Genomic DNA, 57,063 nt, shown 5'->3' on the forward strand with positions numbered 1-57,063 from the left:
CTTGGGCACCGCGACATCCTCCCAGCTCACCATCACGGCAAGCCAACTCAGATGTCACCTACTGGTGCAGCAGACCCGACCGGGAGGAGGTCGCCGTGGTGACGGTCGAGGACACCGCGGCGGCCGGTGGGGACGCGTTGTGCGCGACCGCGCGATCGCTGGCGGAGGCCCTCGTCCGGCACCTGCCGTGAGCCGGGGACCGGTCCCCGGCGGTCCCGGCTAGAAAGGGAGAGCCGAGGCCGGGTTCGCGGGCCGCAGGAGACTGTTCGGATCATCTTTGGGGAGATCATGTCTAGTAGGGTGTTTTGGCAACGCTTGGTGATGGTGCTTCTTGTGGTCGGACTGGCGATTCCGCCACTCGTCGCGGTTCCTGCCTCCGCGTCGGCATCCGCCGACATCGCGATTCTCGACCGGACCCTTTACCTGAGTCGGAATCCGCCGGCAGGGTCTTCGGCAGGAAATAGCCGCTCGATCTACTTGAATGCCGGAAATTACACTTGGTCGGCGCAGATGGAAGGTGAACAATACTTCGACGGAGTTAACAGGGGCATTTACCTGGCCGCCGGCACGTATACATGGACCGTTACCGTCACGAAGATCGGACAGAATTTCGGCGAGTACCGAATCGCGTCGTCTCTGAGGCTCGCCGGCTCGTCGGATCCCGCAAATATAGGTCAAGACACGACGATTCGAATCGCTCAGGATTACTACCTGTCGAGCATCCTGTACTGATCCGGTGTCGGCCGTCGCGCGTAACTCGTGCGCGACTAGCTTGAGTTTTAACCTGTTCGGCGGGGTCGTGGATTGCTCGACTTGGTGTTCTTGCTGTGCTTGGGTTTTCGGGTGTTTGTGCTGGTGACGGTATGGACGTCGTGGTGTGACGCGGGTCGTTGGTTGGGTGTTCCGGCGGGACGTCCGGGTCCGGGCCGCGAGGGTTTCGGGACAGCGGCGGGACAGGCGAGTTGTGGACGTAGGTTCCGAAACCCTCGGCGGACCCTGGCCGGGGTGAGCCGCTGGGCTGGTCGGGGTTTCTCCCAGGGACGGCGCAGATCCGCTGTGAGGTCACGGGCGAGGCGCAGCTGGGTGTAGGCGGCCAGCAGCAGCCAGGTCCAGCGGTCCGCTGCGTCGGGTGCGCGAAGTTTCGGGGTGGTCCAGCCGAGGGTTTGCTTGAGCATGCGGAAGGTGTGCTCGATGTCGAACCGGCGCAGGAACGCCTGCCAGGCCAGATCCACCTCGGCGTGGTCCAGGCCGGTGCGGGAATGTCAGAGCCACACCGGTTTCGGGACCGCACCGGAGGGCAGGCGCTGGACTTCAAGCCGGATCACGGTGCCCTCGATGATCGGCAGGGCGCCGTCGTGGCCGGTCCAGGCGATGCGGTGGGTCAACCGTGGATGCAGCCGATCCCAGGCCCGGATCAGCGCGGGACCGTAGAGCCGGGTCGTGGTTTCGGTGACGACGTCGGGTTGCCCCCAGGTGGCCGGGTCGCCGAAAGCGAACTCGTTGCCGTGGCGGCGGGGTCTGCCCAGCGTGCCGGGCGGTTGCGGCGGGACCGGGCGGTGCAGGACCCGGTCGGTGCGCATTTCTCACCAGCACGGTGATCGGGAGATCGGCCAGCACGTGGGCCAGCCGTGGTCCGTCGTAGCCGGCGTCGGCGACCAGCAGGATGTCCGGGTCTCCCGGCCGCCAGTGCCCGGCTGCAACCAAACGGTCCACCACGTCGCGGATCTGCCGGGCGGTCACGCTCGCGGCGTTGTCGCCTGGCGCGAGCCGGACCGCGTCCAGCGGCGCGGTCCACGAACTGCGCCCGGATTCCAGCGCGACGACGACGGAGTAGGGCCAGCCCGGCACCATCATGTGCTGGTCCTTGCCGCGGCCGTAGGTGTGACACAGGATCCGCTGCGGACAGGTGTGGGCTTCCGGACGCAACCAGCAGGTCACATCTACTGCCAGCACCAGTCGCCCGTCCGCGGCCCGCGGTATCGGCGCCGCGCTCAGCGCAGTCTGCAGCCGCGGTATGTCCATCGTGCCGCGCGCGAGTGCGGCATACCCGCTGCCATACCCTCGGCGATGCTCGCCTACCAGGGACAACTCCGCGATCGACCGCACCGGCCCATCAGCACACAACACCGCGTCGGCCAGCTCGAACAACGCGTCCGCCCGCCGGTTCAGACACTCGTAGACCTGCTGCCGGAACCTCGACAGCTCCCCGTTGGCACGCCTGTCACTGGCGTCAGGCAAACTGATCACCGCAGCCCTTGTTCGATCTTCCAACTGTCGCAAGAAGGAATGATCGACCAAGGGCTGCGCTCATGATCGACAGGGGTAGGCAAGCACCACCCGAAGGTTAAAACTCAAGCTAGTCGAGGGTATGCCGTTATTGTTGTCGCCGACGTTCCAGTTCGACGTCGAGCTGAACGAGTTCTTCCGCTCGCCTGAGATGGCTCAGCGCGCGCAGCTGACGCAGCAGGGCTATGCACGCGACGTCGCGGCGTTCCTGTCGTTCCTGTCGTTCCTGTGGGCCTCGCGCGATCGCCGCGTCTGGCGCGACGCCACCGAGGCTGATCACCTGGCGTACCTGACTTGGCGACGCCACGACCCGGCCGGACCGCGGGTGTCCGACGCGACCTGGTGGTGGCCCAGCGGTAGCTGGGCGGTGGTTGAGCGCAGCGAGGACCAGCGCAGTTCCGAATCGGCGAAGCCGGTACGCCGGGTTAACCTCGATTCGGGTGATGAGGCCGCGCTGGTCGGTCCCGCATACGGCCACGCCGAGGATCCCGACGCTCTGGCCGTGCAACTCGATGACGATGTCGCCGATCGCCGCCGGCTGGCTCGGTGGCCGCGCCCGGACGATGAGCCCGGCCCGGTCGTCTGGTGGCGGATGGGAGATGCGGAGGTCCAGCTCGAGCCACGTCGCCCGGTCCGCGTGGGCTTCCAGGCAGGAGTTGCAGCTGGTGGTGTGCAGCCCGAGCGAGTGGTCGTAGCTGACGGTCTGCCCGCTCACCGCCAGGTGGTGCTTGCGGTTCAGGCACCTCGCGTGCGTACTTGCGGGTCGGACCGGAAGTCCGCTGTCGGTGCCGGGGCTGTGCCCACCGGCCTTCATCGTGGTCGACGGTCACGCTCGAACCGGGTCCACAAGCAGAGAGTGGTGTGGAGCCGGTAGCGGTGGCTGTACATCTGGGTCATGCCGTAGTGGGTGAGGTAGTGGCTGCGCAGGCACAGCACCGGGCTGCTGCGCGCGCGGCGAACGGGCAGAAGCTCGCCGAATTCCCCGCGGTCTCCGGAACGCGGGCCACCCACGACAGGTTGGCTGGTCATCGCCGCGGATTACCGGAAGTCACGGGACGGGCCCGTGGACATGGCCAGATCGAGGTGCTCCAGCCGGTCAGCCACCAGCGTGACCACGCCCTCACCGGCCTGCACCTGGCCTCATATGAGCAGGGCGGCGCTGGTGCGGGCGACGAGCCGCTGCCGCTGCCAGAGCCCGGGCGAGACGAGGACGTTGGCCATGCCCGTCTCGTCTTCGAGGTTGAGGAAGGTGATCCCGCCGGCCGTGGCCGGGCGCTGCCGGTGGGTCACTGCGCCGCCGACCCACACCCGCGTGCCGTCTTCGGTGCGCGCGAGTTCGGCGGTGGTGATCGCGCCGCGCTTCGTGAGCAGCTCGCGCAGGTACTGCACGGGGTGGCTGTCCGGGGAGACGCTGGTATCCCATAGGTCCGCGGTGGTGACCTCCAGCCGGGTCATGCCCGGCAGGGCGGGCGCGTCGAGGCCCGGAGCGAGGCCAGGGAGGTGTCCGGCGCGGGTGGTCGCGGCCGCGCCGGCGGCCCACAGGTCTTGGCGCCGGTCGCCGCCGAACCCGGCGAACGCCCCGGCCGCGGCCAGAGCTTCGGCGGCGTTCTTCTTCAACTGCACCCGGCCGGTCAGGTCACCGATACTTGCGTACGGGCCGTCGCGTCGCGTTCGGCGACGATCTCCTCGGCGACCGCCTCGCCGAGGTGACGGATGCCGGCGAGGCCGAGCCGGAGCGCGACACCGCCAGTGCTCTCGGCGTCCGGTTCGAGCGTGGCGCCGGCGAGGCTCATGTTGATGTCGGGTTCGCGGATGTGCACGCCGTGGCGGCGGGCGTCGGCGACCAGGGACTGCGGGCTGTAGAAGCCCATCGGCTGGGCGCGCAGCAGCCCGGCGCAGAACGCGGCCGGGTAGTAGCGCTTGAACCACGCGGACGCGTACACGAGCAGCGCGAAGGACATCGAGTGCGCTTCGGGGAAGCCGTAGCCGGAAAAGGCGTGGATCTGCTCGAAGATCCGGGTGGCGAGTTCCCGGTCGAGGCCGTTGGCTTCGCAGCCGGCGAAGAACCGCGCCATCAACGCCTTCATCTTCGCACTCGAGCGTTTCGCGCCCATGGCGCGGCGCAGCTGGTCGGCCTCGGCGCCGGTGAACGAGGCGACGTCGACGGCCATCTGCATCACCTGCTCCTGGAACAGCGGCACACCCAGCGTCCGATCCAGGGAGCCAGCGAGCAGCGGGTGGGCATGCTGCCACTCCTCCTCGCCGCGGCGACGGCGGATGTAGGGGTGCACCGAGCCGCCCTGGATCGGGCCGGGCCGGATCAGCGCCACTTCGACGACGAGGTCGTAGAACTTCCGAGGCCGCAGCCGCGGCAGCGTCGCCAGCTGCGCGCGGGACTCCACCTGGAACACCCCGACGGCGTCGGCTTCGCAGAGCATGTCGTAGACCGCCGGGTCGGCGAGGTCGAGTTTCCCGATGTCGACGGTGGTGTGGTGGTGTTCGGCGACGAGGTCGACCATGTAGTGCAAGGCCGAGAGCATGCCGAGGCCGAGCAGGTCGAACTTGACCAGCCCGACAGTGGCGCAGTCGTCCTTGTCCCACTGCAAGATCGACCGGTTGGCCATGGTGGCCCACTCCACGGGGACGATCTCCGAGACCGGCTGCTTGGAGATGACCATGCCGCCGGAATGGATGCCGAGGTGGCGCGGGAAGTCCTCGATCCGGGCGGCGAGGTCGAGCACGTCGTCCGGGATCGCCCCGGCCGCCTGCTGCCTGGTGGCGGCGACCCCGCCCCACCGGTCGACGAGCTTGCCGTAGGCGTCCTGCTGCCCGGGGCTGTGCCCGAGCGCTTTCGCCGCGTCACGGGTGGCCGAGGGCGCGCGGTAGGTGATGACGTTGGCGACCTGGGCGGCGTGAAACCGGCCGTGCTTTTCGTAGACGTACTGGATGGCTTCCTCGCGGCGATCGGACTCGATGTCGATGTCGATGTCCGGCGGCCCGTCCCGTTCCGGGGCAAGGAAGCGTTCGAACAGCAGGTTCCACTTGACCGGGTCGGCGTGGCAGATGCCCAGGGCGTAGCAGACCGCGGAGTTCGCCGCGGACCCGCGGCCCTGGCAGAGGATGTTGGATTCCTTGCAGAAGCGGACGACGTCCCAGACGACGAGGAAGTAGCCGGGGAAGTCGAGGGCCTTGATCACGTCGAGCTCGTGCTCCAGCTGCGCGTACGCCCGCGGCGACTCGGCGCGGGTGCCGTAGCGGGTGGCGGCGCCGGCCCAGGTCAGCTCGGCCAGGAACGACATCTCGTCGTGTCCGGCCGGGACCGGGAACGGTGGCAGGTCCGGCGCGACGAGCTGCAGGTCGAACGCCACTTCGACGCCCAGGAGGGCGGCCCGCCCGACCGCGCCCGGATAGCGGCGCTCGAACCGGCGCCGCTGCTCCATTCCCGACCGCAGGAACGCCTGCCCCGACGGCGGCCGCCAGCCCTCCAGCTCCTCGCCGGATCGGCGCGCGCGGACCGCGGCGACGGTGTCGGCGACGACGGCGTCCTCGGGGCGGGCGTAGTGGACGTTGTTCGACACGATTGTCGGCAGCCGCAGCTCCTTGGCCATCGTGGCGAGCTGGTCGTTGGTCGTGGAGTCCAGCGGGAGCCGGTGGTCGATCAGCTCGACGGCGACGTGGTCGCGGCCGAACCAGTCGACCAGCCGACCCAGCTCGGCACGGGCGGCCGCCGGACCGTGCTGAGCCAAGGCGGACCGGACAGCGCCTTTGCGGCAGCCGGTCAGCACGACGACGTGTCCGGCCAGCTCGTCGATTAGCTCCTCGAGGTCGTAGACCGGGCGGCCTTTCTCTCCACCGGCGAGCTGGCGTGGGAGATGACCCGGCACAGCCGGTGATAGCCCTCTTGTTGCCGCGCCAGGACCAGCAGGTGCGATCCGGCCGGATCCGGTTCCCCGGCCTGCGGTCCCGGCAGGTCGAGGGACAGTTCGGCGCCGAACCCGACCCGCACGCCCAGCTCCCGGGCAGCGTCGTTGAACCGGACCGCGCCGTAGAGGCCGTCGTGGTCGGTGAGGACCAGCGCGTCCAGCTCCAGGCGTGCGGCCTCCTCGACCAGGGTTTCGGGGTGCGAGGCGCCGTCGCGTTTACCGACCTTCACAAGACAAAATGTGACCCTGAGCAGCAGACTCATGTCGTGAACATGTGTGTGACGCGCTGTCGACAGCCCGCGCCGAGCTCGCGAGAATCATTCAGAGGAGGTCGGAGGTAAGCGGCTTCGGGACATGCGTCGGCTGGTGCCGCTATGCGTCGCGTTCAGCGGTGCCGCGTCCGCGAAGGAGCTGTGCGACTAACGCCGCTCCGCGACCAGCCACACCAGTTTGCGGAACTGGCCCGGCTCCAGCCCGGTGAACGGGCAATCCACTCCGGCCACAACACTCGGATCACTTGCACCACAAGAATATGATCGGTCTGCCGGACGTCGGGTACGAGACATACCTTAGGTCAGGCTCAACACGACACCGGTCCGACCCGCCGGGACTTCGCCGTGATGGGGAATCACGGTTCCGGCCGCAAACGTCTCGATGATCAGCATGGGCAGTCCGGGGTCGTGCACGAACCCGGCGCCGTTGGCCTCTCGGCGTCTCGGCGGTGCGTAGCCGGCGGCGACAGCCGCGTCGATCTGGGCTTGGAGAACTTCGGCGTTTTCACCATCTCGAAGGGTAATAACCCCCAATACCAATGGTCCGTTGGCGCCTTTGCCACCCGAGAACGCGTCCCTCAGGACGACGCCGTTCCGCGCGCCGATGCGATCCGCGACCGCGGAGAGGTACCTACCTCGCTGCCTGCGCTTGCGCCCGAAGACCATGGTGCCAGGCTATCTCGTCCACATAGGTCCGAGTAGCGGATAGACCCACGGACGATCGTCGCTCAGACCCGACCCGAACGTTGACCGACTACGTGCCGTTCTACTACGCGACCCGCCAAGCTACTGCGACGCGCTGAGTACTAGCGCCGCCCGCCCGGCCTCGTGGAGCCTTAAAACCGACGCCCGAGCCGATGTTCGCCATCGATGGCCGGCAAGGCTCGAACGCTGCACCCCCGTCGGCTCGGTGATCGTCCGGCACGGCGACTAGGGCGAACGCGGCAAGGCCTTAATGGCCGAAAGCCAAAGGCGCCGCGATGGTGTTCGGGCGCAGCTCGTTCGGCGGCGATGTCGTGGGCGTGCCGGAATGGCCGCCCGCCACAGCGGCGAGCGCTCTCGTCTTCCTCATCTGCTTAACCTACATACATAGACCTCCAGGCAGGCTGCGGCTGGTGGCGGTGGGGGAGCGGGATGTCGAGATCGCGCTGATCTTCGGCATCGGTTTCCGTACCGTGCGGGATTATCTCGACCGCGCGTAGAGCATCACCGACGGGTCGTACTGGAACATGCGCTGGGCGTAGACGTGATTGCCCATCAGGTATTCTACGCACGGGCGCGATTCGGCGGCCAGTTTCATTAGGGAGTAGACGTCGGTGTCCCAGTACCTGATGAAGCTGTGCGGGGCGTTTTCCTCGGTGGCCTGCCGGACGACGTCCCAACTGGCCTGTTCCTTCTTGAGCTGTTCGTATCGGTCTACCTCAAGCGCCGGTACCGCGCGTTCGTAATCTGCTTGGAATTCCGAAAAGGTTGCTGTGACGGGGATGGTCAGGCGGACCACCTCGTGCGGGAAAGTCTGGATGGAGTGGGAATCGCTGACGGACATGGCCTTGCCGTCCTTCGATCGTCATGGCTGTTGCTCGAGTGAAGTCGGGGGAACCGGTGAGCGGCTACGGTGCCGGTAGCCGACGGCACCGTGGCGGCCCGTCAGTCGCGGAAGAAGTCCAGTACCTGCTGCACGAACAGCTCGTGGTACTGGAAGATCCCGCCGTGGCCCGCGTCCGGGTAGATGCTCAACGTGGCGTTGGGCAGCAGCCGCGCGAGGTGGAACGAGCTGATCGTCGGCACCAGGATGTCGTTGTCGCCGTTGACGACCAGGACGGGCTTGTCCACATCGGCCAAACCGGCGGGCGAGGTGCCCTGCTCCCATTTCGCGGCCGCGGTCAGCTGGGCACCGACCGTCTCGTCCGTCACGGGCGTGTCGCGGTCCTCGGTACGCTCGTCCAGGCGAGCGAGGAAGGCATCCGCGGCGGCCTGGCTGCTCGGCGTCGGCGAGAAGAAGAGATAGTGCTTGGGGTGCTTTCCTTCTGCGGCCGACTTCCCGAAAGCGCTTTGCAGCCCGGGGCCCCACTCGGCAGGCCCTTCGTCACCGGCGGGCGCGGTGCCGGCCAGGACGATCCGCCGGACCAGATCGGGTCGCTGCTGGGCGACCGCCTGGGCCACCATGCCACCCAGGGAAAAGCCCAGCAGATCGGCCGCGTCCACCCCGAGGGCCTCGAGGAAGGCCACCGCGTCGGCGGCCATCGCCTCGATGCTGTCGGGGGTGGTGCCGCCGGAGGCGCCGACGCCCCGGAGATCCACCGCGATGACGCGTCGCTCGGCCGCGAAGCCGTCGACCACGGCGGGGTCCCAGTCGTCGAGCACCGCGGTGATGTGGTTCAGCAACACCAGCGGCACGCCGGCGGCCGGGCCCAGCTCGCGGTACGCGAACGGCGTTCCACCGACGTCCACCGTCTTGGCCGGTGCTTGTACAAAACTCGCTGCCATGTCTTACCTTTCCTGCGCGGTGGCTCCGCGCTCGTCGATCGGAATTCGCCTCCCGGCGCTGCTCGCCAGTCTCGCCGGGATCGATGAGGAGCCGCTTCCGTCGGAAGACCACCGGCGGGCAGCGCGACACTCCGCACCGGGCAGTCATTCCTCCGCGCCACCACTTCCTGCGCAGGTCGGCGCACCGGGACCAGTCGACGAAATCAGGATTTGTGATGATCTTCGCGTGCCGCTGAACCGATTGAGGTCCCGCTGGGACGGCGATCGACGGAATTCCCCTTGCCGTTACCGTGCAATCGACACTGCCTGCGCATTCCGGGTGCCCAGGGCCGGATCAACGAGCCACAGTCTCGTCGACAGTCATTCGACTCATGCGAACGGATTCCGTCATGCCGACACTGATGGGACAGCCGGGAGTGAGCTGATGACGGCGAGCCGGCTTGTGCCGGCCGTTCTCGGTCGCCGCTGCGCTTCCATGATCTGCCGAAGAGTAACGAGGAGCACCATGTCACAGATCGTCCTTGTTACCGGGGCTTCCAGTGACCTCGGAGCTGCCACCGCCCAGGCGCTGGTCGGTTCCGGCCACATCGCGTACGCGGGGATCAGCCCGGCTGTCCTCCACCCGGCCGGCCGGCTTGCCGAGCCGAGCGGTCACGGCCCGCGCCCCATCTCCTTGGACGTGGCCGACCAGCGCTCGGTCTCGACCGCGGTCGGTGACATCTTGGGGGAAACCGGAAGAATCGACGCGGTGGTCCACGCCGTCGGACCGGTGCCCAGGGGGCCACTCGAATCCTTCACCCCTTACCAGCTCGCGCAGATCTTCGACGCGCATGTGCTGTCCACTCAGCGCGTCAACCGTTCCGTGCTGCCGCAGATGCGCGAGCGTCAGGACGGCCTGCTGGTGTGGGTGGTGCCGGCGAACCAGGATGCCGAGGGCGCTCCCTACCTCGCGCTGCACTCCGAAGCGGTCACGATGATCGACCACCTCGCAGCGAGTTACGCCCGGGAGCTGACCGAGTTCGGGGTCGAGACCACCATCGTCGCCCCCGGTTTCCTGGTCCCCGAGACCGGCCCGCGCGTTCGCACCGTCCACCCGGACGACGCCGAGACGGCTCGAGCCTACGAAGGCCGATACCCCGGCCTGGTCCAGCGGGTGGACTCGAAGCTGGCCGAGCACGCCCTCACGGGCGCGGAGGTCGCCGTCGCGGCCCAGGCCATCGCGGCCGTCGTCGACAGCCCCAAGGGCACCCGTCCACTGAGGATCGCGCCAGGCCGGTCCGGCACCGAATCCGACCAGGTCGCCGTGTGGTAGGGCGGTCGATCGGGCCGGTCGACGAGGGGTCCGGCGGCTCGTCGTTCGTCACTGTGGCGGTGTCATTTCTCCAGGGCCGCGAGCGCGTCGCGAAGTGCAGCTCTGGAGGTGATCCCGAGCTTCGGAAAGATCTGGTACAGGCGTGCGCCGATGGTCCGGTGTGAGAGGTACAGCCGCTCGGCGATCTTTTTGTTGCTCAAGCCGGAAGCCGCGAGATCCGCAATTTCCCGCTCCTGGGGCGTGAGCACCTCTCCGCTCGCCGTGGTTCTCGGTGCGCCCCACCCCGTGGCACGGAGCTCCTTCGCGGCACGGTCCGCCCAGGGTCTGGCGCCCAGCAGCGTGAAGGCGTCGTACGCCAGACGCAGCGGCTCTCGGGAGTCGGCGTTCGCCCGGGCGCGCCGCAGCCGTTCCCCATACGCCAATCGCACCCGGGCCAGATCGAACGGCCACCTTTCGACGCCCGGCCTCTCCTGCGCCTCCTCGAACAGGCGCACCGCCTCGTCGTCGTCGGTCGCGCACAACGCCGCCGAACCGGCGGCAAGCAGGCTGAGCCGCGGAGACAGCGCAGCGATGTCGGCCTCCCGCATGGCACGCACGTGAGCGGCGGCGGCGCTGTGCCGGTCGGTCCGTACCGCGGCTTCGACGACGTCGAACGCCACCCACAGCGCGTGTGGCACGTGGGAGGCGAACGTACCCGCTGGGCCCAGGGCCGTCGCGTTCTGATAAGCGCTTTCGAAGTCACCGCGACCGGATTCGGCGACTGTGCGGACGTGCCGGGCGTAGTGCAGTGCTGCCCCCACTCCCCGAGGTGTGGCCCACCGAATGATCTGGTCAGTCGAGCGGTCGACCGCTTCGTCGTCGCCGCGGGCCGCGGCGACGACGGCTCGGCAGTACCAGAAGTACCAAGTGAAGAAGTGGTACCCGGAGTCCTGGCACACCTGGGTTCCTTCGTCGGCCAGTTCCAGGCATTCGTCCCACCTGCCGGTGAGGTAATCGTCCAGGCACAGGTGCATAAGCGCGCCGACGTGCCGGCGAGGCGGACCGCCGTCGCGCCCCTGGAGGACAACTCGCCACGAAGGCTCGCGGACATCCGTCAGGCGATCGACGTAAAGCGCACCGGTGCCGGCGCGAACGATCCGGCCGGGGTCGGTTTCCTTCTGCAGGTCGCCGAGAACGGATTCCAGTTGATCCAGAGCCCCGGCACCGGAACGGACTGGGTCGGAGAAGGTCTTGGCCGCCACCGACAACAGGGCGGGTGGCTCCGGTCGCAGGCGCCGGAGCGTTGCGTACAACGGGTCCCACAGCTCCGCGCGGCCACTGTAGAAGCACAGGAGCAGCAGCAGGTGGAGCGCGTCGACGAGGGCGCCGTCCTGGGCGTCGTAGCGGTGCACGCCGGACTCGACGGCGCCGGCCAGCAGTCGGTGGGCGGTGTCGATGTCCCCGTCGCCGTTGATGATCAATAAGACCGCGGCGGCCGCGAAGTGGAGGGAGCCCATCAGCTCCGGATCGGCCAAGCGGGCGCCTTCCAGCAGTTCCGACGCGTTGCGGAGTTGCCCGGTCGCGTCGGCGCCGACGTAGGCCGCCTCGGCGAGCCGGCGAGCGCGATGCGCGCCTTGGGGACTCAGATCGGCGGCCCTCACCAGCGCCGCCACCGCACCGACGGCGTCTCCGCGGGCCGCGATGCGACGCGCCGCTTGTTCGAGCTGTCCGGCCACCTGCTCATCCGGTTCGACGGAAGCTTCGCCGAGGTGCCAGGCCCGCCTCTCGGGGTGGCTCACCAGTACGTGGGCCAACGCTCGATGAGCCGCTCGGCGCTCGGCGCTCGTGCAGGCGTCCACGACCGCCGAGCGGATCAAGGGGTGCCGAAACACGAGCCGGCGCGTGCTCTCGTCGAAAGCCACCAGCCGGTCCTGCTCGGCCGAGGCGAGGTCTTCGAGGTCGGATTCGTAGCCGGCCTGCCGCGCCGACGCCTGCAGGACCGCGAGATCGCCGGTTCCCTCCAGCGTCGCGAGCAGCAGCAGCCGCCGTGCGGCGAGGGAGAGGACCGACACCCGGGAGACGAACAGCACCTGGAGCCGTTGGCTGAGCGGGAGTACCGCGGGAAGGTTCTCCAGGGCCGAACGCTGCTGCCCGCTCAACGCCGTGGGCAACTCGAGCAAAGCCAGCGGATTCCCCTCGGCCACCGACAGGAGTCGCTGACACACCCGAGCGGCCAGCGTCGGGAATCGAGTGGTGAGCAAGAGCTGTGAGGACTCTCCGTCGAGCGGCGGCACCTCGTACTCGGGCAGGCCACCACCGTTGAAGAAGGTCTCACTTCCCGAGCGCATGGCGCCGAGGAAGGTGACGCGGGTGCCGTTGAGCCTGCGGGCGACGAAGCCCAGCACGGCGGCGCTGGCCCGATCAAGCCACGGCAGGTCGTCGACGATCAGCAGCAACGGGCTGGCCTTGGCCACGTGACGCAGGAGCATGAGCGTCGCGTTCGATACGACGAGCCGTTCCGGCGGTGCTCCGCTCCCGAAGCCCAGGGCGACTTGCAGCGCTTCGGCGTGCGGCGGCTCGAGTTCCCCGAACGACTCGTAGACGGGGAAGAGGACCTGGTTCAGCCCGGAATAGCTCACGCCGGCCTCGAACTCGACACCGGCGGCACGCAGGACCCGCGAGCCATTCGCGACCGCCGCTTCCGCCACGGCGTCGAGCAGTACGGTCTTGCCCACCCCCGCCGCCCCCGACAACAGGAGCGCTCCACCGCGATCTGTGGCGTCGAGGAAGCCGCGAATGCGCTCGAGCGCCACGCCGCGTCCCACGAGGAATTCGACACCGCTGTGTTCGAAAGGGCCGCTGTCACCCACTGGATCACGCTCCCCCACCCACGTGGGCCGCCGAGACTTCCCGGCCTGGTGCGCGACCTCGCGGGCCGGACTGTCCACAAACGATTCGCTGGTGGTCACTGCTGGCTGTCAACGTAGGAATCCTTCACCCTGGCCACGCGGGGCGCCGGCGTCAGGTGTCGGGCGGACCTGGCGCTAAAGCACTCTTCCCACGTTGGGGCTTTCAGTAATTTTGGACGATGCTCCACAGCATCGCGTGAAATCTCGCGTGGTCACGGGTGGGAATCGAGGACAAGCGACGCATGATCGCCGTATCGCGCGCGATGGCGACCTGGTCCTTCACCTCGATGCCTTTCGCGGTTGCCCGGGGAAGGCGCACCCGCCGGTCACGGGAGGAGAGCTCGCGGACGACGAGCCCGTCGCGCTCCATCCGGTCGAGAATCGACACCAACGTGGTCTTGTCGACACCGAGCTCCGTGGCGATCTCCAGCTGCGTCCGCTCCGCACCCTTGCTGATGAGCTCGAGAACGAGCCAGTCGCGCAGATCGGCCAGCCCCGCATCCCGCGAGACCGCGTTAAACGCGTCGCCGAGCGCTGCCGCCGCGCGGTGAGCCAGCCAGGTCAGGTCGCCGATCGCCGAGGAGGCGTCGGGTGGCGGCAACGCGGCACGGCGGTTGCTCTTCGGAGACACTGCTCGACTGTATCATCCTCTGTCGGATCATCCGACCACGGATCGATTTTACTCAGATGATCCGATGACATACGGTCCACTCGGCAAACATGATGGGTGCCTCCTCCGTCGGGAGCGCCGGGTCCGTTCGGACGGAACCACTCGCGCACTCAGCGTCGCAGCCTAAAAGGAGGACGGAGCGAAAACATGGCTCAAGATCCGGAAGACTTTGCCGATTCACCACAGCCGCCGGCTTACGGCGAGCACGATGCGCTCTCGGACGTGTTGCAGGCGATTCACCTGCAGGGTGGCGAGGTGCGACGCCGGTCGGGCCCGCGTGAGCGGCATCCGGCCGGGGCCAGGGTGCTGCACCTCGTCGAGGAGGGCGGGATCAGCGTCGAGGTGGCGGGCGAAGACACGGTGGAGCTGGGCGCAGGAGGTTTGGTGCTGCTCGCGCGGGGTGATGCCCACGTCGTCCGAGCGACGCCGCACACGACCTGGGTGACCGGGGAGTTCGTCGTCGAGACGGTTGTCGCCGCGCCACTGCTCGGAGTTTTGCCGGCGGCGATCGTGATCCGCGGCGACGCGCGATCGGCGGCGTGGCTCCTGCCCATCAGGGAGCTTCTCGTGTTCGAGGTGACGAACTCGGCACCCGGCACCCGCGTGATGGTTTCGAGAGCGCTCGATTTGCTCTTCATCTGGTCGCTGCGGTCGTGGGCCGCATCCGGCGATGTGCGCCACGCCGGCTGGCTGACGGCAGCGCTGGACCCCGTGCTCGCGCCCGTCCTCACCGCGATCCACCGAGATCCCGGCCGTGACTGGCCCGTCGACGAGCTGGCCCGGCTCACGTCACTGTCGCGTTCGGCGTTCGCGACGCGGTTCGCCGAGTCGGTCGGGGAAACGCCCGGTTCGTACGTTTTGCGGTGCCGGCTGGGCCACGCGGCGCACCTGCTGCGCGGCACGGCCGACCCGGTCGGCCGGATCGCGGCCCGCGTGGGCTACACGTCCGAAGCCGCCTTCAGCCGGGCCTTCTCTCGTGCCTATGGCAGTTCGCCACGGTCGTGGCGCGGCGGGGCCGGCTCAGTTTCGTTCGAAGGAACGCCGGAATAAATCGTCCGGTTCACGTCACCGGGTGCCCGCGACGGCCCGCTCGATGAGGTTGACAACAATCCCCGGATTGGTCACCTGTGCGGCGTGGGGGGTGTTGGCCTCGACGATGTGGGAGTGGGCGCGGGTGGCCATGAAGCGCTCGGCGGCCGGGGGGATCACGTGGTCGGCGGTGGAGACGAGGGTCCACGAGGGGATCGTCTTCCAGCCCGGCTCGCCCTCGAGGCCCTCGCCCAGGGCCGTCGAGGCGACGGGGCTCTGCGTGGCGGCGAGTGCCGCGGCGGTGGACACGGAGACGCGGTTGCTGAAGAACAGGTCCCGGTACTGGGCCGCCTTGGCGTACAGCTCGACCTCGGGCTGTTCGCCGGGGTTGAGGTAGGGGACGGGGACGGCGCTGAGGGCAGTGGGAGGCACCGCGGTGGGATCGGTGCTGAGGTGGCTGCCCGGGAATTGCCCAGCGAGGGCCGTGACGTTTTCCTTCGTGTCCGGCTCGAAGGCCGAGATGTACACCAGAGCCTTGACGTTGGGGTTGCCCGTGGCGGCACTGGTGATGACAGCTCCGCCGTAGGACTGCCCGACCAGGACGATCGGACCCTGGATGGTCTTGAGGTAGGAAGCCAGCAAGGCGGAATCGCCGGAGAGGCTGCGCAGGGCCGTCGGCGGGGCGACGACCGGGTAACCGGCCGCTTGCAGGGGCTTGATCACATCGACCCAGCTCTGGGAGCTCGACCAGGCTCCGTTGACGAAGACGATCGTCGGCTTCGGAGCCGCGGCCGGGTGCGAGAGCGCGACAGGCGCGGTCTGGGGGGCCGGTGCGGCCGATGCCAGCGTGGTCACGCCGGCGACGAGGGCGATCCCGGTCGCGCCGAGGACGGCGGAGCGGAAAACACGACGTTTACGCACGGTTTCTCCTTGTTCGACACAATTGTCATTGCTGTCCGCAGACGTGTCTGCCCGCGGGGGTTCGTGGTATTGGGTCCGGAGGCGCCGACGCTCAGGCACGAGCGGCGGCGTGTTCCTCAGCCCAGTTCAGGGCGTAGTCGGCGACTTCCTGCCAGCCGTCCTGGCCGATGATGAAGTGCGCGCGCCCGGGGAATTCCTTATACTCGGTGACGGCCGCGGACTTGCTGGAAAGCCGCAAGTTGGCCTTGTTGACCTTGGGTGGCACGAGGTGGTCGGACCCACCCGCGATGAACAGGAGCGGGGCCTGGCGCCTGCGGAAATCGACCCGCGTCGCGGCGCGGGGGTTGAAGTTGGCGAACGCCCCCTGGAAGAGCACGCGGGCCGAGCCAGGGACGGCATACCGCTCGTAGCGCGCAGCGGACTCGCTCTCGGTGAGCGTGTTGGTGAAGGCGTAGTGGAACTGCTCCGGCGTCAGCGAGACCGCTTTGTTCTTGTTGGCCGGGTTCCCCAGGACCGGGAAGGTCGACTTGAGGGTCGACAGCGGCAGCGGAAGGACTCCCTTGACAGCCGCCGAGTCGATGGCGACACCGACCCTGCCCAGCCCGCGGTCGAGCAGCATCTGGACGATGGTGCCGCCGAACGAGTGGCCCATGATGATCGGCGGACGATCCAGCGCGCGGATGATGTTGTCGTAGTGGTCGAGCACCTCGCGAAGGCCGACTCCCGCGATCCCCGTGGGGTCACGCCTGAGCTCTTCCACCTCGCGGTCGAGCCCCGGCCAGGCCGGGGCGAGGACCCGGTATCCGCGAGTCTCGTAATGGGGTTTCCACCCCTCCCAGCTGCGCGGATTCACCCAGAGGCCGTGAACGAACACAATCGTGTCGGCCTCGTTGGCGGAGAAATCATTCATGCGAATCTTTCCTTTGAGTAGGACGCTGTCTGCGCTGGAGCAGGCCTCACGGGCGCTCCTCGAAACCTGCTCCGATGCGGGCCGAGCACACATCGAGGCAGCCATCAGGATCCGGCCCCGCGTCGCTCCCGCGCTTCCGTCGGATGGCCACGGGGAATCGGCGCCGTCGCACCGATTCGGACAGTCGTTCGACAGGTGTCGGTGTCGCGCAGGGCAGCCGGCGGTGCGGCGGCACAACCCGGCTCCCGCGCCGGGCCCGATCCGTATCCGCCGGGCTGCACGGCCGGCACGGTCACCACGAGCCTCGGTCCGAATCACCAGGGCATAACCGGACAAAAGGAACCGAGCGTCGGTCGCAGGTGGAAGAGTGCCGGGGACAGGACCCCAGGGGCGAAGGCGGAACCAGTCAAATGACAGTGACCGCGGCCGTCTCGGATTCAGTACCGTCCAGGGGAAGGTCTGCGTGCCCCCTGCGTCGAGAGCGAGGACTCGTGCTGAACGAGCCCATCGTTCTGCTGCACGGCTTCTACCACGGAGCATGGGGTTGGACGGAGGTGATCGCCGAATTGGCAGGGCGGGGCCGCGCCGCGGTCGCGGTCGACATGGCGGAGCACGGCCGGGTGCCGCCGATGTGGCGTTCGGAAAGGCCCACCTGGAGAGCCTGGAATGCCGCGGACCGCGACAGCGGGTCCATGTCGTCATCGTTGATGACGACATGGACGAAGGTGACCCCGTCATCGAGCCAAAACGACGCGTAGCGAAGCCCGCCCGGGTCCCGGTCGTTGAGGTCCGCCATGACCTGCTCGATCAACTGATGGTTCTCCTCTGCGATCTCGGGGCAGGTCTGGTACCTCACGATGGTGAGGTCACGCATGGTGAGTGCTCTCTTTCTGGTTGGATGCGTCCGGCGAATCCGGCGTTCTCGAGCGGGTGGAAGTTCATCAGGATGAGGGTTTCGGCGGTGTTGGCCAGCCCGTCGTAGGCCTCGTGGAGGGCGGCGTGGATCTTGTTCGACAGGGTGCGGCGGGCGTCGGCGCTGTGCAGGTGGCGAGGCCGATGCCGCTGACTCCTCCGGTGATCGGAACCGTCTTGCCGGTGTAGTCGAAGCTGAAGCCGGCCGCTGCGCTGATGGTGATGCTCGTTCGTTCGGGAGGATCGTGTACTCCACGCCGGCGCCTGGCTTGCTAATAGCAAGTCAATGAGTGACTGAATCATATCGCTTCCTGTTCTGTCAGAGCTCAGGAAGCTAGGCTGGGGGGATGGCATGGTCGGCTTGTGAGCGTTACGCCCTTCAACCCGCTCCCGGCGGCCTCGCGCTAATCCAGGACCTGCTGAACACGCGGCCTCGGCTGAGCACGAAGACGCCGGACCTGCTGGGCACCGTGCAGCTGGCTCAGCAGTGGTCCGACACGGCGTTGCGGGAATGGGTCGAGGCGTCCGGCCGCCCGTCGCGCAAGGCGAAGCTGGGCAAGGCCGATGTCGAAGCGCTGCGCGGCATCAGGAGTCAACTGGTGTCCGTCCTGCGTGGACGCGACTACGGCGACGAGCCGGGCGCCGGATTGGTCGCGCTGGGCGGTGTCGAGGTTGGGATGACCGTGACGGAGACCGGGATGCTGCTGTTCGAGCCCTCCGGCTCCGGTTGGCGCCGGATCGCCGGCGCGGTGGCCATCGAGGTGCACGACGCGCAGGTGAGCAACACCTTCCGGCGGTTGAAGACCTGCCGGGACCCGCGCTGCCCGGGCGGTTTCTACGACCGCTCGCCCAACAACAGCGGCACCTGGCACGACGTGCGCACCTGCGGCAACGTCGCCAACCTCCGCGCTTCCCGCGCTCGCCGCAGAAGCGAGACCGCGTAAGCCTCCCGCCTGCTCGGGCGGTTCGTCGTGCCCTCCTCTTGACATAGGCACTGGCTCTCATGTTATGTCACGGTGTCGGGATGGCCCGACGGGAAGATGAGGTGAGCGGTGATCGTCGACGCGGAAGGCCTCGACGCGGAACACGCGTACAAGCTGCTGATCGGCAGCATCCTGCCCAGGCCAATCGCCTGGGTGAGCACCCGCTCGGCCACCGGGGTGGACAACCTGGCGCCGGTGTCGTTCTTCACAGCGGTGGGGCGCATTCCCCCGAAGGTGTCGCTCACCCTGCAGCCCCGGTCGGACGGGGTCACGCTCAAGGACACCTTTGTGAACATCCGCGACACCGGGGAGTTCGTGGTCAACATGACCACGCTGCCGCAGGCGGAGGCGGTGCACCGCTCGGCGTTCGAGTTCGACCCCGATGTGGACGAGTTCGAGGCGCTCGACCTGGCCAAAGGCGAGTGCGAGGTGGTGAACGTGCCGCGCGTGGCGGCCGCGCCGGTGGCCCTGGAGTGCCGCCTGGACCGGATCTTCGCCGCCGAGCACGGCAACGACCACGTCGTCTGGGGCCGGGTGGTCCGGTTCCACCTCCGTGACGGGCTCTACCTCGACCGCGGCCGCGTCGACACCGGCGCGCTGCCGGTCTTCGGGCGCCTGGCGGCCGAATACAACCTTGTCGACAACGTCTTCACCACGCCGGTCGAGCCCGATGTCCTGCAGGCACGAGAAGGCCGGCGGATGGTGCGACTGGACGGCAAACCCGACGACTTCTCGCCGATCGACACCGCCGGGTGGTCCGCCTCCGGCTCGACCCGATCCTGACCGGAAAGGCCACTCGACGATGAGCAGCTCGACCGTTTCCCGTCCCGGTCCCGTGGTGCTGCACCACCACGGCGCCGGCGCCCGCGCCGTCGTGTTCGTGCACGGCTTCCTCGACGACGCCCTCATCTGGGAGAACCTGATCGGCGCGCTGAGCGCCGAGGGGTTCGAGTTCGTCAGCCTCGACCTCGCCGGCTGCGGGCAACGAGCCGGTGCGGACGGCCCGTTCGACTACGAACGGTTCGCCGCGGACGTCACCGAGGTACTCGACCTGCTGGGCAAGCCGTGCGTGCTCGTCGGGCACAGCATGGGCGGCCCGGTGGCCGAGCTGGTGGCCGCCGCCCGGCCGGAGCAGTGCCTGGGCGTGGTGCTGGTGACCCCGATCCCGCTGGCGGGCGCCGGCCTGCCGGGCCCGGCGGTCGAGCCGTTCCGCGCGCTGGCCGAACAGGGCCCGGAGGCCAACCGGGCCGTCCGGCGGCAGCTGGCCCCGGCCTTTCCCGATCCGGAGCTGGACCGCATCTGCGTGGTCGACGAGGGCGTCCGCGCCGAGGTCGTCCGGGCCCTGGTCACCTGCTGGAACGACGGCCACGACCTGCCCGGGGAGCCCTTCGCGGGACCGGTCCTCGTGGTGCGCGGAGCCCGTGACGGATTCGTCACCGACGAGCTGGCCGCGGCCGCGGCGGCGCGGTACCCCCAGGCCCGCTCGGCTGTGCTCGGCAACGCCGGGCATTGGCCGCACGTGGAGGACCCGGGTGCCGTCGCCGCGCGGCTGGACAGCTTCCTGGCCACGCTGCAGCCGGTGCCCGCGGCGGGCTGGACCCAGGCGTTCGCCGACAAGTCCGCGGAATCCTTCGCCCAAGCCTTCGCCGAGGGCGTGGTGCTCGAGGCGAGCGTGCTGGCGCGACCGGTCCGGGGCCGCGACGCGGTCAAAAAGGTCATGGGCACCGCCAGCGGCATCTACGAGTCCCTGGAGTTCACCGAGCAGTCGCACGAGGACAACCGGTCCTACCTGGAATGGCGCGCGGTCGCCTTCGGCGGCACGGAGTTCGCCGGGGTGACCGTGCTGACCCGCGACGACGGCGGCGAGATCGTCCATGCCGCCATCCACCACCGGCCCCTCGGTGCCGCGCTGCGTTTCTCCCTGGAGTTGCGCGACCGCCTGACGGGCGAAATCCCCTCCGACCACTTCTACGACAGGACCACCCCATGACACGCCGCGAAGACGTCGAATTCACCGCCGAGGGCGGCACCACCCTGCGCGGCTGGCTGTTCCTCCCCGATGGCGACGGGCCCTGGCCGGCCATCACGATGGCCCACGGCTACGCCGGCACCAAAGACCACGGCCTCGAACCGTTCGCGCGGCTGTTCGCCGAGCACGGCTTCGCCGTGCTGCTGCACGATCACCGCGGCTTCGGCGCCAGCGACGGCCAACCTCGCCAGGACGTCGACCCGTGGCAGCAGATCGCGGACTGGCGGCGCGCCGTCTCCTACCTGGAGGACCGGCTCGAAGTCGACGCGGCCCGGATCGGCCTGTGGGGGACCAGCTACGCCGGCGGGCACGCCCTCGTCCTCGGCGCGACCGACCGGCGGCTGCGCTGCGTCGTGGCGCAGGTACCGACGATCAGCGGCTACGAGCAGGGACTGCGCCGCGTGCCCCCGGACGCCCTGGCCGCGCTGGAGGAGGCGTTCGCCGAAGACGAACGGGCGCAGTACCGCGGCGAACCGCTGCGGTACCAGGCCATCGTCGGCAAGGACCCGGCCGTGCCCGCCTCCTACCGCGCGCCGGACGCCATCGACTTCTACCTCCAGCCGTTGCCGGAGGGGGTGTGGGAGAACAAGGTGACCGTCCGCTCGACCCGCGCGGCCCGGATGTACGAGCCGGGCCAGTGGATCTCCCGCGTGTCACCGACCCCGCTACTGCTCGTCGTGGCCGAGCGGGACGTGATCACCCTGACCGACCTGGAACTGGCCGCCTACGAACGTGCCCTGGAGCCGAAACGGCTCGAAATCATCCCCGGCGGCCACTTCGACCCCTACCTGACCGAGTTCGACCGCGCCGGCATCGCCGCCCTGCGGTGGTTCCAGGAACACCTCGCCCAGTGAAGGACGCCACCGTGCCCCACCTGACGTATTCCCTCGACGGCGGCCTGGCCACCGTCGTGCTGGACAACCCGCCGCAGAACCGGATCGGCCGGGACATGGTCGACCAGCTGTCGGCCGCCGTCGACGCGATCGCGGCCAGCGACGCCCGGGCGGTGCTGCTGCGCGCCGAAGGACCGGACTTCAGCTTCGGCGGCGACATCGTGCCGTGGCCGGACTGGAACCGCCGCCAGCTGCGCTCGGCGTTCGAGCACTACCTGTTCACGTTCAACAGGTTCGAACAGCTTCCGCTCCCCGTCATCGCCGCTGTGCACGGCCTGTGCGCCGGCGGCGGGCTCGAACTGGCGGTGCGCGCCGACGTCATCTTCGCCGCCGAGTCCGCGCGGTTCGCCCACCCCGAACAGACCCTCGGCATCGTGACCCTGCTCGGCGGGGTCTACCGGGTGGCCGAGCGGGTCGGGCGCGCCCGGGCCGCCGAGTGGGCGTTGACCTCCGAGCAGATTCCCGCCCGGGTGCTGGCGGAAGCCGGTCTGGTCAACCACGTGGTGCCCGACGGTGAGCTGCGGAGCGAGGCCGAAGCGTTCGCTCGCAAGGTCGCCGGCGGCCCGACCCGGGCGCATGCCGCGCACAAGGCGCTCCTGCGCACCTGGGCGGTCGGCGGGGTCGCCGCGGCCGACGACGTGATGTTCGACGTGGCCCTGCCGCTGTTCGACACCGGTGATGTCGAGGGGGCGCTGAAGTCCGCGGTGGACGCCTTCCACGCGGGGAAGCCGCGCCCGGTCTACGGGTTCCAGGGACGGTGACGCGGAAGTGGGCAGGCCCACCGGGTCTGCCCACTTCCCCGTTCGGTCACCGCTCGATCGGCGCCCGCACCAGCGAGCCGTATTCGGTCCAGGAGCCGTCGTAGTTCTTCACCTCGGGCAGGCCGAGCAGTTCGTGCAGCGCGAACCAGCTGTGGCTCGACCGATCGCCGATCCGGCAGTAGGTGATGGTCCCCCAGTCCGGCGGCTTCGGCCAGCCCGCGCCGGGTGGGCCATCATCGGCCCGATGCCCTTGATCAGCCCGGAGCCGAGGTAGCGGCGGATGCCTTGGATGGTGGCGGGAAGGACGGTGGTATAGGAGGGCACCTTGAACTGTTCGCCGTATTTGGGGTGACTGCCCCACCAGCCTTTCCGCCGCAGGCTCTCCCCGACTTGGGCGCCGGACAGGGAGCCGATGACGGTGAGCAGGTCGGGGCCGGAGCGTTCGGTGGCGCGCGGGCGACGGTGTAGCCGGTGTCTCGCTGGCGTAGGTGATCCGCTCCAGCACACCGTCAAGCTGCGCCAACGTGGACGCATCGAAGGCGGAGTCGCAGCGGACACGAGGATCATTGTGCCGCGCCTCGTCTGGCTGCGAACAGAGTCGCGGACTCACCTATTCATGCTGGCGGCGCCTGGAGAAGCTAGGCCCATCGCGGTGCTGCCTAGGGTCGGCCACCGGCAGGCGTTTGTACCTGGCCGGGGAAAAGGGAAAGCAGGGCGGCAGAGGGTTCCGGTTTTGCCGCCTCGAGTTCTTCTTACGGCCCGGTTTGTCGGTCAGTGGCGGTTGCCGTGCGGTGCCCAGATCCGGAACTGGCCGCTGTCGTAGAGCAGCCCGAGCTGGTAGAGCATGCCGTCGTAATAACGGGCCCGACCGGTCGGGATGGGCGTGTTCCAGAAATCACGGACGAAGGCGTTCTTGTCCGGATTGGTGGCCGAAATCGCGGATGTCGAGTTCATCGCCACGAGCCCTTCGGCGTGCGCGGGTTCGTAGGTGTTCTGGCCGGAGGTCAGCGGCGTGCCGTCGAGGTGGTACCGGCTGACGTACGTGGCGACACCCTGCCCCTGGAAGAAATGCTCCAGCGTGTCGGAGTACCGCGTCTCCCACGGCTTGACGCCGTACCAGGAAGCGTCGACGTTGGCGTTGGCGATGGCTCGCCACGCGTCTTCCTGGAAGTTGTGGTCGTAGGCGTTGTCGGTGACCGTCTCGGTCGGCCGCAGGTACGGTGTGCCGTCGAAGTTGGCGTAGTCCGGCGCCAGTCCCGTCGCCGGGTTCGCCGCGTTCTGCAACAGGTTTTCACCGGCGGTGTACGCCTTGTCCCACAGGTCGCTGTCCGCTGGGTCGGCCGCGGCGAACACCTTGTAGAAACCGGTCAGGCTGTACGACGGATCGGTGAAGCCGACCGCGCCCGGCGGCGAGAACGTCGGCAGGAACGACTTGCGGTCGAACATGTCGACGCCGCCGTGGTCGGACTCGTGCCACATCGCTTGCAGGATCTGCTTCGCCTGCTGCCCGTAGTCGTAGGTCCCGGTCCCGTCACCCCACCGGCCCGACGCGAAGTCGAGCGCCGCGGCGATCCACTGGTCGCCGTCGGGCGCCACGCCGGTGTCGATGATCTTCCCGGTGGTGTCGGTGTGCCAGGCGAAGTAGTACTGCTCGGGCCCGCTCTGGAGCTGCATCTTGGTCTTGGCGAAGTTCCACAACGCGTCGAACTCCTGCTTGTGGCCCAGCTGCACCGAGATCATCATGGCGTACCCCATGCCTTCGGTGCGCACGTCGTGGTTGCCGATGTCCTCGACGTAGGCCAGGTCCGGCGCGAGCTGGTAGTACAGCGTCTGGCCGTCGTACCGGTCGGCGCCGGTGCCCGGATTGCCGTGGAAGAGCTGCTGCCAGGTGGCTTCGACCTTGGCGTCGACCTGTCTCTTCGTGTAGCCGGCGCGGGCGAAAGCGTCGGGATAGGGGCCGGCGTGCAGATTCCCCGGCGGATTGTGGGCGGGGGACGGTGCGGCGAATGCGGTCGCGGATACGGAGGACAACAAAGCGACGGCCGAGAGAATCACGGTGCTGAGTTTCGCTGTCTTGCGCACACGACACCTCCTCGTGTCAGAGCGGGCACGGTGGCTGCGAGGCCGTCGTCAACGTAGGAGCCGGAGATAGCGACAGTCAATAGCCAACTCTGGCCAGAAAGAGAGGAGGTTATTTCAAATCCGGGGCTAACCTTGCTAACGTCACCGGAGTGGAATCGCGACAAATGCGCAATCGGCGCGCAGTTCTCTCCGCGGCACGATTCGGGCGCCCGGTCACGCGCCTCGAGATCGCGCGCACGACCGGGCTCTCGGCCGCCACCGTCTCCGGCCTCGTCGCCGACCTGATCGCCGACGGCGTCCTGGTCGAACTGGAGCGGCGCGTCCCCCCAGCGGGGGTGGCGGGCGGGCGCCCGGCCGCGGCGCTCGCGGTCAACCCGGCGCTGGGCGTGCTGATCGGCGTCCACCTCGCCCACGCCGGGATCCGGATCCTGCTCGCCGGCGTGGACGGCACTGTGCGCGCGGAACACACCCACGACATCGACGTCGACCATCGGCCGGCCGACACCCTCGAGTACGTCGCTTCCACAGCGCTCGACCTCGTCGCCGACCTCGGAATCCCGCACCGGGAACTGCTGGGCGTCGGCGTGGCGGTCTCGGCCCCGGTGCTGCTGCATTCGCAGACCCTCGGCTCACCGCCCATGCTGAACGATTGGGGGGAGGTCGACATCGCGACTCGGCTCCGGAAGCGGATGGGCCTGCCCGTGCACCTCGGCAACGACGCCGACCTCGGCGCGCTGGCCGAATGGCGCCTCGGCGCGGCGGCGTCCGTGGACAACCTCGTTTACGTGATGCTGTCCGAGGGGGTCGGCGCCGGTCTCGTCCTGCAGGGCCGGCTCTACGATGGTGACGCCGGTGCCGCGGGTGAGCTCGGGCACGTCACGGTGGTACCGGACGGGCAGATCTGCCGATGCGGCAGCCGAGGCTGCCTGGAGACGGTCGTCGGTGCCCGCGCACTCGCCACCACACTCGCCCACAGTCACGGTCCCGCCTGCGGCTTCATCGACCTGATCACCCTGGCGCACCGGGGAGACCCCGGCGTCCGACGCCTGCTCGGCGACGCGGGCCGGGCCGTCGGCACCGCCCTGGCCCCGGTCTGCACCGTGCTCAACCCGAAACTGGTCGTCGTCGGCGGCACCCTCGCACAGGCCGGCGAGCCCCTGCTGAGCGGCATCCGGGAAACGCTGGGGCGCGGCGTTTCACCGGTCACCAACCGGACGCCGGAGGTCCTCCCGGGTGCACTCGGCACCGGCGCCGAAGCGCTCGGCGCGGTGATCACGGCGAACCAGTTCGCCGACCTCAGCTGAAGGCCGTCATGACTACGGCTGGGGTCCTGGTGGGACCAGGGGAGGGGGGTGCCGGCCGAAGACGCGTCGCTGGATCTCGCGGCGGTAGTCCTCCAACGTGTTGTCGAGGTGCACGGCGGCGGCTTGGGCGGCGGCCTCCGGGTCGCCGTCCCGGATGGCTTCGTAGATCGCGGCGTGCTCTTCGACCGCCTCCGCGGCATGCCCGCCGACCGTGCCGTGGAGCCCGATGGTGCTGGACTGGTGCTGCAGCCGACGGACTTCTCGGACGGCGGCCAGGAGGAACTGGTTGTGCGATGCGGCGGCGATCCCGAGGTGGAAGTCTTCGTCTCCGCGGTCGAACAGCGCCGCTTCGCCGGTCAGGTGTCCCCGGCGGCAGGTCTCCGCGGCCGCTTCGATCGACCGGAGCTCGACCGGGGTGGCCCGGGTGGCGGCCAGCCTGCTGGCCGTCATCTCCTGGACCCGGCGGAACTCGAACAGCATGTACACGTGGTCCAGGTCGGTCGGCAGGAAGAAGCCCGACCAGCGGGCCGACCCGAGCATCCCCTCGTCGTCGGCGACGTAGAGGCCCCGCCCCTTCTGCGCGCGCACCCGCCCGATGGCGGAGAGGATCTTGATCGCCTCGCGGACCACGGTCCGCGAGGCACCCAGCCGGGTGGCGAGTTCGTTCTCCGTCGGCATCCGGTCACCGGCCTGCAGCCGGAACTCGGCGATGAGCCGGAGGATCTGCTCGGCGACGCGTTCGTACCCGGGGCGGTAGGCGGCCTCCGGGGGCGGCCCGGGCTCGCCTGCTGCGCGCGACTCGTCCACCCAGTCGTCTCCTTCATCGGCGGCTCAGTGCCATGAACCCTACATCTGCCTGACCCCGGAAAGATGTGTATGACTTATTTTCTGGGGTTTGGGTCTTGACGAAGCCACTTCTACCAGCTGTGATAGGTCGCTGTAGAGACCGCCCGCAGCAATGTGTATGACACATATGACGTGTTCGCTACCTCGTCAGGTGTGACCTGCGGGTCCCACGATGAAGTGGAGTGCTTCATGACAGTTCAGGTGCGCGCCCCCGGAGCCAGAGGATCGTCCGGGCGCCGCCGGCGGTATGCGGGCCTGGTCGTAGGCGTCGCGGCCGTCCTCGCCGCGGTCACGGCCTGCGGCAACGGCGGGAACGGCAGTGGTGCCCAGGGCGGGTTCCAGCCGGTGCCGCAGACGGGCGGGAAGATCACCGTCTGGGTCGATTCCACGCGGCTGCCCGCGGCCCAGCTCTACCAAAAGCAGCACCCGTCGGTGCAGATGGACATCGTCACCTACGACGGGGACGCCAACGGCTCGAACTACCTGCAGACCAAGGTGAGCCTGTTCAACCGCACGCGCAGCGGCTGGCCGGACGTGGTGTTCAGCTCGCAGAACAACGAGGTCAGCTGGGCGGTGCAGGCCGGGTTCACGGCACCGCTGAACAAGGGGCAGATCCCCGACGCCACCCTGAGCGGCTGGACCGCCGGGGCCAACGACCCGTGCACGGTCGAGGGCACGCTGTACTGCCTGCGCAACGACCTCGCCCAGACCGTCCTCTGGTACAACGCGCCGCTGATGCAGTCGTGGGGCTACCAGGTGCCGAAGACCTGGGAGGACTACCAGGCGCTGGGCCAGCGGGTCGCTGCCGAGCACCCCGGCTACTTCGTGGGCACGGCCGGCGACAACTTCACCCCGGAGATCTACCTCTGGGCGTCCAAGTGCGGTGCCAACGAGATCACCGGCCCGAAGTCGGTCAAGGTGAACACCACGAGCCCGAACTGCACCCGGATGGCGTCGCTGCTCGACACGCTCGTCAAGAACCGCACGATGTCCACCAGCAGCGTGTTCAGCTCCGACTTCGACAAGAACGCCGCGGACAAGATCCTCATGATGCCCGGGCCGTCGTGGTTCGGCGGCTCGGTGTTCCAGGAGTCGTTCAAGACCCCGGCCGGCCAGATCGCGGCCGCCCCGCTGCCGCAGTGGGCCGGCGACCCGGCCCCGTCGGTCGGCAACGTCGGCGGCGGTACCTGGCTGCTGTCCGCTCACAGCGCCAACCTCAAGGACGCCACCGACTTCCTCACCTGGGTCACCACCTCGGACGAGTACCAGGGCAAGATGGCGCCGGGCTACCCCGCCCACGCGGCGGCGGCGAAGACCTGGCTGGCGAAGCAGTCCTCGAGCAAGTACTACGCCAACGACATCACGGCCCCGCTGCAGGCGGCCGCCCCGCAGGTGTGGCCGGGCTGGGGCTACGGCCAGTTCAGCCAGGAGGCGATCTGGGCCGCGACCGTGACCCCGGGGCTGACCGCAGGCAAGACGATCGTCTCGATGCTGCCCGAGTGGCAGACCGCGATCACGAACTACGCGCGGTCCAACGGGTACGAGGTCAGCCAGTGACCAGCGCCGCCCCGGCCAGGAGCCCGTCGCGACGGCGGGTGTTCTGGCCGGGCCGGGCCGGGCACCTGTTCGTCGCCGCCTACGTCGTCCTGCTGATCGCGTTCGGGGTCGTTCCCACGGTGTACGCGGTGTACTTCGCCTTCACCGACGCGGGGGACGAATTCACCGGTTTCTCGAACTTCGTCGAAGCCGCCGGCGACTTCCGGTACTTGTCCGCGGTCGGGCACGTGGCTCTCTACCTGGTGTGCTGGCTGGTTTCCCTGATCGTGTTCGTGGTCGGGCTCGCATTGCTGCTGCACCGCCTGACCTCGAGCGGGGCGAGCAAGGCCCTGCGCTTCCTGTACTACATCCCGGGTGCGCTGGCCGGGGCCGCGAGCGTGCTGGTGTGGCTGTTCATGCTGGACCCGTCGGTGAGCCCGGTGAGCGCGCTGCTGCGCGTGTTCGGGTTCGACACCTTCGGCCAGGTCGTCGCGCCGGACCACCTCCCGGTCCTGTTCACCCTGATCGCCTTCTGGACCGGGGCGGGCGGCTGGATCGTGGTGATGTACGGCGCCCTGAACAACATTTCCCCCGATCTGCTGGAGGCGGCCCGGATCGACGGCGCGGGACCGTGGCAGACGGCTTGGCGCATCCAGATCCCGTTGCTGCGCAAGTGGATCGTCTACATGGTCATCCTGGCGTTCGCCGGCGGGACCCAGCTGTTCGTCGAACCGCAGCTGCTGTCGCAGGCGAGTGTCGGCGTGGCGGGCCGCGACTACTCGCTCAACCAGCTCTCCTACGACTTCGCCTTCCAGAACAACAACGTGAACACGGCCGCGGCGATTTCGGTGGAGCTGCTGCTGGTCGGGCTGGTCGTCGCCGGCGTGTTCGTTGCACGATCGGGGTTCTTCGATGCCGACTGAAGTCCGCGTTCCCGCGCAAGTGGACGAGCCGGTGCGCCGCGCGGGCGCTCCACGGCGGCGGCGCACCCGGAAACTGCCGAACCCGCTGGCGGCCCTGGTGCTCGTGCTGTTCCTCGTCTTCTTCGTGCTCCCGGTGGCCTGGCTCCTGCTGGCGGCCACGAAGACCGACGACCAGCTCGTGCACGGCAACGCCCTGTCCTTCGGTTCGTGGCACGCCTTGGCGGACAACTGGCACGCGCTCACGTCCTTTCAGGACAACGCGATCTTCTCGTGGCTGGGCAACTCCGCGGTGTACTCGTTCGTCGCGCTCGCGATCACGTTGTGCGTGGCGATCCCGGCCGGCTACGCCCTCGCGATGACCGAGTTCCGCGGCCGGCGCACGCTGCTGGTCGCGACGCTCGTGGTGATGCTGATGCCGAACGCCACCCTCGTGGTGCCGTTGTTCCTCGAGGTGAACGCGGTGCATCTGATCGGCTCGATGTGGTCGGTCATCCTGCCGTACTCGTTCTACCCCTTCGGCGTCTACCTGACCTACATCTACTTCAACACCGCTGTGCCGCGGGACCTGATCGACGCGGCGAAGCTCGACGGCTGCTCGCAGTTCGGCGTGTTCCGCCACGTCGCCCTGCCGCTCGCCGCACCGATCGTCGCCCTTGTCGGCTTCTTCAGCTTCGTGGCCAACTGGACCAACTACTTCCTGCCCTACGTCCTGCTGCCGGAAAGCGACCAGTTCCCGGTCCAGGTCGGCTTGGGCACGCTGCTGAACTCGGTTCCCCAGTTCAACCCGACGGTCGGCACCGCCGCGGTGCAGCGCCCGGAACTGGCGCTGGCCACGTTGCTGGCGATCACGCCGGTCCTCGTCGTCTTCCTGTTCTCCCAGCGCTTCCTGGTGACCGGGATGCTGGCCGGCGCGACCAAGGAGTAACCGATGTATCCCGCCATCACCGCCTCGGTCCCCCTGCTCGAACCACCGGGCTGGGCGATCGCCCAGCGCGAGCTGTTCGAGCTGCTCGACGGGGCTTGGCGCCGGTTCGCCCGCGACTTCACCGCCCCGGACGGACGGTTGGCCTACGACGACGGGCTCACCAGCCGCGACGGCGTCGACGACTTCTACGAGACCTTCTTCAACTGGCCCCAGCTCTACCTGCTCGGCGGCGCCGGCGACCTGCTCGCCGAGTCGGAGCGGCACTGGGAGGGCGTCACCCGGCAGCTGACCGAACTGGGCATGCTGCACGACGAGTACGAACGCGGCTACGACTGGTTCCACCAGGGCGAAAGCCTGCTGCTGCTGTACTTCCTGTGCATGGCCGCGCCCGAGCGGTGGCGGGAGCGCGCGCTGCGGTTCGCGGAGCTCTACGTCGACCCGGCCCACGGCAACTACGACCCCGCGCACCGCATCATCCGCCGCCCCCACAACGGCAGCGATCCGGCGCGGGACGGGCTCTTCGACGGCGGCTCGTACCCCTGGCTGCCCCGAGAAGCCGCGACGTACGGCTTCCCACTGGAATGGCTGCTGCCCGCGGACGCCGAGGAGCCCCCGCGGGATCGCGACCCGCGGCTGGGCGAGCAGATGCGGCGGCGAACGGGGGAGGGGGACACCGCGGTCAACCTGGCCGCCTCCGGGCTCGTCTTCAACGCCTTGCTGCTCTCCGGGGACCAGCGCTACCGCGACTGGCTCGCCGAGTACGTCGGCGCCTGGCGGGAACGCGCGGCGGCCAACAACGGCATCCTCCCCGACAACGTCGCTCCCGACGGCACCGTGGGCGGGCTGCTGGAGGGCCGCTGGTACGGCGGGCACTACGGCTGGTCCTGGCCGCACGGCTGGTACAGCGTCGGGCACGCCGCCGTCGTCGCCGCGCTGGCGGCCGCGCTCGCCACGGGCGACGAGACGTTCACCGACCTGGTGCGCCCGGCACTGGACGAACTCATCGCCCACGGCAAGGTCATGGCCTTCACCGAGGCGGATTCCAGCCTCGGCTCCAAGTGGTCGGTGCAGCTGCGGGAAGACGTGGACACCCCGACGCTGCACGTCCCCTTCCGCCACGACGACCGGGGCTGGTTCGACTACAACCCGGTGCTGATGAGCGTCCCGGCGGCGTTGTGGCACCACTCGGCCGCGCCGGAAGACCGAGAACGCCTCGAGCGGCTGCGCGCAGCCGGCGGTCACGACTGGCGGACCGTGCGGCCGTTCCGCAGCAAGGAGGAGGCCGGGCACGAGGAGCCGTGGCTCGCCTACCTCGCCGGTGACAACCCGGACTACCCGGAGCGGATCCTGGCCGCCGCCCAGGCCCAGGTGCGGCACCGGCTGACCCGCATGGAGCGCCACCGCGGCCGGGCCGTGCCCGAAGCCGACATCCACCTGTGGCAGCAGTCCAACCCCGTGGTCACCGAGGCGCTGGTCCAGCTCACCTGGGGCGCTCCGCAGGTCGTCTACAACGGCGGGCTGCAGCAAGCCCGCGTCCGCTACTACGACGCGCAGGCGGAACGGCCGGGCCTGCCGCCGTCCGTGGCCGCGCTGGTTTCCGGCATCGAGCCCGAAGCGACCGTCGTCGAGCTGGTCAACCTCGACCCGCAGGAGCCGAGGTCGGTGGTCGTCCAGGCCGGGGCGTTCGCCGAGCACCACATCCGCGGCGTCGAGTACAGCGTGTGCGAGGACCCGTCGTGGATCGGCGACCTCTACGACTACGGCCACCGCGAACCGGTCGTGACATCGGCGACGGCCGAACTCGACGGCCCGTGGCTGCGAGTGAACCTTCCCCGGTCCAGCCGGATCCGCCTGACCCTGCGGCTCGCCCTCCGGGTCCGCACACCGTCCTACGCCACCCCGTTCGACGAGCGTGCCGCATGAAGCGACGACCACTCGGCGACACCGGGCTGGAGGTCTCCGAACTCGGCTTCGGCGCCGCCCCGCTGGGCCGGTTGCCCCGGGGCGGGGAACAACGCGGCATCGACGCCGTCCACACCGCGCTCGAGCTCGGCATCACCTTCTTCGACGTTTCCCCGTTCTACGGGAACGCGGAAACCGTGCTCGGCAAGGCGTTGCGCGGTGTCGAGCGCTCGGCCTACGTGCTCGCCACCAAAGTCGGCCGGTACGGCGAGGCGGAGTTCGACTTCGGCGCCGAGCGCGTGACCCGGAGTGTGCGGGAAAGCCTCGACCGGCTGGGGACCGGCCACCTCGACCTCGTGCAGTGCCACGACGTCGAGTTCGGCGACCTCGACCAGGTCGTGCACGAGACGATCCCCGCCCTGCGCGCCCTGCAGGAGACCGGCGTGATCGGCGCCGTCGGCGTGACCGGCTTCCCGTTGCCCGCGCTCGCCCACGTCGTCGGGCGCGCGCCGGTCGACACGATCATCTCCTACTGCCAGTACACGCTGCAGAACCGGCGGCTCGCCGCCTGGCGGGAGTGGTTCGCGCGCCGCGGAACGGCCATGATCAACGCGTCCCCGCTGTCGATGGGCGCGCTCACCAACCGCGGGGCCCCGTCCTGGCACCCCGCGCCGGAGGACATCCTCCGGCGGTGCGCCGAGGCCGTTGCGTTGTGCCGGGACCGGGGCGAGGAACTCGCGCGCGTCGCCCTCCGGTTCGCGGTGGCGACCGGTGGCTTCGCCTCGACGCTGGTCGGCGCGGCCGACCCGGAGGAGGTGCGCCGGGATGTCCGCTGGATCACCGAGCCGGTCGACGAAGACCTGCTGCGCGCGGTCGAGGAGTGCCTCGAGCCGGTCCGCGACCGCTCGTGGCCCAGCGGCCGCCCGGAAAACCAGGAGCCGGAAGTGGCGGCATGACCGCGGTCCTCGACTCCCACCTCCATTTCTGGGATCCGCGGCGGCTGCGCTACCCGTGGCTCGACGACATCGACCGGCTCAACCGGCCGTTCATCCCGGAGCACTTCCCCGCCCGGCACGACGTCATCGTGGTGGAGGCCGGGCGGGTCCCCGGCGACGCCGGCGCCGAGATCGCCTGGATGCGGCGGGAAGCGCGGCAGCACCCGTGGATCCGCGGGATCGTGGCGCACGCCGACCTCGAGCACCCCGGGGAGGCGGGCCGGTTGGCCGGCGACCCGTTCGTGGTCGGTGTCCGGCGCAACGTGCAGGACGAGGCCCCCGGCTTCCTCGAGGGCGCGGACTTCCGCGCGGGTGTCCGCTCGCTCGGGGAGGCGGGGTTGCCGTTCGACGCCTGCGTCCGCGCGCACCAGCTGCCCGAACTGACCGCACTGGCCGAAGCCTGTCCGCGGACCACCATCGTCCTGGACCACCTCGGCAAACCGGCGCCCGGCGGGCCCGGGTACGACCGGTGGCGCCGGGCCCTGCGCCGGCTCGCCCGGCACGCCAACGTGCGGTGCAAGCTGTCCGGCCTGGCCACGGAGACCGTTCCGGGCACCCCGCGCGCGCACGTGGTCGACGCCGTGAAGGAAGCCCTCGACAGTTTCGGACCCGGCCGGTGCCTGTACGGCAGCGATTGGCCCGTCATGACCTTGGCCACCGACCACGAGGCGTGGCTGGACGTCGTGCACGCCGCGCTCGACGGTCACCCCGCGGACGCTGTTCTCCGCCACAACGCCGAGCAGACCTACCTCGCCCGCGCCGGCCACGGGCAAACCGAAGGAAAGGACCCGGAATGAGTGCCCCACCGCAGAGCCCGCCCACCCGGCGGGTCGCCTACTCCGGCCGCCGGAACCTGGTCGTCGAGGCGGCGGATTCCGTGGCGCCGCCACCCGGCCACGTCCGGATCGACGTGGCCTATACCGGGATCTGCGGCACCGACCTGCACATCTACCACGGCGACATGGACGGCCGCGTCCATCCGCCGGGCGTGCTCGGACACGAAATGTCCGGGCTGGTCGCGGAGCTCGGCGCCGGCGTCGAAGGCTGGCGGCCCGGCGACGCCGTGACGGTCATGCCGCTGCGGTGGTGCGGCGAGTGCCCGGCCTGCCGGGCCGGCCACTCCCACATCTGCCACCGCCTGGTGTTCCTCGGCATCGACGCGCCCGGGTCGATGCAGAGCAGCTGGACGGTCCCCGCCGAAACCCTCGTCCGCCTGCCGTACGACCTCCGGCTCGACCACGCCGCGCTGGTCGAGCCGGTCGCGGTGGCCGTGCACGACGTCCGGCGGGCCGCTCTGCAGCCGGGGGAGCGGGCACTGGTGGTCGGCGGCGGGCCGATCGGGCTGCTCCTCGCCGTCGTCGCGCGCCGGTCTGGGGCGGCCGTCCTGCTGGCCGAGCCGGACCCGTTCCGCCGTTCGGTCGCGGAGGGACTGGGCCTGACCGCGCTCGACCCGCGTGCCGAAGGCTTCCCCGCCACCGTCGACCGGTGGACCGGCGGGGAAGGCGCTGCGGTGGCCTTCGAGGTGTCGGGCGCCGAAGCGGGCGTGGCGACGGCGGTCGGCGCGCTGGCCACGAGGGGCCGGCTGGTCCAGGTGGCCATCCACCCGGCGCCCCGGCACATGGACCTCCACCGGTTCTTTTGGCGCGAACTGACGCTGGTCGGCGCCCGCCTGTACGACCGCGACGACTTCACCGCCGCGGTCGGGCTCCTCGGCGAGGGCGCGATCCCGGCCCGCGCCCTGATCTCGCGGACCGAACCGCTCGAGCGGGCCGGAGAGGCCTTCGCGGCCCTCGAATCCGGCGCGGGCGTGATGAAGGTCCTCATCGACTGCCGCGCTGCCGGGGAGGCGCGATGACCCGGCTGTCCCCGTTCGACCTCACCGGCCGGTTGGCGGTGGTCACCGGCGCCCGCCGGGGGATCGGCCTCGGCATCGCCGAGGCGCTGGCCGCCGCTGGCGCGGACATCGTGGCCGTCAGCGCCCAGCAGGAGCCTTCGGGCAGCGAGGTCGAAAAGCGCGTCACCGCGCTCGGCCGCACCTGCACCGCGCTGAGCGCAGACTTCACCGAACGGGCCGCCGTCGCGGAGCTGGCGGACGCCCTCGCCGGGCTCGGGCGACCGGTCGACATCCTCGTCAACAACGCCGGCACGATCGCCCGGGCCCCGGCCGCCGAACACCCCGACGCGGACTGGGACCGCGTCATCACCGTCGACCTCAGCAGCCAGTTCACCCTCACCCGGGAGGTCGGCCGGCGCATGCTCGAGCGCAGCCGGGGCAAGATCGTGTTCACCGCTTCGCTGCTGAGCTTCCAAGGCGGCATCAACGTCCCCGGGTACGCCGCGGCGAAATCAGGCATCGCCGGGCTCACCCGCGCCCTGGCCAACGAATGGGCGGGACGTGGCGTGAACGTCAACGCGATCGTCCCCGGCTACGTCGAAACGGACAACACCCAAGCGCTGCGAGCGGATCCCGGCCGCTTCGCCGCGATTCTCGACCGCATCCCGGCCGGCCGCTGGGCGCGGCCCGAGGACTTCGGCGGCGTCGCCGTCTTCCTGGCCTCCGCGGCGTCGGACTACGTGCACGGCGCACTGGTCCCCGTCGACGGCGGCTGGCTGGGCCGCTGAACGCGCTCCCGTTTTCCCCACCGCAGGATCCTCAAGGAGGATGATCATGCGTCACCCCGTCAAGAAGGTGCTGGCGGCGCTGGCCGTCAGCACCGCCGCAGCGGCACTGACCGCCGTCCCGGCGCAGGCAGCCGGAATTCCCGGCTTCACGATCGTCGTGGCTCCGCACGGCAACGATCACAACCCCGGCACGGCCGGCCGTCCGGTCGCCACCCTGCAGCACGCCCAGAAGCTCGCCCGCACGCTGTCCGCGCTGGCGGACGTCCACGTCGAACTCGCGGGCGGCACGTACCGGCTGAGCGCCCCGCTGAAGTTCACCGGCGAGGACTCCGGCCGGGGCGGCCACACCATCACCTGGCAGGCCCGCCCCGGCCAGAAGCCGGTCCTATCCGGGGGCCAGGCGGTGAAGGGCTGGCAGCTGCACGACCCAGCAGCGAACATCTATGTCGCCGACGTGCCGAAGGGAGCCGATTCGCGGCAGCTCTACATCGACGGCGCGTCGGCTCCCCGGGCCGCGATCACCATCGCGCGCACCGATGTCCAGGTCACCACCACCGGACTGACGATCGTCAACCCGGCGTTGAACTACCTGGCTTCGCTGCCCGCCCAGAACCGGATCGAGGTGGAGAGCCAGAACTCCTTCACCGACCGGTACGCGCCGGTGCAGAGCATCTCCGGTACCACCATCACCATGCAGCAACCGGCCTGGAACAACAACAACTGGGGCTACGACACCCTCGCCCGGCCCTTCGCGGGCGGGACACTGCTGCTGGAGAACTCGTACGCCTTCCTGCAGAGCGGGCAGTGGTACCTCGACCCGGCCGCCGGGAAGCTGTACTACAAAGCCGCACCGGGACAGTCCCCGGCGGGCAAGGACGTGGAACTGCCGCGCCTGACGTCGTTGCTCCAAGTGAGCGGAACCTACGACCGCCCGGTCCGCAACCTCGCCTTCCACGGCCTGAGCTTCGAGCACACGACTTGGCTCGAGCCCGGGACGTCGATCGGCTACGCCGACCAGCAAAGCGGTGCGTTCCTCGCTTCGGCGTTCCCCCAGCCCGCCGACTTCCTGACCTCCTGCCAGATCGGCTGCCCGCAGTTCGAAGCGGCACGCAACAGCTGGCACCAGGTCCCCGCCGCCGTCCAGGTCTCGGCCGCGGACACCATTTCGTTCGAGGGCAACACGTTCGCCCACCTCGGCCAGGTCGCCCTTGGCATCGGCAACGACGCCAACGCCCACGCGAGCGGCATCGGTCTCGGCGCGTCCGGCATCACCGTGCGGCGCAACACCTTCACCGACGACGCCGGCTCCGGCATCGTGGTCGGCGGCGTGCAGCCCGACGCGCACCACCCGAGCAACCCCGCGATGACCACCAAGAACGTCACCATCAGCGACAACCTCGCCACGAACGTGGCGCGGGACTACAAGGACATGGCCGGGATCCTCAGCACCTACGTCACCCACGCCGTCATCGAGCACAACGAGGTGTCCGACCTCGCCTACGACGGCATCGACGTCGGCTGGGGCTGGGGCGCCAACGACCCGGGCGGCAGCCAGGACTACCGCAACCGCGGCCTGTACAACTACCAGCCCGTGTACACCACGCCGACCACGCTGAAGGACACCGTCGTCCGCTACAACCTGGTGCACGGCACAAAGAAGGTCTTCCACGACGGCGGCAGCATCTACAACCTCTCCGCCAACCCCGGCGCGGTCATCGACCGGAACTACATCTACGACAACCACACCACCGTGGGCCTGTACCTGGACGAAGGATCGCGGTACGTGAGCCTGTCGAGCAACGTCATCCAGGACGCCGGGGTCTGGGCGTTCACCAACGCGAGCAGCACCAACAACACCAACGACAACACCTTCACCGGCAACTGGTACAACAACGGCGCCACCCAGGTCGCGACCGGCGCCCCGCACAACAACATCCTCAACGGCAACGTCAAGATCACCGACGGAAACTGGCCACCGGCCGCGCAGGACGTGATGCGCAACGCGGGCATCTCGCCAACGCAGCCGTAGGGCCTGTCCTCAAAGCTGGTGCGGTGATCTGCTTTGATCTTCGGTCGTGGTGCGCAGGCATGAGTTGACCGACGAGCAGTGGCAGGTGATCGAGCCGTTGCTGCCGGTGTCGGGTGCGAAGGGGCGTCCGCGGTTGGATGACCGGCGGGTGATCAACGGAATGTTGTTCAAGGCCAAGACCGGTGTCGCGTGGCGGGACCTGCCGCAACGGTATGGGCCGTGGAAGACGGTCTACAACCGGTTCTGGCGCTGGTCACGCACCGGCACCCTCTCCGCCCTGGTGGCCCAAGTGCAGGTGCTGGCCGAGGTGATCGACGAACTCGACCGCGAGGTCTCGGTCGACTCCAGCATCGTGCCGGCGCACCAGCACGCCGCCGGCGCCCGCCGCACGGCCGCGTCTCACACAGGGGGAAACCGCGGCCTGCGGAGGACACAGCGAACCAGATGATCATGCCATCGGCCGGTCCCGAGGCGGACTTACCACCAAGATTCACCTCGCCTGTGACGGCCACGGACGGCCGCTATCGATCGTGCTGACCGGCGGCAACGTCAACGACTGCACCCAGTTCACCACGGTCATGGCCGGTGTCGAATTCCGACCGACAGCGCGGGCCGGACTTCGTCGCAGGAATGGGGCACCCGCGACCTGCCGCTGTCGACCACCGACGCGGCCGGACGCAAGTCGACGACCGTGTACGACTACGCCGACCGGCCGGTGGATTCCTACGGCCCCGCTCCCGCGTCCTGCTTTTCCGGTCAGCTGCCGGCCGCGAGCTGTCCCGGCGGCATGGCGCACGGCCACAATTCCTACGACGAAGGCATCAACGGCCTGGTCGCCGCGTACTACGACAACATGACGCTCTCCGGCGTGCCGAAGGTCCAGCGCACCGGCATCGGCCCGGCGGACGGCACGATCAAGAGCTCGTGGGAGTACAGCAACGACGTCGTCCCGGGGATCAGTTCGGACTCCTTCTCGCTGCGGCTCACCGGTGACCTGGTCTTCCCCGCCGCGGGGGCTACAAGCTGCGGGCCAACGTCGACGACGGCATCCGCATGTGGATCGACGATCAGCTCGTCATGGACTACTGGCAGGTGAGCAATCCGACGGTGCGGGAAGCCACCGTCCACAGTGACGCTGCGGGACAGGGCAAGAGGATCCGCATCGACTACTACGACAACGGCGGGTACGCCAAGCTCGACCTGACCTGGGTCGCCCCCGGCAAAGCCGAGGAATTCGTTCCCGGAACGGCGTTGAAGCCCCGGTACGGCTTGAAGACCTCGACGACGGCGTCGGAGTCCGGCGGGGGAGCCCGGCGGTCAACCAGGGCAGCATGGCGAAGCTCACCACGTCCCCGGCGCCCGCGTCCGGCCCGGCCCGGGTCGACGAGCTGGTGATCGACGCCTCCGGGCACGTGGTCGCCGAGGCCACGGGCGGAGAATGGACCTGCACCACCTTCGATCCGCGGGACCGGCCGCTGGAGGAGAAGGTGCCGGCGAGCAAGGACGCCCCGGCGCGCACGGTGACGCACAACTACGCCGTGGGCGGCGACCCGCTGACGAGCTCGATCTCCGACGACAAGGGCACGGTCACCACCACCGTCGACCTCGCCGGGCGGATCAGCTCCTACACCGACGTCAACGGCGTGCGCACGACGACCGGTTACGACCAGGCCGGCCGGGCCACCACCTCGACGGTCACCCCGCCCGATCCGGCGGACCCGCCGCGGACAGTTTCGTTCACCTACGACGACCCGGCCGGGTTCGCTCGGAGAAACTGGGCGACACGACGCGGCGGTGTGCACGGTGCCCGGCAGGCGCGGGTGCGGCTGGTCGGTCTTGGCGAGGAGGACGACGTTGGCGTCATCGCGGGCCGCCCGGACGGCGATCGCGAGCCCGATTCCGCGGCTCCCGCCCGACATGAGCAGGGTGCGTCCCTTCAACGTGGTCATGGTCGGCCTTCCTGGTGGAGAGTGCGGCGAGTGCCGCCGCCATGGTGTAACAAAGTTACACTGGACCGTAACGAGGTTACGATAATGTGGCAAGTGCTCTTGAGTGGCGGTGTCGGCCGCGGGATGGGATCGGGTGAAACGATGGGGACCATGTCAGGGGATGTGACTGCCGGCGGGGTGCCGGAGCGGCTGGTGCAGGCCACGATCGGACTGCTGGCCGAGCAGGGGCCGGCCGCGATCAAGGCGCGGACGGTGGCGTCCGCGATCGGGCTGACGACGTCGACCGTCTATCACCACTTCGGCGGGATCGCCGAGTTGGTAGCCGCGGTCGCCGACCACGGTTTCCGGGAGCTGGACAGCGCGTTCGCCGAGTTGCCGGTGACCGACGACCCGGTGGCGGACCTGTTCGCGATGGCGTTGACCTGCCGGCGCGTCGCGCGGGAGAACCCGCACCTCTACGACCTGATGTTCGGCCTGTCGACGCGGTCGACCTACCGGCCGCTCGCCGAGCCGGAGACGCGGCGGAGCGGGCGTTCGCGTGCCTTCCGTGGCGCCCACCTGCATGTCACCCGCGCCTGTGAACGGCTGGTGGCCGCCGGCCGGGCTCGAGCCCAGGATCCCGAGGTCATCGCCGCGCAGCTGTGGAGTTTCGTCCACGGCTACGTCGCCCTCGAGCTGGCCGAGCACTTCGCCGAGTTCACCGATCCGGTCACCCAGGTGCTGCTGCCGCTGGGGGTCAACTTCGCGGTCGCGCTCGGCGACGCGCGCGAGCGAGCCGAAGCCTCGCACCAGGCTGTGCTGCAGCGCGCGGCGACGAGCGTTCGCTGAAGCCCGGGTGCGCAGAACTCACGACGAGCCGCCGCGCTTCGGCCGTAACGACATCCGTCCGTTGCGGCGGATCATCGCAATCGCGGTGGCGAGGCGGCCGCGAGCCAGGTCGGGTTCGAGCCCTGAGCCCAGCCGGTGCAGCTGGTCGGTGTGCCAGCTGAGTTCCAGGATCCCGTCCAGGGTCTTGAGGTCGGTGACCTTGGCCAGGACCCGGCGGAGCCCGGCTCGTACCTGGTGGGAGACAACCGTTTCGGCACGTCCGGAGAGGATCGCATCGGCCGCGTCGGGCGTCGTCGCGGAGGGCCGGCCGATACCGACGACGTCGCACTCGCCGTCCGCGATCGCCGTGGCCATCCCCGCCCGGGACCGGAACCCGCCGGTGACGGCCAGCGGAACGTCTCCCACGAGGCTGTGGACCGTCCGTGCGTACTCCAGGAAGTAGGCTTCGCGCGCCCGGGTGCTGGCCGCCGCGGTGCCCATCATGGCCGGCTGTTCGTAGCTCCCGCCACTGATCTCGATCAGGTCGATTTCTTCCTTCGCCAGCGCCGCCACGACGTCACGGGACTCGCCTTCGGTGAAACCGCCGCGTTGGAAATCGGCCGAATTCAGCTTGATGCTCACCGAGAAGCCGGGCGTCACCCGCGTTCGGATGCGTCGCACGACCTCGAGCACGAACCGCCTCCGGCGTTCCGGGTCACCGCTCCAGGCGTCGGTGCGCTGGTTCGACAGCGGCGACAGGAACTGGGCGACCAGGTAGCCGTGCGCACCGTGCACCTGGACACCGTCGAAGCCCGCGGTCTCGCAGACCGCCGCCGCGGTGGCGAACCGTTCGATGATGTCTTCGATTTCGCTGTGCGTCAGCTCGCGGGGTGTGCTCGCGCCGGGAACGCTGAGCGGGATCGGGCTCGGGGCAACGGGGGTCGAGCGGGTTCGCCTGCCGTCCAGGGTGGTTGAGCTGTGCCCAGATCGGCACACCGGCGTCTTGGGTGGCCTTGGCCCAGCGGCTCAGGGCCGAAAGGTGGCGCTCATCCTCGATCACGATGTTGCCGGGCTCGCCCAGTTGTGTCCTATCGCTCATGACGTTGCCGGTGATGACCAAGCCGTAGCCACCGCGGCTCCAGGTCCGGTAGAGCTGCTCGAGCCGTCCGTCCGGGGCGTTCTGCTTGTCGCCGAGCCCTTCGCTCAGTGCGGGCTTCATGATCCGGTTGGGCAGCACCCGGCCGGATGGCAGCGTCAAGGGGTCGTGCAGTGCGGTCACGGAGTTCGACCTTTCCGGTCTCGGGATTCCAGGGGGCGTCGCTGCCCGCTATTCGGTCGACAGCAGTTCGCCGAGTGCTCCGCGGTGACGCTCCAGCCAAGCTGCTTCCTCGCCTGGCGCCGGCATGATCAGGCCGGCTTCCATGATGGACGTCGGGTTGAGCTCGTCGAGTCCGACCAGCAGACTGCGCCGATCTGTCCGGTGATCGCGGTCCACGCCTCCGACAGCCGGGTCAGCAGCTCGGCGCGCGACGCCCGGTCCCGGCCGGCCCGGATCTTTCCCCCGATCACGGAGACCGTGTTGGGTTTGCCGGCGGTGAAGAAGGACATCGGCTCGTATTCGGTGAACACGACGTTGACGAACCCGCGAGGTGTGCTCGTGACCGAGGTGTGGATGCCGGTGATCGCTTCGGCCAGCTCGGCGCGGTGACTTCGTTACAAACCGTCGGCAAGCCGTCGGGGTTCACCGCCCGAGGAATTCGAGGGCCTGGGGGACGAACTCGTGGTGGTGTTGGAAGATGCCGCCGTGCCCGGCGTCGGGGTAGATCTTCAGCTCGGCGTTCGGCAGGCGCCGGGCCAGGTCGGCCGAGTTCTTCGTCGGCACCATCCTGTCGTTGTCGCCGTTGGCGACGAGCACGGGCACCTTGACGACCGAGAGGTCGGACGGCTTCTCCAGCCCCCAACGGTGGATGGCCGAGAGTTGCGAGAAGTAAGACTTGAGGGCAATCGCCTTGTCCCGGTTGTTCGTGCGCTCCTGCAAGCGGGCCAGGAACTCCTTGCCCGCCCGGCGCCCGTTCGCGGTCCTGGTGAAGAACAGGAACTGCTTCGGGTCCTGGAACGTGAGCAGTCCGCGGACTGTGTCCAGATGCGACAGCTTGGTCACGTTCTTGATGCCCTCGCCGCCGGCGGGGCCCGTCCCCGCGATGATCAGCTTGCGGATCAGCTGCGGCTCTTCCTGGGCGATCACCTGGGCGATCATGCCGCCCATCGAGAAGCCGAGGATGTCGACCTTCGTCAGCCCCAGCGCCTGGATGAAGGTGACCGCGTCGGCCGCCATCGCCTGGATGGTCTTCGGCGTCGTGCCGGTGGACGCGCCGACTCCCTGGTTGTCGAAAGTGATCACCCGGTGGTGTGCGGCGATGCCGTCGACGACGCGGGGGTCCCAGTTGTCCAGCACCGCCGCCAGGTGGTTGAGGAAGATCACCGGCGTGCCGGTGTCCGGGCCGAGCTGCCGGTAGGCGTAGGTGACTCCGTGGACGTCGATGGTCTTGGTGGGCGCGTCCTGGTAGCGCGTGATCACGGTCATCGTAGTTCCCATCTATTTGGATTATGACCGTACTACCATAAGTCGCTCTGAGGCCGGGGCGCAAGGGGTTTCAGTGGCTTTGAATTATGACCGTAATTACATCGTTGACCGCCATGGGTCGAGCGAAGTGTTGCCACCAGGTTGTAACGAAGTTATGTTGTCCGTCATGAAACGAGACTTAGCAGGTAGAAGGCTGGTCGTGACGGGCGCGGCCCGCGGGATCGGGGAGCAGGTGGCCCGCATCGCCGCCGCTCGTGGCGCGCGCCTCGCCCTGGTCGGGCTCGAGCCCGACCGGCTGAGGAGCCTCGCGGGCGAACTCGGGCCGGGCACGGTCTGGCGGGAGGCTGATGTGCGCGACGGCGCCGCCCTGCAGGCGGCGATCGACCGCTGCGCGCAAGTCATGGCCGGCGTCGATCTCGTCGTCGCGAACGCCGGTGTCGCGGCCTACGGGACGGTCCGGCAGATCGACGAGGCTTCGTTCGAGCGAGTCGTGGACATCAATTTGAACGGCGTCTTCCGCACGTTGAAGTACGCGACTCCGCACCTCGAGCGCAGCCGGGGGCACGTGACCGTCGTGGCCTCGGCGCTGTCCTTCATGCCCCTGGCGGGGATGGCGGCCTACGGTGCCAGCAAGTCCGCGGCCGAACTGCTCGCGCTCGCCTATCGGCAGGAGGTGGCCCACCTCGGCGTCACGGTCGGCCTCGTGCACCCCTCGTGGATCGACACGGACATCGTGCGCGGCGCCGACGCCGACCTTCCGTCGTTCGGGCGGCTCCGCAGCCGGTTGCCCTACCCTGGCAACGTAACCACGAGCGTCGACAAGGCGGCGACGGCCATCGTCGACGGGCTCGTGCGCCGGCGCAGCCGCGTCTACGTGCCACGCGCGGTCGCCGTGGCCAACTGGCTCAAGGGCGCCCTCAACTCGCCGCTGGCGTGGCCTTGGATGCGGCGCTTCGCGAGCCGGGCGGTTCCCGCGCTCGAGCGCGAGGTCGAGGCGCTCGGCCGGAACGACCAGCTCGTGCCAGGCCGGGGACTCTCTGAAAAAGCCGCGCTTGCCGCACACATTATAACTTCGTTACACTTGATTGTAACCTCGTTACACTCACGGTGGCGCAACGCCGCCCACCACCTGCGGAAGTGAAAGCAATGACAAACACAGAACACGGTCACCTCGACGTAGAGGACCGCGGAGCCGTTGTGATCGTCCGTGTGGACGGCGGCCCGCACGGCCTGTTCGGCGCCGCAATCGCCGACCAGCTTGCCGAGCTGGTCGACCGGGTCGATCGCGACCCGGGTGTGCACGCCGTCGTCTTCACCGGGGCCCACCCCGAGCGGTTCGTCAGCCACGCCGATGTGCGGTGGCTGCAGGAGGGCGGTGCCGCGGTGCCGTCGGTCGGCCCTCGCAGTGCCTCCGCCATGGCGCGCACGGCGCGGGGCGTCGACCGCGCTCGCGTGCTGGGTCCGGTGTTCCGCAAGACGCCGCTGTGGCCGGCCGTCCAGCTGGAGCGCCTGCACGGGACGTTCCTGCGGATGAACTCGAGCGGCGTCGTCTTCGCCGCCGCGCTCAACGGCTCGGCGCTCGGTCTGGGTGCGGAGTTCGCCTGGGCGAACGACCTGCGCGTCATGGCCGACGGGGACTTCTTCATCGGGCAGCCGGAAGTGCTCCTCGGCATCATGCCCGGCGGTGGCGGCAGCCAGCGGCTTCCCCGCCTGATCGGGACCCACAAGGCATTGCTCGCGATCCTGGAAGGCAAGCCGTTCACCCCCGCGGAGGCCCTCGCCAACGGCGCCGTCGACGACGTGGTCGCGCCGGAGGAGGTGATCGCGCGGGCGACCGAACTCGCGCTGCACCTCGGTGCCCGGCCGAAGGGCTCGGTCGCGGCGATCAAGCGGGCCGTGTACTTCGGCGGCTCGATGTCGCTGACGGACGGCCTGCACGTCGAGCGCGCCGAGTTCCTCGCCAGGGCGCTGTCGGACGACGGCCAGGAGCTGATGCTCGACTACATGGAAACCACGGTCTCCGATGGCGAACTGCCCCTCTACAACCCGGACACGTACAAAGCCGCGCTCGCATCGGGCCGGGTGAGCCGGTCATGACTGCTTCGCACTCCTTCACCCGCCACGACGTCGATTTCCCCTCCGGCGACACCTTCTGCGCCGCATGGCTCTACGTGCCGGAGGGGCTTGCCGCGCCGGCTCCGGTGATCATCCTCGGACACGGCCTGGGCGCCACGCGCGAGATGCGGCTGGACGCCTTCGCCGAGCGGTTCGCCCAAGCCGGCTTCGCCGTGCTGGCCTTCACCTACCGGCACTTCGGCGACAGCGGCGGCAGCCCCCGGCAGCTCCTGTCGATCAACCGCCAGCTCGCCGACTGGGACGCGGCCATCGCGCACGTCAAGGCTCGTGGTGACGTCGACGGGACGCGCGTCGCGGTCTGGGGCAGCTCGTTCGGCGGCGGCCACGCCATCACGGTCGCCGCGCGCCACCCCGAACTGCGCGCGGCCGTGGCCCAGTGCCCGTTCACCGACGGGCTCGCCTCCGCCGTCGCGCTGGGCCCGGTGGCCTCGCTCAAGCTCGGTCCCGTCCTCGCGCGAGACCTGGTGGCCCGGTTCCGCGGGGCCGACCCCGCCATGATCCCGCTCGCCGCCGCACCGGGGTCGCCGGCGCTCATGAACGCGCCCGACGCGCTGCCCGGATACCAGGCACTCGTCCCACCGGGAACGACGTTCCGCAACGAAGTAGCGGCCCGGGTCGTGCCGACCATCGCCGGCTACCGGCCCGGGCGGGCCGCGAAGCGGATCACCATCCCCATCCTTTTCTGCGTCAGCAACACCGACAGCGTCACGCCACCAGCCCAAACCCTGCGCTACGCCCGGACCGCGCCTCGAGGGGAAATCAAGACCTACGACGCCGGCCACTTCGACTTCTACCTCGGTGAGCCGTTCGAGGCGCTGGTCCGCGACCAGACGGAGTTCCTCACCCGGCAGCTGAACCCGGCCGCGGCCACCTCGGCGGGCAAGCCATGAACTTCGCTTCGCTACCCGACCGCCGCGCCGAAGCCGATCCGCGGGGCGTGGCGGTCTCGGACGGGACCCGGTCGGTGACCAACGCGCAGTTGCTCGGCCGGGTCCGCGCGACCGCGGCGTACCTGCGGGAGCTCGGGATCGGCCCGGGGGACGTCGTCGCGGTCAAGCTCACCAACCGGATCGAGTTCGTGCTCCTGCTCTTCGCGGCGTGGCGGATCGGCGCGACCGTGACGCCGGTGAACCCGAGCATGACGGACTTCGAGGTCGCCCGGCAGCTCGGCGACTCCGCCGCCCGTCTGCTCGTGGTCGAAACCGGCGCGGGCGCGGTCGGCGAGGTCACCACGGTCACCGTCGGCGACCTGTCCGAAGCGAGCGCGCAACGGGACCAGGTCGCCCCCGCGGACCCCTCGGCGCTAGCGCTGCTCATCTACACCAGCGGCACGACGGGCGTCCCGAAGGGGGTGATGCTCGACCACGCCAACATCGACGCGATGGCCGAGATGGGCCGCCGGGCGCTGGACATCGGGCCGGGTGACCGGTGCCTGCTGATCCTGCCGCTCTTCCACGTCAACGGCATCGTGGTCAGCGTGCTCATGCCGCTGCTCGCCGGAGCCAGTGTCGTGATCGCCGACCGGTTCAACCCGCAGACGTTCTTCGACGTCGTCGAACGCCACCGTCCCACGTACTTCAGCGCGGTCCCGACGATCTACAGCATGCTGGCGGCGCTTCCCGACGCCGTCCGGCCGGACACCTCGTCCCTGCGGTTCGGAATCTGCGGCGCGGCGCCCGCCTCCGCGGACCTGCTGACCCGGTTCGAGGCGCGCTACGGGTTCCCCCTCATCGAGGGGTACGGGCTGTCCGAAGGAACCTGCGCATCCACCATCAACCCCATCGGCGGGCCCCGGCGGGCCGGGACCGTCGGCGTCGCCTTCCCCGGACAGGAAATCCGGATCCTCGGCCCGGACGGTGTTCCGGTCGAGTCCGGTGTGGACGGTGAGGTCGTCGTGCGCGGCCCCAACGTCATGCGCGGGTACCTCGGGCGCCCGGAAGACACGGCCCGGGTCGTCGTCGACGGCTGGCTGTACACCGGCGACGTCGGCCACCTGGACGCGGACGGCTACCTGACCCTGGTCGGGCGTTCGAAGGACATGATCATCCGCGGCGGGGAGAACATCTACCCCAAGGAGATCGAGGACGTGCTCACCGGCGACCCGTCCGTCCTGGAAGCCGCCGTGATCGGCGTGCCCGACGAAAAGTGGGGTGAGGTGGTCGTCGCGTACGTCCAGCCGCGCCCCGGCCGGACCGTCGACCCCGCGGAGCTGAAAGCACTCTGCGCAGAGAGCCTCAGCGGTTACAAACGGCCCACCGAGCTGGTCGTGCTCGACGCCATCCCGAAGAACCCGGTCGGCAAGATCGACAAGGGTGCTCTGCGGTCGGGGTACGCCGCCCAGTTGCCCTGAGCGATTCGGTGATTCGTGGAACACCCGCAAGATCGTCTTGCTGGGTGCAACGGGCTACACCGTGCTCCGTGAGCTCGTCGCGCGGCGCGACACCGACCTCGGCCGGCTGCGGCCGCACCAGGATGCTCGCCGCGGCCGGCCAGTTCGGTGCCGGGAGTGTTGCGTCAGCGCACCGACCTCAAGCGAAAGCCAGGGCCCGGGACGCTGTCGATGTCCTCGGCCCGGACATCGTGGTTTCGTTCGCAACGAATCCTGACGTCGACGTGGCCGCCGCATCCCCGGTGGGTGGAGCGCAGGGCGGGGCCCTCCGGGGCTTTCGAAGGCGTTCTGCGAGGACATTGCGTGGACACCCGAGAACGCGCTCGAAATCGCTGAACCGCGTCGAGCCGTACCAGGCCTCGCGGATGATGAGCATCGGCCACATCTCACCGGCGATTTCCCAGGTCCGCGCGATCGAGCAGTTGGTCGTGTCGCGATCGAGCCGGGAGTCCATCGGTGCCGGACCCGGTTCGTGCCGAGCTTCCACGGCATGAGCGTACTCGACCTGAGTTTAGTTTTTGATACTCAGATGGTAGGGTTACCGGACCACCGACCGGACCACGCAGAAAGCTGGCTGACATGAAGGCATTCGTCGTCGAGAAGTACGGCAAGGACACCGTGCGCGCCGCGGAGGTACCCGTGCCCGCGGTGGGGGACCGCGACGTCCTGGTCCGGGTGCACGCCACGAGCATCAACCCTCTCGACAAGATGGTGCGCAACGGGGAGTTCAAGCAGCTGCTGAAGTACAAGACACCGTTCGTGCTGGGCCACGACGTGGCCGGCGTCGTGACGAAGGTCGGTCCGGCCGTCCGTGGCTTCCGGGTCGGCGACGAGGTTTACGCCCGGCCGCGGGATCTGCGGATCGGCGGGTTCGCGGAGTACATCGCGATCGACCAGGACGACGTCGCGCCCAAGCCGGAGTCGCTGACGCTGCACGAGGCGGCCGCGGTGCCGCTGGTGGCGCTGGCCGCGTGGCAGATCCTCGTCGAGCGGGCGAACGTCCAGCCGGGGCAAAAAGTGCTCGTCCACGCGGGCGCCGGCGGTCTCGGCTCGACGGTCATCCAGCTCGCCAAGCACCTCGGGGCTTCGGTGGCGACCACCGCGAGCACGTCGACGATCGACCTGGTCCGCGGCCTCGGCGCCGACGTCGTGGTCGACTACGCCAAGGAAGACTTCTCGAAGGTGCTCTCCGGCTACGACCTGGTGCTGGACGCCCTGGGCGGGGTGAACCTGGAGAAGTCGCTGACGGTGCTGAAGCCTGGTGGCCTCGCCATCGGTGTCGCGGGTCCGCCGGATGCCGGGTTCGCCAAGCAGCTCGGCGCGCCGGCGTTGCTGGGGGTGGTCATGAACTTCCTCAGCCGCAAGGCGCGCAAGCGGGCCAAGGCCCTGGGCGTGCGTTACGAGTTCTTCTTCATGCGGGCCAACGGCTCCCAGTTGCGCGACCTCGGCGCTCTCTACGACAAGGGCGAACTCCGCCCGGTCATCGACCGGACGTTCCCGTTCTCCGAGACGCTCGAAGCGCTGGCCCACGTCGAGCAAGGGCGCATGAAGGCGGGCAAGGTCGTCGTCGCCGTTGTGCCTGAAGATGCCTGAGGTTTGCATCCGCCGGTCCCCGCCGGTGCAGCAGGCAAGTGATCGGCAAACTTTAGCGTATGATCGTACTTACAACGAGGTTGGCAGGCTGAGTCGGGCCGAGTGTGGGTAGGGGTGTGCGAAGTGGTGCGGTACGCGAAAGAGCACAAGCTGGAGACGAGACGCCGGATCGTCGAGTCGGCCGGTCGTCGGCTCAAGCGTGACGGCATCGACGGCTCCGGGGTCGCCACGCTCATGGCGGATGCCGGGCTGACCAACGGCGCGTTCTACGCTCACTTCGGTTCCAAGGAAGACCTGGTCGCGACGGCGGTCACGGATCAGCTGGCCGGCCAGCGGGAGCAGCTCGCCGCGGTGGCGCCGGGACGTGCAGGGGTCGAGCAGATCGTGCGCTCCTACCTTTCGCCCGGGCACCGCGACAACCCGGGCGAGGGCTGCCCGTCTGCCGCGCTGCTGGACGAGATCGGTCGGTGCGCGGAGTCGACGAAGCAGGCGTACACCGAGGGCGTGCTGGGCATCATCGACGACATGGCCGCCCGGCTCGTGCCGGAGGATCCGTTGTCGGTTCGGACCACGACGCTCAGCGTCTACGCGATGATGGTCGGGACGATGCAGCTTTCCCGTGCCGTGACCGACCGGCAGCTGGCCGACGACCTGCTGGAGCAAGGCATCCGCAACGCCCTTGCGATCTTCGACGGCGTGCAGCAGCGCTGATTCCCCGGAGGGCCGGAATGCCGTGCGGGACCCGTGTTCTTTCAGGCGGCAAGCGCTCTCTCCGGCTGGCAGTGCACAAGAAGTGCTCGGGCGCCAGGCGGAAGTCCACGACGAGCGAGCGGGCGCCTGCTGCCTTCGCGATGTGGCCGGCGGCCTTGCGGTCCGAGTTGCATCGAGGCCGTAACCGAGCCGCCGAAGTGGAAGTGGAGCAGCGCCCGGTCGGGGTCGGCGCCCTCGGGGATGCACCAGATACCGGGGACGCCGTCCACGTCCACCTCGGCGTAGCTGACGTCCTCCGGTTCGGTCGACGCGCGGTGGCTCGTCTCGACGATGTCGCGGATGATCGCCAGGTCGAGGCCGGCTGTGGCGGTCTTCGCACTCGCGCTCTCGAGGAACTGGGCGAACTGCTGAGCTTCCGGACTGACGGCCACGGTGAGGCTCCTTCTCGGGTGGGCCGTGCCGGATCTCCGGCGCGGCCGGGTGGTGTGCGGCCGACGCTACCGGCTGAGTACTAGATAGTAAACTCAGAGTCCGGTAGGATCACGCCGTGGATGAACGACACTCGGCTCCTGAAGGCATCGATGCGGACGCTCGCCTCGATCGGGACACGTCGAACTGTTCGATCGCGCGCACCCTCGAGATCGTGGGAGAGAAGTGGACGATCTTGATCCTGCGTGAAGTCTTCTACGGCTCGTCGCGGTTCGGGGAGTTCGAGCGAGTACTCGGGTGTCCCCGCAACCTGCTCGCGGCGCGGCTGCGCATGCTGGTGGCGGAAGGGATCCTGGCCACCGAGACCTATCAGGTGCCTGGGTCGCGGAGCCGGCCGAAGTACGTGATCACTCCCAAGGGGATGGATTTGGTCCCGGCTGTGCTGGGGTTGCTGCAGTGGGGTGACCGGTACCGCGCGGATCCGGAGGGGCCGGCGATGCTGACACGTCACCGCGGGTGTGGTGCGCCGGTCGGCGTCGAGGTCCGCTGCGAAGCGGGAGATGTGGTCGAGGCCGACGACATCGACAGTCTTCCCGGGCCGGCTTTCCGTCTGCGGAAGGCCGGATAGGCCGCATCGCCGGCCCGAGTACCGGCTGCGGAATCACTTGGACGGCGCAGCTGCTGGTCTTCCCTCTTTCCGCTTGATATTATGACCATAATATCAAGCGGAAAGGTGGTCGGGAACGATGAAGTGGAAGGATGCGCCGACGCGCACGATCAAGGTCGGCGGAGTGCCGTTCGCCTACCGGGAGCTGGGCACGGGCTCCGGCGTACCGGTGGTGTTCCTGCACCACCTGATGGCGGTGCTCGACGATTGGGATCCGAGGCTGATCGACGGCATCGCTGCGCACCACCGGGTCATCGCGTTCGACAACCGGGGCGTGGGCGCGTCGGGCGGATCGGTGCCGTCCACCCTCGAGGAGATGGGACGGGACGCGGTCGCCTTCATCCGTGCGCTGGGCTTCGAGAAGGTCGACCTGCTCGGGTTCTCGCTGGGCGGAGGAGTGGCGCAGATGGTCGCGCTCCAGGCACCCGGCCTCGTCCGCCGGATGATCCTCGCCGGCACCGGTCCCCGGGGCGGTGGTGGGATCGACGAGATCACCAAAGTGGCGGTGAAGGCCTATCTGAAGGCGGCTCTTACTCTGAGTGACGCGAGGAAGTTTCTGTTTTTCCCGCGCGCGGCCGAGGGCAAGCGTGCCGCGAAGGACTATCTGGCTCGGCTGAAGGAGCGAACCACCGACCGTGACAAGCGGATCTCGGTGCAGGCCCGGCGTGCCCAGCTGAAGGCCATCCGCGCTGCGGGGTTGAGCGACCCCGACGACCTGTCGGTCATTACGCAGCCGGTCTTCGTGGCCAACGGCGACCGTGACCTCATGGTCGACAGCAGCCACTCGGCCGACATGGCCGCCCGTATCCCCAATGCCCGCTTGAAGATCTACCCCGACTCCGGTCACGGTGGCGTTTTCCAGCACTACCGTGCCTTCGTTCCCGAAGCACTGGAGTTCCTCGCCGGCTGACCGTCAGAGCAACGGCATGAGAACGGCGTCGACGATCGCCGCGATGTCGTCGTCGCTGATCTGCCCACCGCGGACGAGTCCCCAGTGGTTCAAGAGAGCGACGGCGGCGGAGACCGCGATCGGCTGACCTCCCGACGGATCGGCGGAACGCGGGGACAGATCCCCGCGTTCCGCCGCGTGCGCCAGCACGCCCTCGACGGCCTGGTGCCTTGAGGATTCCGGTGAACAGGGCCGTTGTCCGGGCCGTCGGCCGCGAGCTCACCGTCTTGGCAAGCCGCAAGCACGACAGCGTCCTGCCGGTGCTCGACCAGTGTGGATCTCGAGCTCTGCGGGTCCCCTGGTAGAGCGCGTTGTGTTGCGCGAGCGTCTGTTTGAGAACCGCCTCGGGCATCAGACGTGCCTGCGCGTCCTGGGGCCGACGCGTGGCGGGGGCACTGTGGCAGCTGTCCAGCAGCGTGATGACCCTGACGCCGTCGGTGAACCTCGCGAACGCGCTGTCGATCTCGTCGTCGATCAGCATCCGGTCGTACAAGACCCAGGTTTCGTCCTGGCGGTCCGGCTCGTCAGCGTTCTGGTCGGCGATCCTCGCGCCGTGACCGGCATAGGTGATCAGGAAAACGTCTCCGGCGCGCAGCGTTCTCGCGGCGTCCTGGATCGCCCGCAGGACCTCGTCGGACCGTGCCCGGTGGGTGAGCAGCACCGTGGCGTCGAAGCCTTGCGACCGTGCAATGGCCGCCATGTCCCGCGCATCGTTCTCACAGGCCAAGAGTGCGCCGGCCCAGCCGTCGTAGCGCTGCGAGTCCACCGAATTGAGTCCTAAGTGGAGTGAAATGCCTCGTGCGCTCATCGGGACTCCCCGTCTGACAGCTCGTAACGTGACATCCCACTGTGAACCCGCGGTCGCGGCGTTTCATCCCTCGGCGAACCGAACAACCGAGTGGAACCACGGGTGTACGCGGCTCGGCCGTTAACCCAGCCGGTGTAGGCGAACCAGGCCGCCTTCGCTGAGCGAGCAAAGCCCCGAGAGCTGGGAAGTCAGGTCGTGGGCGGCGTGCGAGAGAGTCGTTCGCGCAGACGAGCGGTGAGTTCCGCCTCATCGGCCGTGACCAGCCGGTAGTCCCACACGCACAAGTCACCCGCCGACCCGGCACCCAGGTGCCCGAGTTCGGATCGCCCCAGCCCCGCGGCGAAACCCGCCGTGGCCATCCCGAGCACGGTGCGCGCGGGAAGCTGCGGCCCCACGAGACCGGAGACTGGAGGGCGAGCCGGGCACCGGCGAGCAGGTGGCTTTGGCCATCGAGACGCGTGTCGCGGCTGACCGTTCACCGGGCGACGACCTGCTGCACGACGCGGCACTGTTGTTCCGCACAGCTACAAGCGAGGCCAAGACCAAGGCGTAGCGCGGCCTGAAGGGCATGTGCAATCCTGGTGACTCTGCGCTACGATGTCTGCATGATCTCCCCGAACACGGGAGATATCCCACGTGTGGGGGTTCAAGCCTCGGACACAGTATTACCCCACGGATCGCGAAACGCGATCTTGAAACCGGGGTGACCGTAGCCTAACTTGAATCGATCTCCTTCAGGCGCCATCCGGCGTGGTCATAGACGATGATCTTTCTTGAGTCGCGCAGCGCCGCGGCCACGCGTCTGTGTCGTGGTCGGTCAAGCTCCGGCGTGTCGTGGCCGTCGTTGCCTCTTTCTCCGAGTCGGATGCTGATCTCCTCGACGAGGTAGTCCTCGCGGATGTAAAGCGTCTTCGGCCGCGACTGGCCCGCGCACTGAGTGCTGTTGTAGCCGTGACGGCGACGGTAGGTCGCACGTCCGTGGTTCCAATGCGAGTCCAGCCGCCGGTCGCAGACACCGCAGTGGATTAGGCCGGCCCGGGCGAACCGACGAGTCCGGCCGTCGTGGGCTGGTCGGGCCGCTCGGATCTGCTGCGCGGCGATGAAGTCCTGTTCGGTGACGAGCGCTAGATGGGCGGCCTTCCCTGACAGGGCCGGCGTTGCGGCTGGGCCTCTGGTGTCGGTGGCGCGGCGGTTCCAGGTCTGGCGGCCGGTGTAGCGCGGGTTCGCCAGGATCACGGCGACCGTGCGCAGCGTCCAGGCTCCGCGGGTGCGGTGCCGGTTGCGGTCCGGGTCGGCGCTCGATGGGCAGGGCACACCACGATCATTGCGGTGTCGGGCGATGCTGGCGACGCTGTGCCCGGCCAGGCGTTGCCGGAAGATCCAGGCTACGTGTGGCGCGGTTCGTGGGTCGGGTGCGAGGCGTTGGAGGCGCCGGCCCCAGCGGGCGTCGGTGGGGTTGGGGTGGGGGCCGGCGTCGACGAGTTGGTAGCCGTAGGGTGGTCGGCCGCCGAGGTAGCGGCCTTGCTGGGTGGCCTGGTTGTGCATCGCCGCCAGTACCCGGTGGCGGGCGCGGAGGACTTCGCGCTGTGACTGGGTGGCCAGCAGCGACATCAGTGCCCGGTGATCGCGGTTGCTTAAATCGACCGGACCGGCTGTCTCGGGGAGCCAGAGCTGAATACCGTGGCGGTTGGACCAGCTGTAGAGGGTGGCGAACTGGGTGCAGGTGAAGGCGCGTTCGTATTCACCGACCACGATCGCATCGATCGCGGACTCCGGGCTGGAGGTCTCGGTCATGAGCTGGGCAGCCTGCGGTCGCTGTCGCCATGGGACGCGGCGTGAGGTGCCGACGTCGAAGTAGGTGGCGACGACCTGGCCGTGGCCCCCGACCAGCTCATCGGCCATGTCGCGTTGCCAGCCCTGTGATGAGACGCGGTCTTGATGGCGGGTGGTCGAGGTCCGGCCGTAGAAGGCGAACCGCAAGCCGCTGCCGTGGTCGGGGCGGGCAGTGGTGGTTGTCGGCTTCTTGCTGTTCATCCACTGCGCCAGCAGGTCGGCCGTGCCGGCAGGTGATGCCGCTACGTGAGGTGAGGGCGGCTGGGGTGGTATCACGCTGGACGGATGTCGCGGCCGTGGGGTGATGACGGCGCGCTGTGAGCGGTTCATCCGATCAGCGCAGTCAACGCGTCATCTAGCCCGCGGCGCTCCCGACGCACGCGTTTTCCGCAGCTCCGGAGGTGAGGGTGGGTCGTCGTCTCGCAGGCTCGCCGCCAGCCAGTGACAGTGAGCGCTGATGTCGTAACTCAGCTCGGGGCAACGTCGTCCCACGTCTCCACTTGCTCCGAACGAGTGAACTTGAAGTTTCAATTTCTTACCCTAGGTAACTGTGGTGAGTCGGTCGCTCACTGCGGTCACCAGCGGAAATGATCGTGAACATCGTCGGCTGACTCCTTTTCGTGACCGGAAGCGGCTTTCGGGCACTGTTACGCGCGGGACGCGGATGTCGACGAATACCACAGAGCGTGACGCGCTCCGTTGCGTCGCCGCTGGACTGAAAGAGGCAGCCTCGTGTCTTACGCCCCCATGCCGCCGTCGGTGCCGATGCCGGTGGCGAACCAGCCCAAGAACGGCCTCGGCACGGCCGGGTTCGTGCTCGGCCTGATCGGGTTGATCTTCGCGTTCATCCCGATCATCGGGATCGTCGCGTGGCCGCTGACGATCCTCGGACTGATTTTCGGCATCGTCGGGACGCTGCGCGCCAACCGGGGCCAGGCGAGCAACAAGGGGCTGGCCATCACCGCCGTCGTGCTGTCGGCGATCGGGCTGGTCATCTGCGTGCTCTGGACCGCGGCCTTCGGCAAGGCGGTCAACGACGCCGCCAACGGGATGCCCGCCGCTGCCCTGACCAGCTCGGTCGCCGCGCCCGACCACATTCAGACCACCAGCCCCAACCTGAACGACGCCGCCGCTTCGGCCGCGGCCACTGCTCCGGTCGAGCCGCCGGCACCCACCACGAGCGAAGCACCCAAGTTCCCGCCGCAGGTCGAGCAGGCCCGCGCTTCCGCCCAGAACTACCTGAGCTTCACCGCGTTCTCGCGCAACGGCCTGATCCGGCAGCTGTCCTCGTCGGCGGGTGACGGGTTCCCGAAGGATGTGGCGACCCAGGCCGTCGACAGCCTGTCGGTGGACTGGAACGCGCAGGCGGTCAAGTCGGCGGAGAACTACTTGAGCTTCACGTCGTTCTCTTGCTCGGGGTTGAAGCAGCAGCTGTCATCGTCGGCGGGTGACGGCTTCACGAAGGCCCAGGCCGCCTATGGGGCTGGCCAGACTGCAGCCTGCAAGTAGATCCGCCGCAACCAACGGGAGTAACGGATGTCCTCACCCATACGACGTGTCGCGGAATTGGTCGCCGATCGTCGCCGAGCACGGGAAGTCGAGCGTCTCGCGCCGGGAAGCGGGTACCCGGTGCCGCGCCCGAAGGGCCTCGCGTCGTGACTGCGATCCAGCAGGAGCATGAGTGCCTGGTGGGCCGGACTGTCGACGTTCACCGGTCCGCTCGTTTCGGGCAGCCAGATCTGGACCCCGTGCTTGCTCAATAGCGCCGAGACGGTGGTGAACTGATCGCCGCAGAACACCCAGCTCGTACTCTCCGATGACGACGGCGTCGAAGTCGTGTTCCGGCTGAGCCGCATCGGCCGGTAGTCTCGCCGCGGCGGGTCGCTCGTGCCATGGCAGCCGACGTGAACAGACTTCATCGAAATACTCCGCGGTGATCACGCCCCGCCTACGGATCGTCTCCTCGACCACTTCGCGCTGCCATCGCAGCGACGTGTCGCGCTCTTGGAATTCGGACGTCCACATTCGGCCGTAGAAGGCGAATCGCAGCCCGCCTACGACGATGGTGCGTCGCGTGCGCGTTCTGGAGCCGGCACGGCCATGCCGTTCCTCACCGTCGATGGTTACAGGGCAGGGCTGAAACGCGACGTTCCGGCGCACCATGACGCGGGACCAGCCAGTTTACACGCGAACGGCCGCACTCGCGGCAGTATGCGCGGGTGCGGCCGGGACGGTATCTTGCGCGGCTCGTTTCGCAACTTCAAGCACGATCGCAACCTGAAACCGGTATGAGTCGTCGGATGGACGTGGCCGTGACGCGGTCGACGTGCAAGAGAACACGGCTCCGGCTCGCGATCCGCTCGCCGCGGGTGCTCTGGGCGCTGTACGTGGACGAGCGCGGGGAGATCCTGGAGCAGATTTCGGTCGGGTATCCGCACGGTTGCCAGGGTGCGTACGCCCGGACCGCATCCTCTGCTCGCAGGCGATGCTGTGGACTACTCGTGTGAGCGTGTCTCAGCGACTGATCCCGGAAGCCACCTCCACGGCGGAGGCTTGACTGCCAACGGTCTGCAAGTGGGTTGGGACGGCACTTACCGAACGAGGCGATCTGGTCGATGACCAGGCTGTTGATCTGCTGGCAATGTAGAACGAGGGTGACCCGGAGGCGACGCTGAGTGCGAATGCAGCCCTGACACCGGCATTAAATCGCGGTCTCGGACCGACCGCCGCCCGCCTGTGTAGTCCGCTGCCGCCTGCCGGCGCAGACG

General features: G+C 68.9%; 48 protein-coding genes and 7 pseudogenes. 33 read left to right on the forward strand and 22 right to left on the reverse strand.

Going from position 1 to position 57,063, the window contains the following annotated elements:
- Positions 1-333 precede the first annotated feature (333 nt).
- On the forward strand, positions 334-732 hold the full coding sequence (locus Q5425_RS35165; RefSeq protein WP_308676692.1) for a hypothetical protein: 399 nt from the start codon (positions 334-336) through the stop codon (positions 730-732).
- 579 nt (positions 733-1,311) lie between these two features.
- On the opposite strand, the gene Q5425_RS45860 is transcribed toward Q5425_RS35165, so the two are convergent.
- Positions 1,312-2,247, reverse strand: coding sequence for a transposase (locus Q5425_RS45860; protein WP_396135326.1), 936 nt, complete (start codon positions 2,245-2,247; stop codon positions 1,312-1,314).
- A 133-nt stretch (positions 2,248-2,380) separates the two neighbouring features.
- Here Q5425_RS45860 and Q5425_RS35175 point away from each other — a divergent pair, with 133 nt between their 5' ends.
- On the forward strand, positions 2,381-3,160 hold the full coding sequence (locus tag Q5425_RS35175) for a hypothetical protein (protein ID WP_308676694.1): 780 nt from the start codon (positions 2,381-2,383) through the stop codon (positions 3,158-3,160).
- A gap of 164 nt (positions 3,161-3,324) precedes the next feature.
- Here the strand turns inward: Q5425_RS35175 and Q5425_RS35180 are convergent.
- Positions 3,325-6,421 (reverse strand): annotated as a pseudogene (locus tag Q5425_RS35180) (error-prone DNA polymerase); the annotation flags it as partial.
- A gap of 357 nt (positions 6,422-6,778) precedes the next feature.
- A complete protein-coding gene (locus Q5425_RS35185; protein WP_308676695.1) occupies positions 6,779-7,147 on the reverse strand; it encodes a hypothetical protein in 369 nt (122 codons plus the stop codon).
- Positions 7,148-7,587: 440 nt separating this feature from the next.
- Here Q5425_RS35185 and Q5425_RS45865 point away from each other — a divergent pair.
- A pseudogene (locus Q5425_RS45865) lies at positions 7,588-7,677 on the forward strand (DNA-binding response regulator); the annotation flags it as partial.
- Here Q5425_RS45865 and Q5425_RS45870 read toward each other — a convergent pair.
- Complete coding sequence (locus Q5425_RS45870) at positions 7,665-8,027, reverse strand: hypothetical protein (protein ID WP_396135319.1); 363 nt, start codon at positions 8,025-8,027, stop codon at positions 7,665-7,667. The pseudogene Q5425_RS45865 and the gene Q5425_RS45870 overlap by 13 nt on opposite strands.
- 101 nt (positions 8,028-8,128) lie before the next feature.
- Positions 8,129-8,968 carry an alpha/beta hydrolase gene (locus tag Q5425_RS35195; protein ID WP_308676696.1) on the reverse strand — a complete coding sequence of 280 codons (840 nt, stop codon included), beginning with the start codon at positions 8,966-8,968 and terminating at the stop codon, positions 8,129-8,131.
- 505 nt (positions 8,969-9,473) lie between these two features.
- Here Q5425_RS35195 and Q5425_RS35200 point away from each other — a divergent pair.
- The gene (locus Q5425_RS35200; RefSeq protein WP_308676697.1) at positions 9,474-10,280 is read left to right on the forward strand and encodes an SDR family NAD(P)-dependent oxidoreductase; all 807 of its coding nucleotides are present in this window, start codon (positions 9,474-9,476) and stop codon (positions 10,278-10,280) included.
- Between the two features lie 62 nt (positions 10,281-10,342).
- Here Q5425_RS35200 and Q5425_RS35205 read toward each other — a convergent pair whose 3' ends face one another.
- Both Q5425_RS35205 and Q5425_RS35210 read right to left on the reverse strand, forming a co-directional pair.
- Entirely contained in the window at positions 10,343-13,228 is a 2,886-nt protein-coding gene (locus tag Q5425_RS35205) for an AAA family ATPase (protein WP_308676698.1), read from the reverse strand.
- 103 nt (positions 13,229-13,331) lie between these two features.
- Positions 13,332-13,799, reverse strand: a complete 468-nt coding sequence (locus tag Q5425_RS35210) for a MarR family transcriptional regulator (protein WP_308676699.1) — start codon at positions 13,797-13,799, stop codon at positions 13,332-13,334.
- Positions 13,800-13,985: 186 nt separating this feature from the next.
- Between Q5425_RS35210 and Q5425_RS35215 the strand changes: the two genes are divergently transcribed.
- On the forward strand, positions 13,986-14,888 hold the full coding sequence (locus Q5425_RS35215) for an AraC family transcriptional regulator (protein WP_308676700.1): 903 nt from the start codon (positions 13,986-13,988) through the stop codon (positions 14,886-14,888).
- 15 nt (positions 14,889-14,903) lie between these two features.
- Here the strand turns inward: Q5425_RS35215 and Q5425_RS35220 are convergent, their stop codons facing one another.
- From Q5425_RS35220 to Q5425_RS35230, 3 genes are all read right to left on the reverse strand, one after another.
- Positions 14,904-15,788 carry an alpha/beta hydrolase gene (locus tag Q5425_RS35220; protein ID WP_308676701.1) on the reverse strand — a complete coding sequence of 295 codons (885 nt, stop codon included), beginning with the start codon at positions 15,786-15,788 and terminating at the stop codon, positions 14,904-14,906.
- Positions 15,789-15,879: 91 nt separating this feature from the next.
- A complete protein-coding gene (locus tag Q5425_RS35225) occupies positions 15,880-16,698 on the reverse strand; it encodes an alpha/beta fold hydrolase (protein WP_308676702.1) in 819 nt (272 codons plus the stop codon).
- A gap of 526 nt (positions 16,699-17,224) precedes the next feature.
- On the reverse strand, positions 17,225-17,572 hold the full coding sequence (locus Q5425_RS35230) for a hypothetical protein (RefSeq protein WP_308676703.1): 348 nt from the start codon (positions 17,570-17,572) through the stop codon (positions 17,225-17,227).
- A gap of 385 nt (positions 17,573-17,957) precedes the next feature.
- On the opposite strand from Q5425_RS35230, the gene Q5425_RS35235 reads away from it, so the two are divergent.
- From Q5425_RS35235 to Q5425_RS35255, 5 genes are all read left to right on the forward strand, one after another.
- Positions 17,958-18,554 carry a CGNR zinc finger domain-containing protein gene (locus Q5425_RS35235; RefSeq protein WP_308676704.1) on the forward strand — a complete coding sequence of 199 codons (597 nt, stop codon included), beginning with the start codon at positions 17,958-17,960 and terminating at the stop codon, positions 18,552-18,554.
- 108 nt (positions 18,555-18,662) lie between these two features.
- Entirely contained in the window at positions 18,663-19,376 is a 714-nt protein-coding gene (locus Q5425_RS35240; RefSeq protein WP_308676705.1) for a flavin reductase family protein, read from the forward strand.
- A gap of 19 nt (positions 19,377-19,395) precedes the next feature.
- Positions 19,396-20,583: an alpha/beta fold hydrolase gene (locus Q5425_RS35245; protein ID WP_308676706.1), complete on the forward strand. Its 1,188-nt coding sequence runs from the start codon at positions 19,396-19,398 to the stop codon at positions 20,581-20,583.
- On the forward strand, positions 20,580-21,476 hold the full coding sequence (locus tag Q5425_RS35250; protein WP_308676707.1) for an alpha/beta fold hydrolase: 897 nt from the start codon (positions 20,580-20,582) through the stop codon (positions 21,474-21,476). Before Q5425_RS35245 ends, Q5425_RS35250 begins: the two co-directional genes overlap by 4 nt.
- Before the next feature lie 11 nt (positions 21,477-21,487).
- Positions 21,488-22,276: an enoyl-CoA hydratase/isomerase family protein gene (locus Q5425_RS35255; protein WP_308676708.1), complete on the forward strand. Its 789-nt coding sequence runs from the start codon at positions 21,488-21,490 to the stop codon at positions 22,274-22,276.
- Positions 22,277-22,322: 46 nt separating this feature from the next.
- Here Q5425_RS35255 and Q5425_RS45875 read toward each other — a convergent pair.
- Positions 22,323-22,466, reverse strand: a pseudogene (locus Q5425_RS45875) (rhodanese-like domain-containing protein); the annotation flags it as partial.
- Positions 22,467-23,047: 581 nt separating this feature from the next.
- Positions 23,048-24,331 (reverse strand): glycosyl hydrolase family 8, encoded by a 1,284-nt coding sequence (locus Q5425_RS35265; protein WP_308676710.1) that lies wholly within the window; start codon positions 24,329-24,331, stop codon positions 23,048-23,050.
- 191 nt (positions 24,332-24,522) lie between these two features.
- Between Q5425_RS35265 and Q5425_RS35270 the strand changes: the two genes are divergently transcribed.
- Positions 24,523-25,662, forward strand: a complete 1,140-nt coding sequence (locus Q5425_RS35270; protein WP_308676711.1) for an ROK family protein — start codon at positions 24,523-24,525, stop codon at positions 25,660-25,662.
- Positions 25,663-25,674: 12 nt separating this feature from the next.
- On the opposite strand, the gene Q5425_RS35275 is transcribed toward Q5425_RS35270, so the two are convergent.
- Positions 25,675-26,469: an FCD domain-containing protein gene (locus tag Q5425_RS35275; RefSeq protein WP_308676712.1), complete on the reverse strand. Its 795-nt coding sequence runs from the start codon at positions 26,467-26,469 to the stop codon at positions 25,675-25,677.
- Positions 26,470-26,697: 228 nt separating this feature from the next.
- Between Q5425_RS35275 and Q5425_RS35280 the strand changes: the two genes are divergently transcribed.
- From Q5425_RS35280 to Q5425_RS35335, 12 genes and pseudogenes are all read left to right on the forward strand, one after another.
- The gene (locus tag Q5425_RS35280; RefSeq protein WP_308676713.1) at positions 26,698-28,065 is read left to right on the forward strand and encodes an extracellular solute-binding protein; all 1,368 of its coding nucleotides are present in this window, start codon (positions 26,698-26,700) and stop codon (positions 28,063-28,065) included.
- Positions 28,062-28,967: a sugar ABC transporter permease gene (locus Q5425_RS35285; RefSeq protein ID WP_308676714.1), complete on the forward strand. Its 906-nt coding sequence runs from the start codon at positions 28,062-28,064 to the stop codon at positions 28,965-28,967. The genes Q5425_RS35280 and Q5425_RS35285 overlap by 4 nt, the downstream gene beginning before the upstream one ends.
- Positions 28,957-29,892 carry a carbohydrate ABC transporter permease gene (locus Q5425_RS35290; RefSeq protein ID WP_308676715.1) on the forward strand — a complete coding sequence of 312 codons (936 nt, stop codon included), beginning with the start codon at positions 28,957-28,959 and terminating at the stop codon, positions 29,890-29,892. The genes Q5425_RS35285 and Q5425_RS35290 overlap by 11 nt, the downstream gene beginning before the upstream one ends.
- A gap of 3 nt (positions 29,893-29,895) precedes the next feature.
- Positions 29,896-31,815: a hypothetical protein gene (locus Q5425_RS35295; RefSeq protein WP_308676716.1), complete on the forward strand. Its 1,920-nt coding sequence runs from the start codon at positions 29,896-29,898 to the stop codon at positions 31,813-31,815.
- A complete protein-coding gene (locus Q5425_RS35300) occupies positions 31,812-32,750 on the forward strand; it encodes an aldo/keto reductase (protein ID WP_308676717.1) in 939 nt (312 codons plus the stop codon). The genes Q5425_RS35295 and Q5425_RS35300 overlap by 4 nt, the downstream gene beginning before the upstream one ends.
- Complete coding sequence (locus tag Q5425_RS35305) at positions 32,747-33,586, forward strand: amidohydrolase family protein (protein ID WP_308676718.1); 840 nt, start codon at positions 32,747-32,749, stop codon at positions 33,584-33,586. The genes Q5425_RS35300 and Q5425_RS35305 overlap by 4 nt, the downstream gene beginning before the upstream one ends.
- A complete protein-coding gene (locus Q5425_RS35310; RefSeq protein ID WP_308676719.1) occupies positions 33,583-34,644 on the forward strand; it encodes an alcohol dehydrogenase catalytic domain-containing protein in 1,062 nt (353 codons plus the stop codon). The genes Q5425_RS35305 and Q5425_RS35310 overlap by 4 nt, the downstream gene beginning before the upstream one ends.
- Positions 34,641-35,411, forward strand: a complete 771-nt coding sequence (locus tag Q5425_RS35315; protein ID WP_308676720.1) for an SDR family oxidoreductase — start codon at positions 34,641-34,643, stop codon at positions 35,409-35,411. The genes Q5425_RS35310 and Q5425_RS35315 overlap by 4 nt, the downstream gene beginning before the upstream one ends.
- Before the next feature lie 46 nt (positions 35,412-35,457).
- Positions 35,458-37,440: a right-handed parallel beta-helix repeat-containing protein gene (locus Q5425_RS35320; RefSeq protein WP_308676721.1), complete on the forward strand. Its 1,983-nt coding sequence runs from the start codon at positions 35,458-35,460 to the stop codon at positions 37,438-37,440.
- 46 nt (positions 37,441-37,486) lie between these two features.
- Positions 37,487-38,117, forward strand: a pseudogene (locus tag Q5425_RS35325) (IS5 family transposase); the annotation flags it as partial.
- A 14-nt stretch (positions 38,118-38,131) separates the two neighbouring features.
- Positions 38,132-38,536: a hypothetical protein gene (locus Q5425_RS35330; RefSeq protein ID WP_308676859.1), complete on the forward strand. Its 405-nt coding sequence runs from the start codon at positions 38,132-38,134 to the stop codon at positions 38,534-38,536.
- Entirely contained in the window at positions 38,494-38,835 is a 342-nt protein-coding gene (locus tag Q5425_RS35335) for a PA14 domain-containing protein (RefSeq protein ID WP_308676722.1), read from the forward strand. The genes Q5425_RS35330 and Q5425_RS35335 overlap by 43 nt, the downstream gene beginning before the upstream one ends.
- Positions 38,836-39,227: 392 nt before the next feature.
- Here the strand turns inward: Q5425_RS35335 and Q5425_RS35340 are convergent.
- Positions 39,228-39,389, reverse strand: a pseudogene (locus Q5425_RS35340) (short chain dehydrogenase); the annotation flags it as partial.
- Positions 39,390-39,539: 150 nt separating this feature from the next.
- Here Q5425_RS35340 and Q5425_RS35345 point away from each other — a divergent pair.
- A complete protein-coding gene (locus tag Q5425_RS35345) occupies positions 39,540-40,217 on the forward strand; it encodes a TetR/AcrR family transcriptional regulator (RefSeq protein ID WP_308676853.1) in 678 nt (225 codons plus the stop codon).
- Positions 40,218-40,235: 18 nt separating this feature from the next.
- On the opposite strand, the pseudogene Q5425_RS35350 reads toward Q5425_RS35345, so the two are convergent.
- The 3 genes and pseudogenes from Q5425_RS35350 to Q5425_RS35360 all read right to left on the reverse strand — a co-directional run bounded on the left by Q5425_RS35350 (position 40,236) and on the right by Q5425_RS35360 (position 42,792).
- Positions 40,236-41,415: pseudogene (locus Q5425_RS35350) on the reverse strand (NADH:flavin oxidoreductase/NADH oxidase family protein).
- A gap of 188 nt (positions 41,416-41,603) precedes the next feature.
- Positions 41,604-41,891, reverse strand: a complete 288-nt coding sequence (locus Q5425_RS45880) for a hypothetical protein (protein ID WP_396135327.1) — start codon at positions 41,889-41,891, stop codon at positions 41,604-41,606.
- 46 nt (positions 41,892-41,937) lie between these two features.
- A complete protein-coding gene (locus tag Q5425_RS35360; RefSeq protein ID WP_308676724.1) occupies positions 41,938-42,792 on the reverse strand; it encodes an alpha/beta hydrolase in 855 nt (284 codons plus the stop codon).
- A gap of 154 nt (positions 42,793-42,946) precedes the next feature.
- On the opposite strand from Q5425_RS35360, the gene Q5425_RS35365 reads away from it, so the two are divergent.
- The 4 genes from Q5425_RS35365 to Q5425_RS35380 are packed head-to-tail and all read left to right on the forward strand — an operon-like array spanning position 42,947 to position 47,266.
- Positions 42,947-43,921 (forward strand): SDR family oxidoreductase, encoded by a 975-nt coding sequence (locus Q5425_RS35365; RefSeq protein WP_308676725.1) that lies wholly within the window; start codon positions 42,947-42,949, stop codon positions 43,919-43,921.
- Between the two features lie 56 nt (positions 43,922-43,977).
- On the forward strand, positions 43,978-44,877 hold the full coding sequence (locus Q5425_RS35370; RefSeq protein WP_308676726.1) for an enoyl-CoA hydratase/isomerase family protein: 900 nt from the start codon (positions 43,978-43,980) through the stop codon (positions 44,875-44,877).
- On the forward strand, positions 44,874-45,806 hold the full coding sequence (locus Q5425_RS35375; protein WP_308676727.1) for an alpha/beta fold hydrolase: 933 nt from the start codon (positions 44,874-44,876) through the stop codon (positions 45,804-45,806). The genes Q5425_RS35370 and Q5425_RS35375 overlap by 4 nt, the downstream gene beginning before the upstream one ends.
- Complete coding sequence (locus Q5425_RS35380; RefSeq protein ID WP_308676728.1) at positions 45,803-47,266, forward strand: AMP-binding protein; 1,464 nt, start codon at positions 45,803-45,805, stop codon at positions 47,264-47,266. The genes Q5425_RS35375 and Q5425_RS35380 overlap by 4 nt, the downstream gene beginning before the upstream one ends.
- A gap of 178 nt (positions 47,267-47,444) precedes the next feature.
- Here Q5425_RS35380 and Q5425_RS45885 read toward each other — a convergent pair whose 3' ends face one another.
- Complete coding sequence (locus tag Q5425_RS45885; protein WP_396135328.1) at positions 47,445-47,759, reverse strand: winged helix-turn-helix transcriptional regulator; 315 nt, start codon at positions 47,757-47,759, stop codon at positions 47,445-47,447.
- Positions 47,760-47,884: 125 nt separating this feature from the next.
- Between Q5425_RS45885 and Q5425_RS35385 the strand changes: the two genes are divergently transcribed.
- On the forward strand, positions 47,885-48,898 hold the full coding sequence (locus Q5425_RS35385) for an NADP-dependent oxidoreductase (protein ID WP_308676729.1): 1,014 nt from the start codon (positions 47,885-47,887) through the stop codon (positions 48,896-48,898).
- 126 nt (positions 48,899-49,024) lie between these two features.
- Positions 49,025-49,609: a TetR/AcrR family transcriptional regulator gene (locus tag Q5425_RS35390; protein ID WP_308676730.1), complete on the forward strand. Its 585-nt coding sequence runs from the start codon at positions 49,025-49,027 to the stop codon at positions 49,607-49,609.
- A 41-nt stretch (positions 49,610-49,650) separates the two neighbouring features.
- Here Q5425_RS35390 and Q5425_RS35395 read toward each other — a convergent pair whose 3' ends face one another.
- On the reverse strand, positions 49,651-50,040 hold the full coding sequence (locus tag Q5425_RS35395) for a hypothetical protein (protein WP_308676731.1): 390 nt from the start codon (positions 50,038-50,040) through the stop codon (positions 49,651-49,653).
- 116 nt (positions 50,041-50,156) lie between these two features.
- On the opposite strand from Q5425_RS35395, the gene Q5425_RS35400 reads away from it, so the two are divergent.
- Together Q5425_RS35400 and Q5425_RS35405 are read left to right on the forward strand one after the other, a co-directional pair.
- Positions 50,157-50,666 carry a helix-turn-helix domain-containing protein gene (locus Q5425_RS35400; protein WP_308676732.1) on the forward strand — a complete coding sequence of 170 codons (510 nt, stop codon included), beginning with the start codon at positions 50,157-50,159 and terminating at the stop codon, positions 50,664-50,666.
- Positions 50,667-50,784: 118 nt separating this feature from the next.
- Positions 50,785-51,615 carry an alpha/beta hydrolase gene (locus Q5425_RS35405; protein ID WP_308676734.1) on the forward strand — a complete coding sequence of 277 codons (831 nt, stop codon included), beginning with the start codon at positions 50,785-50,787 and terminating at the stop codon, positions 51,613-51,615.
- Between the two features lie 3 nt (positions 51,616-51,618).
- Here Q5425_RS35405 and Q5425_RS35410 read toward each other — a convergent pair whose 3' ends face one another.
- From Q5425_RS35410 to Q5425_RS35420, 3 genes and pseudogenes are all read right to left on the reverse strand, one after another.
- Positions 51,619-51,804: a hypothetical protein gene (locus tag Q5425_RS35410; RefSeq protein WP_308676735.1), complete on the reverse strand. Its 186-nt coding sequence runs from the start codon at positions 51,802-51,804 to the stop codon at positions 51,619-51,621.
- A 277-nt stretch (positions 51,805-52,081) separates the two neighbouring features.
- A pseudogene (locus tag Q5425_RS45890) lies at positions 52,082-52,462 on the reverse strand (caspase family protein); the annotation flags it as partial.
- Positions 52,463-53,176: 714 nt separating this feature from the next.
- Positions 53,177-54,496 carry a recombinase family protein gene (locus Q5425_RS35420; protein ID WP_308676737.1) on the reverse strand — a complete coding sequence of 440 codons (1,320 nt, stop codon included), beginning with the start codon at positions 54,494-54,496 and terminating at the stop codon, positions 53,177-53,179.
- 531 nt (positions 54,497-55,027) lie between these two features.
- Here Q5425_RS35420 and Q5425_RS35425 point away from each other — a divergent pair.
- A complete protein-coding gene (locus tag Q5425_RS35425; protein WP_203612708.1) occupies positions 55,028-55,804 on the forward strand; it encodes an Ltp family lipoprotein in 777 nt (258 codons plus the stop codon).
- Positions 55,805-57,063: the final 1,259 nt, after the last annotated feature.

Origin of the sequence: Amycolatopsis sp. A133, from assembly GCF_031082405.1 — a bacterium.
In the GTDB taxonomy this organism is placed as follows: Bacteria; Actinomycetota; Actinomycetes; order Mycobacteriales; family Pseudonocardiaceae; genus Amycolatopsis.

Coding starts and splice junctions, on each gene's coding strand:
- Q5425_RS35185 (WP_308676695.1), bottom strand. CDS start 7,147: ATGGTCTTCGGGCGCAAGCGCAGGCAGCGAGGTAGGTACCTCTCCGCG.
- Q5425_RS45870 (WP_396135319.1), bottom strand. CDS start 8,027: ATGTCCGTCAGCGATTCCCACTCCATCCAGACTTTCCCGCACGAGGTG.
- Q5425_RS35195 (WP_308676696.1), bottom strand. CDS start 8,968: ATGGCAGCGAGTTTTGTACAAGCACCGGCCAAGACGGTGGACGTCGGT.
- Q5425_RS35200 (WP_308676697.1), top strand. CDS start 9,474: ATGTCACAGATCGTCCTTGTTACCGGGGCTTCCAGTGACCTCGGAGCT.
- Q5425_RS35215 (WP_308676700.1), top strand. CDS start 13,986: ATGGCTCAAGATCCGGAAGACTTTGCCGATTCACCACAGCCGCCGGCT.
- Q5425_RS35225 (WP_308676702.1), bottom strand. CDS start 16,698: ATGAATGATTTCTCCGCCAACGAGGCCGACACGATTGTGTTCGTTCAC.
- Q5425_RS35230 (WP_308676703.1), bottom strand. CDS start 17,572: ATGCGTGACCTCACCATCGTGAGGTACCAGACCTGCCCCGAGATCGCA.
- Q5425_RS35235 (WP_308676704.1), top strand. CDS start 17,958: ATGGCATGGTCGGCTTGTGAGCGTTACGCCCTTCAACCCGCTCCCGGC.
- Q5425_RS35245 (WP_308676706.1), top strand. CDS start 19,396: ATGAGCAGCTCGACCGTTTCCCGTCCCGGTCCCGTGGTGCTGCACCAC.
- Q5425_RS35250 (WP_308676707.1), top strand. CDS start 20,580: ATGACACGCCGCGAAGACGTCGAATTCACCGCCGAGGGCGGCACCACC.
- Q5425_RS35270 (WP_308676711.1), top strand. CDS start 24,523: ATGCGCAATCGGCGCGCAGTTCTCTCCGCGGCACGATTCGGGCGCCCG.
- Q5425_RS35280 (WP_308676713.1), top strand. CDS start 26,698: ATGACAGTTCAGGTGCGCGCCCCCGGAGCCAGAGGATCGTCCGGGCGC.
- Q5425_RS35290 (WP_308676715.1), top strand. CDS start 28,957: ATGCCGACTGAAGTCCGCGTTCCCGCGCAAGTGGACGAGCCGGTGCGC.
- Q5425_RS35295 (WP_308676716.1), top strand. CDS start 29,896: ATGTATCCCGCCATCACCGCCTCGGTCCCCCTGCTCGAACCACCGGGC.
- Q5425_RS35300 (WP_308676717.1), top strand. CDS start 31,812: ATGAAGCGACGACCACTCGGCGACACCGGGCTGGAGGTCTCCGAACTC.
- Q5425_RS35305 (WP_308676718.1), top strand. CDS start 32,747: ATGACCGCGGTCCTCGACTCCCACCTCCATTTCTGGGATCCGCGGCGG.
- Q5425_RS35310 (WP_308676719.1), top strand. CDS start 33,583: ATGAGTGCCCCACCGCAGAGCCCGCCCACCCGGCGGGTCGCCTACTCC.
- Q5425_RS35315 (WP_308676720.1), top strand. CDS start 34,641: ATGACCCGGCTGTCCCCGTTCGACCTCACCGGCCGGTTGGCGGTGGTC.
- Q5425_RS35320 (WP_308676721.1), top strand. CDS start 35,458: ATGCGTCACCCCGTCAAGAAGGTGCTGGCGGCGCTGGCCGTCAGCACC.
- Q5425_RS35335 (WP_308676722.1), top strand. CDS start 38,494: ATGTGGATCGACGATCAGCTCGTCATGGACTACTGGCAGGTGAGCAAT.
- Q5425_RS35345 (WP_308676853.1), top strand. CDS start 39,540: ATGTCAGGGGATGTGACTGCCGGCGGGGTGCCGGAGCGGCTGGTGCAG.
- Q5425_RS35360 (WP_308676724.1), bottom strand. CDS start 42,792: ATGGGAACTACGATGACCGTGATCACGCGCTACCAGGACGCGCCCACC.
- Q5425_RS35365 (WP_308676725.1), top strand. CDS start 42,947: ATGAAACGAGACTTAGCAGGTAGAAGGCTGGTCGTGACGGGCGCGGCC.
- Q5425_RS35375 (WP_308676727.1), top strand. CDS start 44,874: ATGACTGCTTCGCACTCCTTCACCCGCCACGACGTCGATTTCCCCTCC.
- Q5425_RS35380 (WP_308676728.1), top strand. CDS start 45,803: ATGAACTTCGCTTCGCTACCCGACCGCCGCGCCGAAGCCGATCCGCGG.
- Q5425_RS45885 (WP_396135328.1), bottom strand. CDS start 47,759: ATGGACTCCCGGCTCGATCGCGACACGACCAACTGCTCGATCGCGCGG.
- Q5425_RS35385 (WP_308676729.1), top strand. CDS start 47,885: ATGAAGGCATTCGTCGTCGAGAAGTACGGCAAGGACACCGTGCGCGCC.
- Q5425_RS35405 (WP_308676734.1), top strand. CDS start 50,785: ATGAAGTGGAAGGATGCGCCGACGCGCACGATCAAGGTCGGCGGAGTG.
- Q5425_RS35420 (WP_308676737.1), bottom strand. CDS start 54,496: ATGAACAGCAAGAAGCCGACAACCACCACTGCCCGCCCCGACCACGGC.